This is a genomic window from Chlamydia poikilotherma, assembly GCF_900239975.1.
In the GTDB taxonomy this organism is placed as follows: Bacteria; Chlamydiota; Chlamydiia; order Chlamydiales; family Chlamydiaceae; genus Chlamydia; species Chlamydia poikilotherma.
Map to the genome: position 1 here is coordinate 865,072 of NZ_LS992154.1, position 57,671 is coordinate 922,742.

Here is a 57,671-nt window from a genome sequence, read left to right on the forward strand (position 1 = left end):
CAAGTTTTCCTTTCCCTTTTAATAGTCTAGCTAAGATCAAGCAGTCTTTACCATTACCACAAGTGGCATCAACAACAGTATCTCCAGGATTAAGAACCTTTTGAAAAATTTCATGAGATAACCGAACAACATTTCCTTGAACTAATCCTATTCCTTTAAACATCAATAAGCCTATTGCAAAGATACTCTTTTCTCGATAACATTATTCTCAAGTTCGGGGTATTAGCTCAGTTGGTTAGAGCGTCACGTTGACATCGTGAAGGTCAGCTGTTCAAGTCAGCTATATCCCAACTTTCCTTACAAATTCCGTATAAAAAATTTCTTGTCCCTTCGATCTCCATAACCTTTCAAACCAAGAATCTCCATAGTTATCCAGTACCCTACAATAATAAGGATCTTCCATCGCAGGAAATAAATGCTGTCTCATGATCTTGATAGCTTCAAGAAGATAGTTTTTATCGTCTGTAGCAAGAATCAAAATTCCAGACTCTGTCAATACTCTAACAACATCATTCATGAACTCATCTTGAAATAAACGATGCTTACGATGACGAAACTTGGGCCATGGATCAGGGAAGTTAACAACTATACGTTGTACAACCTCATTTTTAAGATAGTGACGAAAGAATGTTTGTGCTTCCCCACAAACAATCCGCAAATTACTGACCTGAAAATTACGCATTTTCGACCAAATTTTCCGCACCCTATCAAATCGTTTTTCGACAGCTATCCAATTCGTATTTGGCATATTTTGAGCTTGAGAAACTACCCAATCACCATTGCCTGAGCAAAGCTCACAAGAAATGGGATTGTTATTCTTAAAAAACTTTTCCCACGATGGCATAATGAACTGATCGTGTTTAAAATAATGCTCGGGAATATAGAGAACATCATCCTTTATTTCGGTACTACGTTCTTCCCAAAAAAAAGGAACTTTTAAATCTTGAGGTTTCATTTAGAAATAATAATAAGAACTTATATCTCAGGAAATTATAAAAGCTATCTTAGTTTTCTCTAAGGATTTTCTTTTCAAGAAAAAAGGATTGAAAATGACTTCTAAATATAGAAAAACGACTTTCAGAGATTACTGAAAGTCGCCAAGACATCTAAAAAACTATTTTAAATAGAAATTACCAGTTCAAATTTGCAGAAGTTTGGTATTCCGTTACACGAGTCTCAAAAAAGTTTTTCTCTTTATTAAGATCTATAGTCTCACTCATCCAAGGGAATGGATTCTTAGAGTTATAAATAGGTTTCAAACCAATTCTTTCTAAACGACGATCAGCAATATGACGAACATAATCAATGAACATCGACGATTTTAATCCTAAAATACCTCGAGGCAAGCAGTCTCTAGCATATTCGATTTCTAGATCTACTGCCTGCTGAATAAGAGCCACAATTTCATCTTGAAGTTCTTGCGTCCATACCTCAGGATTCTCTTCTTTAATACCATTGATAAGATCAATACCGAAATTCAAATGAATAGTTTCATCTCGCAAGATGTACTGATATTGTTCTCCTATTCCTGTCATTTTGTTTTGGCGATGGAAAGAAAGAATCATGACAAAACCACTATAGAAGAAAATCCCTTCCATAATGATGTAATAGCCTACTAAATTCTTAATAAACTGACTTAATCCCTCTACAGAATCTGTTGAGAAATTGGGATCTAAAACATCTCCCGTTAAGGTCATTTGGAAATCATCCTTAGCCTTAATAGTTGCACGTTCATTATAAGCATTGAAAACTTCCGCCTCATCCAACCCTAAGGATTCACAAATATAAAGAAAAGTATGCGTATGCACTGCCTCTTCAAATGCTTGTCTCAATAAATATTGACGTGCTTCAGGGTTTGTAATGTGCTTGAAAATAGCCAATACAATGTTATTTCCTACTAAACTCTCTGCTGTACTGAAAAATCCTAGATTTAAGAGAATTACTCGACGCTCATCTTCGGAAAGATCTTTAGATTTCCATAATTCGATATCACGAGCCATCGGGACTTCTGTCGGCAGCCAGTTATTCGCGCACCCATTTAAGTAATGTTCCCACGCCCATTTATACTTAATTGGGACTAACTGATTCACATCTACCTGATTACAATTAACCAAGCGTTTACTAGTTAATTGGACACGTTTTGATTTACCGTCTAAAATATCTGCTTCCATTATTTCCATCCTTCTCTTTTGTATTACTGGCAAGATTCACAACCTTCTTCGAGAGAGCAGACGGGTGTTTCGTTAGTTCTTTCTACGACAATACTCGTAGAAGCTGACTTATTCTTCATCCATCGAGGTTGAATTCCTCGTTTATTGATATCAGTAAACGATTTCTCTACAGAGGTAGCTGCGGAGGATCTTAAGTAATACGTGGTTTTCAGTCCTTTTTTCCATGCTGTGAGATACATAGCAGAAAGTTTTTTACCGTTAGGTTCTGACAAATATAGATTGAGAGATTGTCCCATGTCTATCCATTTCTGTCTTCTAGAAGCACATTCAATTATCCATTCGGGTTCAATTTCAAACGCCGTAAGAAAAATTTTTTTCAAATCATCAGGAATGCGTTCGATCTCTAATAGGGACCCATCGAAATACTTCAAATCATCCAACATATCCGCATCCCATAGTCCTAATTTCTTAAGCTTCTCAATCAAATACACATTAGGAATTGTAAATTCTCCAGAAAGATTAGATTTTACAAATAAATGCTTATACGTAGGTTCTATTGACTGAGTAACCCCAATAATATTAGAAATGGTTGCTGTGGGAGCAATCGCCATAGTATGGCTATTTCTCATACCATAAGACTTGATAGCTTCGCGGACAGGCGTCCAGTCCTTACGTGATGTAGTATCCATAAGAACATTTTCTTCACCGCGGTATTCTTTTAATAACTCTATAGTATCTAGTGGTAGATAACCTCGATCCCACTTAGATCCTTTATAAGAACTGTATGTCCCCCGTTCTTTCGCTAATAAACTAGAGGATAGTAGTGCATAATAGGCAACTAATTCTGAACTCTTATCAGCAAATGCTACAGCTTCTGTAGATGCATAACTGATATTAAGCTTGTATAGGGCATCTTGAAAGCCCATGATTCCCAAGCCCACAGCTCTATGCGTTAAGTTTGCATTAGCTGCTTCTTGAGTTGGATAAAAGTTAAGATCAATAATGTTATCTAAAATACGAATAGCTATAGAAATGGTCTCTCCAAGCTTCTCCTCATTGATATCTCCATTTTCAATATGTTCTACTAAATTGACAGAACCTAGATTGCAAACGGCTGTTTCACTTCCTGAGCAGTTTAATAGAATTTCTGTACATAAATTCGAACAACGAACAACACCGGTATGATCTTGTGCAGAACGGATATTTGAAGGATCTTTAAATGTCATCCAAGGGTGCCCTGTCTCATAGAGCATGCTCAACATCTTACGCCACAAGTCTTCGGTGGAGATCTTCTTATATAGCTTGATTTCACCAGTATCTATTTTTCTTTCGTATTCTTCATAAAGCTTATCAAATTCAAAACCATAAGCCTCATGCAATCCAGGGACATCATCGGGACTAAATAGCGTCCAAGTGCCCTTCTGTTCTAAACGTTTGAAAAACAAATCAGGAATCCAACTAGCAGTATTAATATCGTGAGTTCGTCGACGTTCGTCACCAGTATTTTTTCTTAACTCTAAGAAATCTTCATAATCTAGATGCCAAATCTCTAGATATACACACATGGCTCCTTTACGCTTACCACCTTGATTCACGGCAATTGCTGTATCATTGGCTACTTTGATAAAGGGAATCACACCTTGGCTTTTCCCGTTAGTTCCCTTAATTAAAGAACCTGTACCACGCACTCCTGTCCAATCGTTGCCAATGCCTCCTGCCCATTTAGAAAGCATAGCGTTATCTGCGATAACTTTGTAAATGTGCGCGAGATCATCCTGTACGGTAGATAAATAACAGGAACTTAATTGTGAATGACGCATTCCGGAATTAAATAGCGTGGGTGTTGCTGGTGTATAGCGGAATGTAGATAGCAGATTATAAAAAGTAATTGCCCATAAAGTTTTATCTTCACCTTCGTTTAATGCAAGCCCCATAGAAACACGCATCCAAAAAATCTGCGCTGTTTCTAATCTACGTCCTTCATGCTGATTAAAATAACGATCGTAGAGATTTTGAACGCCCATATAAGAGAATTGACGATCTCTAGATATATCCAAAGCCTCAGCAAGTGCATCAAGATCATACTCTTTTAAACGAGGATTTAACCGGTACTTTTCCCCGTTTAGAATATAATCTTTAAAACACTGCTTTTGCACTTCAGCGAGACTTGAGTCAGTGGCACTTTTCCCCATTGTTTCTTGATAAACAACATCAGTAAGTAATTCTGCAGCTACGTAGGCATAGTCTGGTTCTTTTTCTATATTGGCTCGTGCTGCCATAATACAGGCTAAAACAATTTCTGATTCTTTAATCCCGGAATAGAAATTTGCAAACGCCATAGAAGCAAGTGTATGAGGATCGGTTGTTTCAGGAAATCTTTGACATGCCCAAACAAATTTATTAGTTAATTGAGCTTTATTTATTTGGTAAGTAGTTCCATCACTTTTGACAACATCATAGACTTCTTCAATACTTTCTTTTTGCGCAATTACATCTTGTTTATTTTCACGAATTCTAGAACGTGCTTCTCGATATAAAATATAATTTTTTGCAACATCATAATAACCAACTACCATCAATTGTTTTTCAACAATATCTTGTATAGCTTCTATATCAATGGTCTGTTCTGGAGAACAAACTGCTAAAATTTCTTCGACAATTTTATTAGTTAGCTCATTTATCTCAGAAAGAATCTCTTGAAGAGGAATATCAGTAATTTTTTGTGTAGCTCTAAAAGCTTTTTCTAAAGCTGCTGAAATTTTCATAGGATTGAATCTTACAGCATTTCCATCCCTACGTACTACAGAAATGCAGTGCCAAGATCCCTCCCGCTGCTCTTTATGTTGATCTCTATAAATAATATAATCCCTAGCAACATCCTGTAAGCCATCTACATATAACTGGTTCTCCACCATATCCTGAATACGTTCAACGGTAACAACCTGGCCTTCTCTAATCTTTTGAACTACCTCATTAACAACTCGATGAGTGATATCTGAAATGGAATTTTCTAAATCTTTAGGCAGGGGGGAGGTATTTTCTAAACTACGTGTATCACGAAAAGCAGCCTCTAAAGCTTGGGATATCCGATCCTGGTTGAAGGGAACAAACATGCCATTACGTTTTACAATAGTATAATGTTTCTCTTTTACCTCGACCATATGTCATCCCCTAGCAGCTGTATTTTTGATTCAAATAAGTATTTGCAAGCAATAACGGAATTCGACTAACCACTTAGGAAAAAATCGGGGGTTCTCTCGCAGCTAAAGATCAAAAAACTTAGAGAAAACTCTCCCCTTCCTAGAAGTCATTTCTTCTAGAAAACCCAATATGTAGTGAAACATTATGCGCTCGTATACCATATATAGGAATAGACAACGTTTCATGCAATTGAAAAGTACTCTCATTCTCCGGAAAAAAATATGCTTCTGAGGAGCATTTTTCGACTTAGATATCCGACGGTCTTTTCGGCAAAAACTTGTTGATTTTAGATGAATATATTATGCTAAGACCGTAACGAACTTCCGGAATTTTCATGGCAGAATTGGAATCAGAGATCCGAGGCAAGCGTCGTGTAGTAACTCCTAATGCTATCACAGCTTTCGGCCTCTGTTGTGGACTTTTCATTATTTTCAAGAGTGTTTTAAAGACGTCGTCATCGGTAGAACTATTGCACCGTCTACAAGGGCTTTCGCTTTTGTTAATCAGTGCAATGATTGCAGATTTTTCTGACGGTGCTATCGCACGCATTATGAAAGCAGAAAGTGCTTTTGGTGCGCAATTTGACTCTCTTTCTGACGCTGTGACATTCGGCATAGCGCCTCCGTTGATTGCAATTAAAAGCCTTGATGGTGTGTATGCCGGAGGATTTTTTTCCTCGCTGCTTCTCGTAACCTCCATTATTTACTCGTTATGTGGCGTCTTAAGATTAGTTCGTTATAATTTATTTTCTAAAAAACCTGCAGATACGACACGACACTCGTGTTTTATTGGCTTACCTATTCCCGCAGCAGCAGCTTGCGTTGTCTCCTTAGCTTTATTTATAGCTTCTGATTTTTCAACGGTATTACCAGTACAAGTACGAGTTATTCTGATTTCTTTAGGATTACTTTTTATTGGAAGTTTAATGATCTCTCCTTGGAAGTTTCCTGGCATCAAAAACTTACGCTTTAAAGTCTCCTCTTTTTTACTTGTCGTCACTACAGGATTAGTAGCGTGTTTATTCTTTCTAGGTCTTGTTGACCACTTTACTGAAGTATTTTTCTTAGTTTCTTGGTTATATGTTTTGGTAGTTTTCCCCATTTTTGCGATCACATATCAAGGAAAAAAGAAACGTCAATGATGGATTCTATAACACACATCACTATTGCTCTAATCGCCTTTGGCTTGGGGATTTCTTTATCTTCTCTTTATTATCGCAAAAGAGAATCTTCTCAAATCACACTAAGGAGAAATTTAGAGCATGAGAATGAGCTTCTTAAAAATTCTTTAGAACTATCACGTCGTCAAGAACAGCTCATGGAAGATTTTAGCAATAAGCTCGCGGTGTCTTCACAATCTCTTATCAAAGAAATGAAAGAAGAAACGCAAAGCTACTTTTCTGAAAAATCTAAAACCATTGAGTCTATCTTAACTCCTGTTCAGGCTACGTTGACAGCCTTTAAGCAAAACCTAGAAACTTTCGAAACTAAGCATGCTGAAGATCGTGGTTCCTTAAAAGAGCAAATTACTCACCTTCTCGCTGCCGAAAAAAAGCTTGAGAAAGAAACACAAGCACTTACAGACATCTTAAAACATCCCGGATCACGCGGTCGCTGGGGAGAAATTCAATTAGAAAGAATTTTAGAACTTTCTGGGATGTTGAAATATTGCGATTATGAAACTCAGGCTAGTGATGCTCAAGGTTCAGCACGTGCTGATATGATTATTCGTCTCCCTCACGAACGCTGTTTGATTATTGATTCGAAAGCTCCATTTTCAGAAACGTATTTTTCTCAAGATACTTCCGATAAATCCGATCTTGTAGGAAAGATAAAAGATCATATCAAAACTCTAAAATCCAAAAGCTATTGGGAAAAATTTCATTATTCCCCAGAATTTGTGATTCTTTTCCTTCCTGGAGAGAGTATTTTTAATGATGCTCTGCGTATTGCTCCCGAGCTTATCGACGTTGCAGCAACCTCTAATGTCATTTTATCAGGACCTTTAACACTATTGGCATTACTAAAAACTGTTGCCCATATGTGGAAACAAGAAAATCTACAAAAGCAAATTCAAGAAATAGGTCAGTTAGGAAAAGAGCTACACCATCGCCTACATATAGTCTTCAATCATTTTCATAAGATTGGGAAGAACCTTAATAATGCTGTGCAAAGTTACAATGATATGTCCTCTAGTTTGCAACATCGGGTATTACCAACATTAAGGAAATTTGAAGATCTAGAAGTGTCTTCTTTCGTACATAAGATAGAAGACCCGTCTCCTATTGATAATCCTGCAACATCTTTATTGCCAAGTTATGAAGAAAAGGAACTTCCTATAGAAGATTCCTTATTGCAAGAAGATAAACTCTAATATCTTATAAAGCTGATTTGATTGGCAACTCTTGATCAAAATTCGTTGCATTGTCTTCAAGCATTTCTTTTCCAGCGAAGGAAATAAACGTTGTTTTACTCATAGGATCTTTTAAATATTTCTTCATAACAGAGCAAATATGTTCTTTTGTTACATTAAGAACAGCTCTACGAAATGCTTGACGTAAAGCAGGGACCCGACCACAGCGCAATCTGTAATACCCTGTAGATGCACGACTTCCAGGAGCTATTGGTGAATCTAAATTTTGGATAACACCGAGAACTCCTTCATGAATATCTTCATTTGAAAAACTTCCTTTAGAAATTTCATCAATACCGTAAAGAAATGCTTGGTGTGTATCAAAAATTGCTGGATCACGATAACTATAACAATAAAATGCTCCCCTACCAAGGTTTACAGCAGCTCCTGATCCATACGCTCCACCTTGTTCGCGGATTTTTGTATGTAATATAGTATTATCAAGAATCTCAGCAGCTACAGTAAGGGCTGCGGCATCTGGATGATCATAAGGTAAATCTCCAATAGGGAAAGCTAAAGCATTAAAAGCTGCACGAACCGGAATATATAACCCTTGTGATGCTAGAGAGATGTCTATAGAAGGATTTGTCCATGGCTCATGCGGTTGACCTTCTATATCTAAAATTCCATAGAAATTATTCTCATGCAAATGTTGATAATTTGCATTGCTACCACTCAGGATTAACTGTCGCTTACCAAAGCAACATTTTTTATATAAGGATTGTAAAATACCAACAACACTATCTACCTCCTTATCAAAGTTGCTCGTCAAACTACGAATTTTATCTACATAAGGCAATCCTGAAGCTAAATAGGACATAGTTGCTGATATAGATTTATCCATACAAGCCATGCTTACAGCATAACCCATAGGACTATTACGCACGCTATTTGTCAGTGCTTCATTATGCTGCATAAGCAGCTCTTTGATTCTAGCTACATCTGTAAAATCGACACTTGTTAGTGTATCTCCCATAACTTGAAATAGCTTGTCAGCTTTGGATGCCAAAGCTTTTCCACGAATACCTATTGAAGGTGATAACAGAACATTTTTATTTGCATGTGGAGAAAATTCATAAGAAACATCCACGCCTCCCGTATGTTCTAGGAGAAACTCTAATTGCTCTTTATAAGATCTCCCCGCGCATCCCAACTGTAGCATTAGGAAAACAAGCAAACGCAACCAAGGCAATTCTTCAGCAGACAGAGAAGGAAGATCCATAACCAACTCTGCAAAAATTAAATCATTGGTAAAACAATCATGATGAAGAACCTCTCCATGCGAGACATTTTCCTTAACAAGATTGTATTCCTTTCCTGAGTTAGGAACTTTATCCAAAGAAAAATTGGGAAGAATCTTATCCAGATCTTCATGCTGTGCTTGATATTCTTCTAAAATTTTAGAAGTCAGGCGTATTTTTTCTATATCTTCTGGAGAAAGCTTCTCCTGAATTTCTTTAAGAAGAGTTTGCTCTTCTTGATTTTCTATAGAAATCAAATCAGAATCAGGAAGAAGGATGACGCGAGCAAAATGCGGGTTATCTAAGAAATACTTCCTGATAAGCTTTGGAAGGCAATCTGGTTGTTTTAATTTTTCTCGAAGATCTGCAAATAGACTATGGATTCTTAATCCATCTTCAGCATGACCTCCATGCTGTCGTAATAGCCCTGAACGAAAAAACAATGATAATCCGTATGGTAGAGAGTAACCAGCAATTTCCTTCCTAGCCAACTCTAATTGATGTACCGCAGCCTCAATAAGATTACTAGGAATTCCTTCTCTTATGATCTCTTCTAGACAAGCAAAAATCCAAGATTCTAATTTCTGAGCACCTCCATGAGAACATCCCTTACAAACAATAGTGATAGGAATTTCACGAATCTCACTATCGATTCCCATATCTGCTTGCTTACAAAAACCTGATTTTAATAATCGAGATTTTAAAGGAGCAGCATCTGTACCCATAAGGACAACATCAAGAACATGCAAAGCCAACAGCTCTTGCTGATCCAATATTGAACATGTCAACCAGGACAAGCCAAAAAGCACTTTATCTTCATCTTGACTATCCGAAGGATACTTAAGGATATTTCTAACAGGCTCTTTAAATCTCTTTTGAAGAGGAACAGAAACCGTTTGTTTTTCTAATTTACCTACATGACGAAGGAGTTTTTCTTCGAGAAAATCTAAATGCCGAGAAGGCTTAATATTTCCATAAAAGTAAAATAGGCAACGCCCAAGAGTATATTGGCTTTGATGGAAGGCTACTATACTTTCATGAGAAAGTGTAAGAATATCCTTAGGCTCACCTCCAGAGTTTACTCCGTAAGTAACTGAAGGAAATAGAGCCGCATTTAAAGCTTCTGATAGCCGAGATTCTCCCGACATCATTGCGCCTTTCATCTCATTGAAAACTACACCAGTATAAGTTAAGGCATTTTCTGGGTTTAGTTCGTATCTCCATCCTTCTTGCAAAAAGCTATTTTCCGTAAGTAGCGGATGGAAAACAGCGTCTATATACACACTAAGTAAATTATAGAAATCTTCAGGAATTTGCGATGCTGCAGGATAACAAGTGAAGTCAGCTCCTGTGAAAGCATTCATAAACGTATTTAAACTACGTCGTGTCATGGAGAAGAATGGATCGCGCACTGGATAATTATCAGAACCACAGAGAACCATATGTTCTAAAACATGAGCTACACCGTTAGAAGTTTGCGGGCAGGTCCTAAAGCAGATATTAAAAACATTTTCATCGTCATTATTGATAATCATCATAATAGAAACGCCTGAAGGTTTGTGTTCCACCTCGAGCAATTTACTTTCTATCTCAGGGAGATCCTGGCTTAATTTAACGATGAAATTTCTATATGTATCTCCAGCTTTCATACTCTGTCCAAATCCCTAATGCGATACATTAGGTGTTCTCCATCATTTTTTAAATCTATAGTATTAATTACACTATAATGTTCTTACTTTTCAGCAAAACAAAGTTAAGTTACCTTGGGTATTATTTTCAATAACTCCTAGGGAAAGTTATGAACAATGATCTCAATTATTTTGAAAGTCATTATGAAAAATTGCTCAAGGAATTTTCAGATTTTCTTCATTTTCGTTCTATATCTGCAGATCCCAATTGCCTCGCCAATTGCAAAAGTTGTGCAGATTTCCTAGTTGACAATCTTAAAGATATATTCTCAATAGAATTATGGGAAAAACCGGGTCACCCTCCTATAATCTATGCTACTTACCATAAAGCAGGTTCGACAGCTCCCACTCTACTTCTCTATAACCATTATGATGTGCAACCTGCAGACCTTACTGATGGATGGTTAGCAGATCCTTTTACCATGAGAATCGAAGTAGAACGGGTTATAGCTCGGGGGGCTTCCGATAATAAGGGACAGTGTTTTTACACATGGAAAGCTCTTGAACATTATTACCAATCTAGAAAAAGTTTCCCGATCAATATTACATGGATTATTGAAGGTGAAGAAGAGAGTGATAGCCCTGCTCTAAAGAGTTTTGTTAAAGAAAGACAGGAAGCTTTACAGGCAGACTATTTCTTGATTGTTGATGGAGGGTTCTACTCAGCAAAATCTCCTTCTGTTAGTATTGGAGCACGTGGTTTAGTACCAATGAAAGTGACGCTAGAAGAAGGTAGCAAAGATATGCACTCGGGTATCTTCGGTGGTATTGCTTATAATGTAAACAGGGCTTTAGCAGAAATGCTTGCCACATTACACCATAGTGATAATTCTATTGCTGTGGAAGGTTTCTACAATGATGTTTCTCTGCCGAAAGAAAGTGAATTCTGTGATATTCCTAAAGGAAATCTTTTAAAAGATGGAGAGAAAACTTTAGGTTTTTGTCCTACTTTATATGCTCCTGCGACAACTGCTGAAGAAGCTTTAAGTTTATACCCCACCCTAGAAATCAATGGAATCTCTGGCGGATATACAGGACCAGGATTTAAAACTGTCATTCCTCATAAAGCGACTGCCTATCTTTCTTGCAGGCTAGTTCCTAATCAAAATCCAGAGAAAACAGCAAAACAAGTTATTCAACATTTAAAAAATCTTGTTCCCCCTACATTAAAATTTTCCTATGAGATCTTTGAAGGGTCACCAGGATGGAGAAGCTCTCCAAATCTTCCTATTGTTGTAGCGTTACAAGAAATTTATTCCGAGCTCTACCACGAACCTTGCCTTAGATTATTTATGGAAGCAACCATTCCCATTGCTTCACTACTTGGTGAAATATCAAAAACAGAGCCTATCATTTGTGGTACATCGTATTTAAGTGATGCTATTCATGCTGCTGAAGAAAACTTCTCCTTAGAACAAATAAAAAATGGTTTCCTCTCTATTTGCCTTCTTCTTGATAAATTAGGAAAAGCATAAAAAAAGCACTCTCTAAGAGAGTGCTTTCATGAAGTAAGCTTAATAAACTATAGGCTTATTCTTCTGGTTTTAACACAATAAAGCGAACCACTTCTCCTTGCGAGACCATAAGAAGAATACTTTCGTTACTTCCATCTTTTAAAACAGCGTTCAGTTCTTCTACTGTAGAAACCTTTTGTCTATTTACAGCTAGGATAAGTTGTCCTGGAGTTACTCCTGAAGATCCTGCTACCGAACCAGCTTCAACAGCGACAATAAGTACACCTTTACTATCAAGAGCCATCCCTAATTTCTTAGCTGTTTCTGGATTAAGATTTTGCACACGAATGCCTACACGATTTAAAGCTGAGATACCGTCATCTTGAGGAGCCTGGGAAACAATAACAGGAATTTCTATAACCTGTCCTTCACGGACTACTTTAAGTAATACACGTGTATCAGGATTCATCAAGGAAATTGCATTACGGAATCCACTAAGGGATTCTACTTCTTTACCGTTGTAAGCAATGATCACATCTTCTTGCTTTAATCCAGCTTTATGTGCTGGAGATCCCTTAACAACATCTGTAACTAAAGCTCCATAAACTTTATCTAGTTTATAACAGGCTGCTAGCTCAGCATCTATAGGTTGTAGAGTAACTCCTAAAAATCCACGAATTACCTGACCATCACTGATTAACTGATCAATGATTCTCTTAGCCATCAAACTAGGAATAGCAAAACCAATACCAATATAGCCTCCACTACCACTTACAATAGCGGTGTTAACACCTATAACTTTTCCATCGATATTAAGAAGAGGTCCTCCGGAATTTCCTGGATTGATAGCAGCATCCGTTTGTATAAAATCTTCAAAATCTGCAATATGTAGCTGATTTCTACCTTTTGCACTAATTACTCCTACGGTTACCGTAGCTTGTAGACCAAAAGGATTGCCAATAGCTATGGCCCAATCTCCTACTTTCAAATTATCAGAATTCCCAAAATTAAGATGAGGGAGCTTGTCAGCGTTAATTTTAATAACTGCTAAATCTGTTTTAGGGTCTAAGCCTATAACCTTAGCAGGATATTTTTGACCGTCATGCAAGGTGACATGAATTTTCCCTGCATCTTCCACAACGTGATTATTGGTAACTACATAACCATCTGAAGAAACTATAAATCCTGTACCACGAACAGCTTCTTTGGACATGGGACGTTCTTTCTGTGTAGGTAGACCGAAAAAACGATTAAAAAACTCGTCATTGAAATAATCAAAAGGATTGTCATAAGGTCCACGACGTCCTGGTGCAGGATTCACAGGACGACTACATTTAGGAAAACTCTCAATATAAACAACACCTGGAGTTGCCTGTTCTGCAACCTTAGAAAATCCTCCGGAAATCTCCTTTAGAAGAACCTCTTGAGGCACCTCTGCTATCCGCGTATCTTTTTTCACAGCAGCGAATCCTGAAGGAGAAAGCATAGGAATACTTAAAAACATCGCTGTGGCTAATAGTAAATATATTGGCTTCTTCGTCATACCTTTTTCCCTATAGGTAGGCTCTAGATTCTTTCTAGATTTCGTCCTCATGTTTTTGAAAACCTGTGACTCCTAATACTTTTTAAACGCGTGGTTTATAAAGCATAGCGATCCACATGCCTTTTCGAATATAATCACGAAAAGCGAATTATATTGTAGCAGGATATTACTACAAAGAATTTTATCTTAAGAACTTTCCGGATATGAATTTATATTTCCTTAAAAAGAATCTATAAAAAAGAAGAAATATTGAGCTATGTTCCTGATTTATAAACTTCTATACGCATAAAAATACATTAGCAATAGTATGCGCAAAAAATTACAGATGAATAACCTGTAACACTATAGTGAACGAAATACAGCTTCTACAGTGTCTCCGATGTTGGCTGGAGATTCAACAACAGAGACTCCTGATCTTTTTAAAGCTTCTTTCTTACTTTTTGCATCCCCAGAATTTCCCGAAATAATAGCTCCAGCATGTCCCATTCGTTTCCCTTTAGGTGCAGTTTCTCCTGCAATAAAAGCTACAATAGGTTTCGTGCAGTAGGTTTGAATCCATTCTGCAGCCTCTTCCTCAGCACTACCCCCAATTTCTCCGATCATTAAGATAAGTTCTGTTTGAGGATCATTTTGAAATTCTTCAAGAACATCAATAAATGAAGTTCCATTTAGTGGATCTCCCCCTATACCAATGCATAAACTTTGTCCTATGCTCCGTTGTGTAAGCTGCCAAACGGCTTCATAAGTTAAAGTACCTGATCTAGAGACCACACCTACATTTCCAGGAAGATGGATATATCCCGGCATAATACCAATTTTACATGCTCCAGGTTTAATAATTCCTGGACAGTTAGGTCCTATAAGTTGAGAAGCGCTATATTGCATAACATGGCTTACTTCGAGCATATCTTTTACTGGAATACCTTCTGTAATGCAGACAATCAGATCAATCCCTGCATCTTCAGCTTCTAAAATAGCTTCTGCAGCATAAGCGGGTGGAACAAAAATCATTGTCACCTGACAATTTGTAGCTTGTTTTGCTTCTAGTACAGAATCATACACAGGGAGATTTAGATGCTCGGTCCCTCCCTTCCCGGGAGTCACTCCAGCAACGAAATTAGATCCATAAGCCAAGCATTGCTCAGTATGAAATGAACCTGCTTTACCTGTAATCCCCTGTGTGATTATCGGTATTTTTTTACTTAATGAGCAAAACATGGAGCTCCTTAAACTTGTTTACTTAACGTCACAGCAAGCTGCGCACCTTCATTTAAGGAATCTGTGAATTGGCAGGGGATTCCTGAACGATGTACAATATCTTTTCCTAATTCTACATTTGTTCCTTCTAAACGCACTACTGTAGGAATGATGTTTTCTCTCGTTTGCATAACAGCAACTAGTCCTGAGGCAACTGCAGAACAATCCATAATTCCACCAAAGATATTGATAAAAAGAACTTCTACATTTTCGTCTGAGAGCACCAAAGAAACAGCTTCTTGGATTTGCTGCTCTGTAGCACTTCCTCCTACATCAAGAAAATTCGCTGCAGATCCACCGTGAATTTTAAGAATATCTAACGTACTCATAGCCAATCCGGCACCGTTTACCAAACAGCCGATATTTCCCTCTAGGGCAATGTAGGAAAGTCCTATCTGTTTAGCGAGCACATCACGGATATTTTCTTGAGAAGGATCGTATAACACTTCAAGTTTCGGATGACGATATAAAGCATTGTCATCAATAGTTACTTTAGCATCTAAAACAAGAAGATCTCCTTCTTGAGTAAGCACTAAAGGATTGATTTCAAGAAGAGAAGCATCGTTATCATAGAAACATTGAACAAGCTTTTTAATTAGCTGTACACCTTGTTTTCCTATATCTCCTTCCCAGTTCATAAATTTAATGATCTGTCGAAGTTGATAATTGTATATACGAGCAAAAGGTGTTAAAGGCACTATAAGCAACTGATCAGGATATTTCTGAGCAACCTCTTCGATATCGACACCGCCTGCTTTTGACAACATAATCGCTGGACAACGGTTTTTCCTATCCATAATCACTGCGAGGTAATACTCAGTAGCAATATTTACCAAAGGGGTAATAAGAACTTTCTCTACAGGAAGAGCTTCTCCGGAAGTTTGGTTACTTACAAAACGCATATGCAATAATTTATCAATGGCTGCTAAAATATCAGGTGAAGATTTAGCGATAATTACGCCACCATTTTTCCCTCGACCTCCAGCATGTACCTGCACTTTAACAACGCCTGCACTTATACCCAACTCCTTAAGAATCTCTTGTCCTTCTTCAACAGAAGAGGCTACACGATAAGGAGGAATAACAATATCGTAAGAGACTAAAAGATCCTTAGCTTGGTATTCATGAAGGTGCATAAATAACCCTTTGAATTTTCCTCCTTATCTTGTATCATTTCTTTTACTTCAACTAACTTTGCTCTAATCCGTGTTCAAGTTCTTTAGTAGCAAGATTCAGTCTTTATTTAAAAAATCCCTCTCTACAGATCTTCTAGAATTTACAGAAAGTTTATTTTATGAGGCAGATTTTGGTTCAGATTTGACTGAAGAGCTTTGTTCTCGATTGCGCAAGTGCCGCAAGCCTGATGAATCTACTGTTAAAGATCTTGTCTTTGCGTTACTTCGTGAAACAGTAGCCAATCTTCCTCATATAGAGCCCTCTAAAATACATAAGCCCTTTGTATCCTTAATGCTGGGAACAAACGGATCTGGGAAAACTACAACTGTAGCTAAGCTAGCCCACCATTACCAATCTCAATCAGAGAAAGTCATGATTGTCGCTACCGATACTTTTCGTAGCGCCGGCATGGATCAGATGCGTTGTTGGGCCGAAAAATTAGGTTGTGGATTTGTATCTGGGAAACCTGGTGGTGATCCTGCAGCTATTGCTTACGATGGCATTGCTTCTGCTATATCCCGTGGTTATGATCGTGTACTTATAGACACTTCAGGTCGTTTGCATACCCACACCAATTTATTGAATGAGCTATCAAAAATTGTTTCCGTTTGCGATAAAGTGCATCTAGGATCTCCCCATGAAAGGCTTATGACTATAGATGCAACTTTAGGGGGCAATGTTATTGAACAGGTTCGTGTTTTCCATGACGCTATTCCTCTATCCGGATTAATCCTTACTAAGGTCGATGGTTCTGCTAAAGGTGGAACTTTGTTTCGCGTAGCGAAACAATTAAAGATCCCTACAAAATTCGTCGGTTACGGCGAACTTATTGGGGATCTCGAAGAATTTCATATAGATAGGTTCTTGGAAAAGCTTTTCCCTTCTACCTAAACTTATATTTTTAGTTTCTTTTTCCTGAGGAAGAGAAAATCTGTAGAAGATACCAAAATATCATAATGACGTTGCAATACATCTTTAATGCCATGATTAAAGATAACTTATAGCTTAAGTCTCCATCATTACCTACATTCTGAGCTACCTTGCGGATTGCTTGAGCATCCACAACGGTCAATCCTACAAAAATTGCTAATCCTAGATAGCAAATCAATAAGTAAAAAATGGGCATATAAACAAATATGGACACCAATGCGAATATCACAGATACCAGCATTAAACCAATTAGAGCAAACATCAATATGTTACTCATCTGTGTAAGATCACTTTTAGTAAAGGCTCCATAAGCAGCCGACAAACCAAAAATCAATCCTGCGGATCCAAAGGCTGCCCAAACGATTCCTCCGCCATACTGAGCAGCATAAACAGGAACTAGTGTTCCAAAGAACAACCCCTCTAAAGCAGAATAGGCTAAAAACAATCCCATAACTGCAGGGACAGAAAGCTTATGAATTTTAGCATTGATATAAAAAGATACTCCTAAAGTAGCAATACACCAGATCCACCAAAATGAAAATAAACTTTTATACATCCCAGAAAAGTATAATCCTAATGATACAAAAGTCGTTACAGCAAGACCTGCAGTCATCCAGCCATATACTCTAGATGTAAATGTTCCCGGCAAACGAGATTCTTGTGCGTAATCACGATCGTATAGTCCCATGTAACCTCCTATACTCACATATAATTAAAATTAATAAACGTGCTCTTGTTTTATTTAAAATTTGTAATAAAGGCTAGCTAAATTAATTACTATTACCAAGAGCATTAACAATAAAATAAATTTTCCACCAGGGATTAAATGTTTTTCTTGATAATGTTTTTTACCATAACGACCTTTCCAGACCATCAACACTGGGAAAACTCCAACAATTAAAGCAGCACCTATGCCTCCAGCATAATTGAGACACTTAAGAACAATCTCAGGATAACACATTGACCATGCTAAAGGGACAATAAAAGTTAAAAAGAAAATAGAAAAACTGTGTTTTTTTTTGTTCCACTGAAAGGCATCAACTAAAAAATCCATAACACCCAAAGCTACGCCTAAAAATGAAGAAACCAAAGCAAAGAAACCAAAAAATTCCCCAGCAATATAAAACATTGAACATTGCAATGAATTTTTCATAGCTTCTACTGCCGTATAGCCATTTTCCTGAGCTTTCATAAGAAAGTCTAAAGGAATTACTCCTAAAACAAGGGCTTCCCAAATTATGTATAAAATTAAAGGAATCAAGCTCCCTATAATGATAGCTTTTTTAACATCTTTAACTTTCTTATCCATGTAGTAATACAGCGAGGGAACCACACTTTGAAAACCAAAGGAAAGAAACAGAATAGATAAACCATCCATAGAACGTATCCACGAGGCACGCAAAAGTAGTTCGGGTTGTAAAGCTAAAATTCCTAAGATACAAAATACCGAAAAAGCAATAGCTAATCCGAAAACAAAAAAGCGGTTACAGTAATCTACGATTTTTGTCCCCATCATTAATGTAGGGCAAATCAAAACTGCAAATGCCAAAGGAGCTGCGTGACGTATCCAAGGAATATCTAATCCCTGACAACCAAAAATACGAAATAGGATATTTCCTCCCTCACAAAAATAAGCAATAAGCAGGGAATAAAATAGAAATAGATAAACGAGCCACATGAAGATCTTCCCCATATCCCCTAAGGTATATTGGGCCATCGATAACATATTAACTTGTTGCTTATCCTTAAACCAAGTCATAACTTCGAGAAGGCAAAGCCCAGATCCCATGGAAAAAAGCCAAGATAGTATATAAAGAAGAGTCGTGGGAAGAAAACCTGCATACGCTGTTAATACAGGAACTGCTAGCACACCAGCACCTATAGCTGTCCCCGCAATAATGAGGGAACCTCCTAAAACCTTGCTAGACATAGAAAAACCTTTCGAATTTTGTCTTATATTTTAGAATTAAAGATAATTAGAAATAAAAACACTAAGCTTTTACTTTATTCAACAGTTACAGACTTTGCCAGATTCCTAGGGCGGTCTATTTCATTGCCTTTCTTCAAGGCCATGGTATAGGCCATAATCTGTCCCACTATTGTATAAAGAATAGGAGATACTAAAGGATGACTATTAGGAACATATATCTGGGAATCTGAAACAGCAGCAATATCTTCTTGTGATTCTGAAGCTATGGCAATCACATGAGCCTGCCGAGCTTTTACCTCCATTATACAACCCACCATCTTTTCATAAACCAGCGGGTCACCACAAAACGTAATCACCGGAGACCCTTTACTAATTAAAGCAATAGGTCCGTGTTTCATTTCGCCAGCAGGATAACAGTTAGCTTCAACATATGCAATTTCTTTCAATTTCAAAGCGGCTTCCATACAAATAGGATACATCAAGCGACGTCCTAAAAATATGAACCTATCTTCGTTGCAATAATCATTCGCCCATGAATGCAGATCTTCGTTTAGTAATAAGCGATTGCATAATTCTGGAAGCTCAACCAAACCTTTTCCACAAATACGATGTTCTTCTAAACTTAATGTTTGTTTCGAAGTAGCTAATTTTAATCCTAACAAAATCAGTAAAAGCAATTGTGCAGTAAAAGCTTTTGTAGAAGCGACGCCAATTTCAATACCTGCTTCTAAAAATAAGCAATGATCCACACCTATAGCTAAGGCTGATTCTTCAACATTACAAATTCCTAACACACAAGCAACTTGTCTACGACGGAATTCTTTTAAAGCTGCCAGTGTATCAGCTGTTTCCCCAGATTGACTAATTAAAATCGCTAAGGTCTTTTTCCCAATATATGCCTGTCGATAGCGAAATTCTGAAGCAACTTCCACATGCACAGGAATAGAAACTAAAGACTCTATAATATACTTTGCTAAAAACCCTGCGTGATAAGAAGAACCACAAGCAACAATAGAAATCTCATCAAAATCTTCTATTGAGAAACCATATAAGAATTTTTCACTGACACACCCCTGAGAATCTAAATATTTGTGAATGAGACGTTCTAAAACTTCTGGCTGCTCATAAATTTCTTTAAGCATGTAATAACTATAGCCCTGCTTATCCGAACCTGCATCGGCATAAGCAACTTGACGCACTTCTTTTTGAATGCGCTTTAAAGCAAAATTATACGTCTCCACTTCACTGCCAAGACCTACAACAGCTAATTCTCCAGAAGCTAAAGCTTGAACACTTTTTGTATATTTTAAAAACGCACGCGTATCAGAAGCTATAAAATTCTCCTGTTCTCCTAATCCAATGATTAATGGACTTTCCTGCCCTGCACAAAGCAAAATATTAGGATGATCTTTATGAATAAGACCACAGGAAAAACTTCCCTGAAGTTGTGATAGAGTCCAAGAGAAACTATGGACTAAATCTCCTGTAGATTGATAACGAAAAGCAAATAGCTGAACAATAACTTCAGAATCTGTATCTGAAGCAAAGGCAATACCTTCAGCAAGAAGTAGCGATTTTAATTCTTTAAAATTCTCAATAATCCCGTTGTGGACAATAGCACAACTAGAGTTTTCATCAACATGAGGATGAGCATTCTTCACTGTGGGGATGCCATGCGTAGCCCAACGAGTATGACCTATAGCTAATGATGATGATACGTTATCTTTTTCTAAGGAGTTTCTAAGCTCATCGACACGGCCTATTGTTTTTTTTACAAACAACTGGCCCGGTACAACGACTGCAAGACCTGCGGAATCATAGCCCCGATATTCTAGCTTAGCTAATCCATCCAAGACTACAGGAACAGCTAATTTAGATCCTAGATATCCAAATATTCCGCACATACATTACCCTATTCTATAATGCTCGCTCCCAACTCAGAATCAACAATATCAGCTATAGTCTTAGCAAGCGAGTCCACTTGATGCTTCTTTAAACCTTCAACCATAACCCTGCAAATATTTTCAGTTCCAGAATATCTTAATAAAACACGACCAGAATCACCTAAAGATGATCTCACATCTCTAAGAGCTTCTTGGACTAAAGGCACAGTATCTAAAGGAATTTTCTCCTTTACAGATACGTTGATAAGTGCTTGAGGACTTTTAACAATTGGGGATGTTAAATCTGAAAGTGTAGATTCACTTTCAATCATAATACGTAACACTTGCAAAGCAGAAACAATGCCGTCTCCAGTAGTATTATAATCCAAAAAGATCATATGACCACTCTGCTCCCCGCCCAGATTTGCCTCATGCTCTAACATATTCTGTAAAACATGGCGATCTCCTACAGGAGAAATGAACGTCTCTATCCCTAAACTTTCTAGATATTTTAACACACCGAAATTAGTCATTACAGTAGCAACAACACGGTTGCCATTTAAAAGATCCTTTTTCTTTAAATCATTAGCACAAATACTCAAAATCATATCACCGTCAACAATATGGCCTTTTTCATTTACCATGATAATACGATCACCATCACCATCTAAAGCTATTCCCACATCAGCCTTATGCTCTATTACGGCTTTCTGAATTACCGATGGGAAAAGAGCCCCACAGTTATCGTTGATATTGCTTCCTGTAGGCTCACAACCATAACAAATCACTTCAGCATCAAGTTCTTCAAATACAGAAGGAGCAACTTTATAAGCAGCACCGTGTGCACAATCTAAAACTATCTTCAATCCCTTTAATGTTCTTCTCTTAGGGAAAGTAGCTTTGGCAAATTCTATGTAACGACCCATAGCATCCAATACACGCTTATTCTTACCCACAGCATAATCTTCAGGCAAATCTCCAAAATCTCTATGAGCTACCATCTGTTCAATACGCCGTTCTATAACATCGCTAATTTTAAATCCTTCTGAGGAAAAAATCTTTATCCCATTATCCCAATAGGGATTATGGGATGCAGAAATCATAATTCCAGCATCTGCACGATAGGCACGAGTAATAAAAGCTACTCCTGGAGTGGGAATAGGGCCTAACACTAGGGTTTCTATTCCCATAGAAGTCAAACCTGCAACAAGTGCATTCTCGAACATATACCCTGACAAACGGGTATCCTTGCCTACGACAACACGATGTTTCCCAGGTTTACTCTCCTGTAAAACACCTGCAACAGCTTTACCAAGTAATACAGAAAGCTCTACAGTCATAGGCTCATAATTGGCTCTTCCTCGAACCCCATCCGTACCAAAAAGTTGTTTTACTTCCTTTGTCATTTATTCCCTTAAAGATTCATCAATAGATTGAAGAGTTGCTCATCCCGTGAGATTCAGGTATTAAAATAGCATTTACATGGATTTACCAAAGGATAAGACAAGTTAAAAATTCTAACTTAGATCGCTCTCCAAAGAGGAACTGTTTGCATTTGCTGACTTTGAAATCCCTACCATCTTCCTAATCCCTTTTAAATCTTCTAACACAAAACTAAAATTGTTATTAGAGAAATCATATTCTTAGATACGTGTTTTTGACATGCACATATAAAAAAATCCGTTTAGAAATTCCTAAAAAATAGATTGTCTATTAAAATTCTAAACATCCTTCTTATAAATTTTTTAAAATTATCTTGATTCAAAAATAAAATATTGACCCCTTTAGAGTATAAACATCCCCGAATCTCGCGATAACAGTCGGATTAAGAAATCGCAGGAAATTAAAATAAAAATTCTCTGAAAAAACATAGATAAATAATAAAAAAAAATCCTTGTATAGGGTATAAAAGCATGTCTTTCGGTTAGGCATTTTGTTCTTGCAAACTTCGATATTTTTGCTATGGTGAAATTCCCCTAGAAAAAAGAGCGCTTTTATAAACCCTTTTTCTTCCAAGACTTTTTAACACTTGATATCTATAATAAATGGTCTGTGACAACAAAACTCTCTTGCGTAGAGGCTTAGAATTGTTTAGAAAAATTTCTAAATCTGCACCCGCTCCAATTATCTATTCAGCTGCCGACCACAACATAAAACTCAAAGACTTTTCTCCACACGCACTCTCTGTAGTAAAAACTCTAAGAAAAGCTGGCCACAAAGCATATATTGTTGGTGGATGCATCCGCGACTTGTTACTCAACACAACCCCTAAAGATTTCGATATCTCGACATCAGCCAAACCTGAAGAAATCAAAGCTGTTTTCAAAAATTGTATACTTGTTGGGAAACGTTTTCGACTGGCCCACATACGCTTTTCGAATCAAATTATTGAAGTTTCTACCTTCCGTTCAGGAAGCGCTGATGAAGACTGTCTCATTACTAAAGATAATCTTTGGGGTACAGCTGAGGAAGATGTTTTAAGAAGAGACTTCACCATTAATGGTCTTTTCTATGATCCTACAGAAGAAACAATCATAGATTATACCGGCGGGGTTAGCGACTTACAAAATCGGTACTTACGTACTATAGGAGATCCCTATGTACGTTTTAAACAAGATCCCGTCCGGATGTTGCGTTTGTTAAAAATTCTTGCGCGAGCTTCTTTCACGGTAGACCCTAAAACTTTAGAAGCACTTCAAGAATGCCGCTATGAGTTAATTAAGAGTTCTCAAGCACGTGTTTTTGAAGAGCTTATTAAAATGTTGGGCTCCGGAGTCTCTTCTGAATTTTTCAAGCTAACTGTGAAATATCAGATATTAGAAATCCTTTTCCCCTATATGGACAAAGCTTTTCATTTAAATAAAATTTTAGAAGAGCAAACCTTTGCTTGTTTGGATGTTTTAGATGAAAACGTGTTAAGTAAAAAATATAATTATGATCGCCATCAGCTTATGGCAGTATTTCTATTTCCTATCGTCAATTTCAATGTGCGCTATAAGCATCGGCAGCATCCAAGTTTATCTCTAACCGCTGTCTTTGATTATGTTAAAAACTTTTTAGGAAAGTTTTTTGCAGACTCATTCACCAGCTGTTCTAAAAAGAATTTTATTTTAACAGCTCTCGTGTTGCAAATGCAATATCGGTTAACTCCGCTAGTACCAACAAAGAAAATTCTCTTCTTTAACCGTAAGTTTTTAAACCACATACGTTTTTCAGAAGCTCTTTCTCTATTAGAAATCCGTAGCCTAGTTTATCCTAAACTAGATAAAATACTTGCTGCTTGGATTCGTCATTACCAAGCTCTACAATATAAAAAGGAACTTCCTTCTTGAGTTTAAATTAGCCATGCTTCCTCTTTATCTGGTTCATGTACTGTATCCTATAGGATTGATTGCCAACTTATTTTTTGGTAGTGCGTTTACCGTGCAATGGTTTTTAAGTGAAAGACGTAAGATAGCCTATGTCCCTAAGGCTTTTTGGATTTTATCCTCTATAGGAGCGCTCATGATGATCGCTCACGGCTTTATCCAAAGCCAATTTCCCATAGCTCTACTTCACGGGGCAAATCTTGTTATCTATTTCAGAAATCTCAATGTTGCTTCCTCTCATAAGCTTTCATTAAGAACAACATTAGTAATTCTCGCTTTAACCTTATTGTTTACAACACTACCATTCGCCCTAGAGGCATATTACCATCCCCATATGGAATGGATGGCCTCTCCTAATATCTTTCATCTTCCTTTGCCTCCACCAAATATTTACTGGCATATTGTTGGCTGTTTAGGGTTATTCACCTTTTCCTCAAGGTTTTTTATCCAATGGTGCCATTTGGAAATGAATAACCGATCTACTCTACCAGCATTGTTTTGGCAGGTTGGTTTCATTGGTGGTTTCTTAGCATTCATATATTTCATACGTACCGGAGATCCTGTAAATATCCTCAGTTACGGCTGTGGTCTACTTCCCTCACTGGCAAATTTACGTATTATGTATAAGAAATCACGCTTACCTGAATTCCATAACCATAGCTGCTTCTTATCGGCAGGAGAGCCCAGTGGAGACACATTAGGAAGTGATCTTCTTCGTAATATCAAAGTTTTGAATCCTGATATACGCTGTTTTGGTGTTGGAGGACCTTTAATGCGCAAAGAAGGACTCGAACCTCTGATTCATATGGAAGAATTTCAGGTATCAGGATTTTTAGAAGTTTTTAGTGCGATTTTTAGTCTACTTAAAAAATACAGAAAACTCTACAAAGCTATTCTTAAAGAGAATCCTGAAACCGTTTTTTGTATAGATTTTCCTGATTTCCATTTTTTCCTAATTAAAAAGTTAAGAAAATGTGGATATAAAGGGAAAATTGTTCATTACGTTTGTCCAAGTATTTGGGCTTGGAGACCTAAAAGAAAAAAAGTCTTAGAAAAATATCTTGATACTCTTTTGCTAATACTTCCCTTTGAAAAGGAGATTTTTAAAAACTCTCCCTTAAAAACTATTTATCTAGGGCATCCTTTAGTAAAAACAGTCTCTAATTTTCAATATTGCAACTCATGGAAACAAAAATTAAAGATTTCTGACCAACCTAGTATCGCAGTATTTCCAGGTAGCCGACCAGGGGATATCTTTAGAAATTTACAAGTACAAGCTCGAGCATTTCTATTTTCATCATTAGCACAATCACATCAACTGCTCGTATCTTCTTGTAATCCTAAATATAATAAGAAAATTCTAGAGCTTCTAGAAAAAGAAGGTTGTCATAATAGCAAAATCGTTCCTTCAGAATTCCGTTATCAACTTATGAGAGATTGTGATTGCGCTTTGGCAAAGTGTGGGACTATTGTTCTTGAAACTGCATTAAATCAAACCCCAACGATTGTCACCTGCCTTCTAGAACCTTTTGACACCTTCTTAGCAAAGTATATCTTTAAGATTCTCATCCCTGCGTATTCCCTACCAAACATCATTACAGGATCTATTATCTTTCCAGAATTCATAGGTGGCAAACACGATTTCAATCCAGAAGAAGTCGCAGCAGCAATTGATATCCTCGCGAGTCCTACAGCTAAAGAAAAACAGAAATATGCCTGTCAACAACTTCTCAAGACTATGACAGAAAATATAGTAACTCCTAAAGAGTGTCTGCAAGCTATATACTCACAAAAAAATCGCTTTCACTTAAAGAACGACTTTATCAAGAAATTTAATCCCGAAAGCTCTCGAGCTTAATTTTATAATCTATTCAAGAATGTACTTTTTGATTAAAACAAGTGTTGCTTCACCTCCTAACCAGGTGAAGCAACTTGAGTGATTAAGATTTTCTAAGAAAGAAAACCCTAGGCTAATGACTTAGTGAAAGTCATTTTATTTCAATGCTCTCACCAAAGATAACCAACAAAGCTTTTCTTTTTGGAAGCTATTTATTTGATTATTTAATTCTTTGATAAATCTGTAATGAGATTTACGCCATTTTAAGATTCTATTGGTTTTCCCAATTCCCTCAGTTTGAATATGAATGATGAGAGCTTTGAGAACATCGATTGGACTGGAATCATTCATCATCAAATCATATAATGCTTCCTGTAGCTCATTACAGACTGATAAGATTAATTGAACATCGATTAAGGTGGAAATATCTTCGATTTGTTGAAGAATGGTATTGTAAAGCGACAGTGCTTTTTGATAGGCAGTAGTTTTATCTACTAATTCTTTGTTAGCTTTCGCAACATTTTGTTGTAGACCGTTAAACAATGTCTCATTAGAGACAAAGCCTACCCCCCCCCCCCCCGGAAGAAGAAGCTAACTCAATCTGTTTCTGAGGTCTCTTTCTAAAATGGTTAGTGTTTTCCAAATTAAGTACACAAGATAAAAGCATACTTTTCATAAAATACTCATAACTAAAGCGTTAAAATCGTAAGCCATTGAAGCTGACTTCTTTCTTTTATTGCAACTCTTTTAATCTTAAGGAGCTTAGAAAAAAGATTAAACCACAAAACCTAGAAAACGACCTAAAACAATCTTGGAAGAGTTATTGCTAATCTGAGAGCGCCTGTGAGCTTAAAAAATAAAGTTATTCCACTCAGAAATGAATGGAATAACTAAAAAGAATAGAGCCTCGCATAAAGCAAAACTCTAAATTAAAATTAAAAAGAATATTTAGTTTTTACCATCAAGGATGTCTTGAATTTTCTTTTGATCCTCAGCAGGTAAAGAACTCTTCATCAATTGACAGGTTGCCTTCAACTTTTCTACTTCTTTTTCAGATTGTATTAAAGCTTTAGTCAAATCACTATGGTCTCTAGCAACCTTAAGATCGCCTTCAAGATTCTCTATTTTTGCTTTAAGCTCAACAATTTCCTTCTGAGCACTATCCAATTGCGTTTGTGTTAGAATCTTCTGGAATCCAGACACATCTGCTTTAGTATAATGAATTGACCCCTCGGTTACATTTTGTAAAGTTAGTTTATCTTTTTTAAACTTCTCCAACTCACTGGATTTTAGTTTTGTAATTTTTTCCTCATACGAACTGACCATAGCTTGATAGAGAACTAATGTATTCTTCAATCTGATAATTTCCTGTTCTTGCGTATTCAGTTCCTTATTCTTTTGTTCCAATTCATTATTAGCAACGTTATACTTTCTTACAAAATCAGCTTTATCCGTCTCTAATTGCGTTTTTTCTTCTTGTAGTGTTTTTTTCAAATCGTTGAGTTTCTTCTCATATTGAGCTTTGATCTCATCTTTCTCTTGAGAATGAAGTTGTTTCAAACTATCTAAATGCTGCTTATGTAATATCGCCTCTTGTTTGTTTTTCTCTTGAGCTTCTTTTAACTGTTGTTGGAGAATCTTATTCCTATCATTAACAATGTTAACCTGATTACTAATCTCAGTTAACTGTAGAATCTTTTGATTAGCTTGTCTTTGCTGTGCGATTAATTTTTCAATCTCAGCCTGCAATGCAGATCTTTCCTGCTCAGATTTAGCATTAGCATTTCTTAATGCTTCACGTAACTCTTCGATTTCTTTAATCTTAGAGTCTACATCTTCTCGCCATGTACGGATCTCTTTTTCTAACTCGTCTACTTTACCTTCAAGAACGCAACGAGCTCTATCTTCTTTAAGTTTTCTAATCTCATCGTTTAATTGTTCAGAAACTTCGATTTTCTCTTGAACAAGCTGAGCAATTTTAGCTTCTAATTCTTTTTGGAGATCATCTTTCGATTGTCTAAGCTCTGCGAGAGCTTTTTCTAACTCGTCTTTTGCTGCTTCATCAGCTGCATTCTTAGCTTCTAATTCTCGAATTCGTGCTCTTAGCTCGACTTCTTGATTTGTAAGGTCAAGAATGCGTGTTTGAAGATCAAGAATTTTCTCTTCTAGGGAATCAATAAGATTCGTGCAGTCTCTAACTTGTTTCGTTAATAGATCTTGTAAAATCGTATATGCTGGAACTAGTAGCTGAACTTCTAAGGATTTCTCTTTCTCAATTACTGCTTGATTTGCAGCCTCGAAAGCAGATACAGCTCCTTGATAAGCTGCTTCAGCTGCCTCAAGGTCATTCTTACAGGCAGTGACGTCTCTTTGAAGAGACTCCCAAACTTTTGAAGAGGTAATCCCCGAACGACGCGAAAGATCCGCATCTAAAAGAGTTTGCTGTTTGATCTTTTCACTAACAGTCGCCAACTTAGTTCTTGCCTTCGCATATTTCTTGCTAGCATCACCCATTTCTTTATTGGCATCGTCTCGCTTCTTAACTAGCTCTTTGTACTCAGACTTAGCTTGGTTATAATCTTCAATTACCTTGTCTAAATTCTTACGCGCTTGATCGATACCACCAGAAGTAGAAACAATATTTTGCTTTAAGTTAGAGATTTGCGCGTCATCAATGTAGCGACGTTTAGGCTCGTCTTTCTTCTCGATTCTGATTGTATTTGAAGTTAAAGAACGGCAAGTTAAACAACTTGCTCCTAAAGATACAAGTAAAATACCCACAGCCACAGAAGCCCCTAGGACTACCATAGTGTAGAGCATACCAAGTTCCGCACCAAAAAGAACTGAACAGGCTAAGCCAGCAGCTAAAATAAGTATGCCAAATATAATAGCAATAATATTGGCAACTTTATGAGTCCTCGACTCACTAATACAATTACGTTGTATGCACGTTCCCTGTGAAGAGTTAGGAGTGTGCAAAGGCACAGTCTTCATAAGTAACTCATTGTTAAATATTAAAAATCGCAGATAATTGAAGCTGTTGACTTTCATTTATTGCAACCGTTTTATAAGCAGTTACTTACAGCGTGAAAGATTGTGAAAAATAATCCTTATTGGGGCCTTTTTTCTGAGATTATCTAAATTGACATAGACCGTGGCCTTCCGGGTTCTCCAGGTTCTAATGATGCCTCTACTAGTTCTGCTCGAAGCTCAGTTATTTCCTCTTTTGCAACTTCTAATTCTTGAGTAAGACGGTGGTGGACACGCTCCATGAGTTTAGCGCGTTCTTTGGCTTGTCGCAGTTCTAATCGTTGTTCTTTTATCTTTTGATTAGCTTCGTAAAGTTCTTTCGATACTTTTTGAATTCCGTCCTCATAAGTCTCTATGGTTGCATGATGAACTTGTACTTCTTCTTCATAAAGATTTTTCCAAGCATCTCTTTCTGCTTCTAAAACGGAGAACTTTATATTCAAAGTGTTAGCAGATTCTTCGAGTTCTAGCTGTTGCTCATCTAATTGAAGTTGCATATTCTCTATTTTTTCAGCGTAATCTGCTGAACACAATTGGAAAAGATTATCTATAGTATTTTCCATATCCATAATGCGGGATTGCTGTTTACGGATTGTCATTTCCAAATCTTGAGCTTCTGAAAACAATTTTCGAATTTTGGTACGGTATCCTTCTCTTTCAGAACTATCTACAAAGTCTGTTTTGGAAAGACAAGTATGAATATACTTTGCCCCTACCATGATTAAAACTATCCCTATAAGAATAGAAGCAAGCAAAAGAACAGAACAAAATATAGGTAAGGAATAAGCATAAGCAACCAAACCAATAACACTTGCAAGGATTAACACAATACCAACAGCGACAGCAGTGGTGTGCAATAGCAAACAATTCTCAAAACAGTGTGTGGAAACTTTATTTATAACAATTTGACTAGAATCAACAGGGGAAGATACGCCACTCATAGGGTACAAATACTCTCAATAAAAATGTGAAAAACCTTAGTTTTGATCCTCAGCATCATCGCTAGGTTGAACTATTATATTCTCAGCCATAAATTCTTGAATATCAGAAACATCCGTACACAAGATATTTGCTCTTTCTATTAAGACAGCTCCCGTAGGGATTTCTATGTTATTTCTATCTGTGCTCTCAGTAATGTATCCCTGAAGATTTTCTATCTTAGCTTTCAACGCTATAAGTTTTTCTTTCAGTTCGTCAACAACACCACGTTTTGGTTCTCTATTTGCTACATTATCAGTAATAAATATCTGAAGTCCGGAAACCTCTCGTTTTAATTCAGATACTTGCCGCGTTAACTTGTCAATCATTTGCTCTTTACTACGGAGGATTTGTTCTTTTTCACGAAGCTGCGTTTGCAGTTGTTTAGAAGAGCTTCTCAGTCTCTCAGCAATAACCTTTTCTGCCTCCTGGGATTGCCATGCAATTACAGATTCGGAATGAAGCAACTCACTATTGATTCGGCATCTCTCTATAATCGCATCTGAACTGGCTTGATTCTCTTTTAAGACTCTTCTCAATTCCGCTAACTCACCACGTAAACGCGAAACTAGTTCTGCTAAACTTGAGTTTTCCTGAGCCATAGCAGCATACCTACGTGTGAGGCTATCTAACTCCTCCTGTTTAATCTTTAGCAACTCTTGGATCTTAATAGCCTCTCCATTCAATTGGGATCGTAAGATACGAATATCACCTTCTTTTTCAGATAAACGGTTTTGTAGATCTTGCAATCGCGTTTGCAAATCTCGGAAAATACTCTCAGATCTAGAAATCTCTAACCGACGAGAACGAGCTAATTTAAAGATGATAGCGACATGTATTCCTCCTAAAAACAGTAGCAACATAACTCCAAGAATTATCCCAATAATAATCCCATTGAATACTGTTGATCCCAAAGCACCAAATAAAACAAGTAGAGCTATGTTAGCCGCTAGCACAGCTAGACCTAAAATTGTTGCAATGACAGAGGTAATCAACACAATACGGGGTTTATTGATATTATAACGACTGGAAGCTAATTGCTGCGTATGAGCAAACACTAAGGGAAGTGAAGGGTTCATAAGTTGCTCGCCTCAATATAATTGTGTGATAAACAACTAATTCTAAATAGAATAAGTTGAAAACATTCAATACACCTAATGTATTTAATATCAAGTTATTTATTCTTAAAATAAAGAAATTCAACAAGTTAATCCTGATTTATTCACAATAAAAAGAAAAAGGGCTCCGTACTTGATGTAGAGAGCCTTTTTGAAATTATCACACAAAGAATTATTTAGACGCGTTATGTTCCGAAGAAGTACTTACCTCATCATCAGCATTGCCTTCTTCCATAATCATATATTCAATATTCTGTTGATGAGTTGGAGATCCTAAAACATTATTAGCTTCAAACCAATCCGCGTCTTCTTCGATCTCGTCATCACTAGAGGGCAGTTCTATCTCCATGCTCGCTTCTTCCAATCGAGATTCTAATTCACGTGATAGGTTATTAATTTCTTCTCTAGCCGATTGTAGCTGCTGCTCTAGACTTGCTTTATCGGTTACATGGCGATGCAAATCCTCACTAAACTTTCCCTCACTATGTTCTGCTCTATTAAACTGCGAGATAATTTCTTCTCTAAGACAGTCCAATTCGAGTCTTTGTTCTTGTAATCGTCTATTTAAATCTCGTTCTACCACTTCTAAATTACGCACTCTTCGATTTAGTACTCCTGTTTCATATCGATGCTGACGCATGGAAGCACAAAGATGAAAAAGGTTATAAACAGCGACGCAGACAAGCAAAATAGATACGATTATAGTCAGGGTCACAAAAATAATATGAAGAGACCCTAACTTTGTATGAGAGGCGATACGTACAGCAACTTGCGCCCCAAAGATAATGAAGCTCAAGGCTATCGCTGTAATATTCACAACGCGATGGCCTTGAGGCCCATGTACAGTAAAACAAACAGGAAGTCTGTTTAAATTTGTGCTCGTGTAGTTAGAAACCCCATTCACAACTTCCTCTCGGATAAAATGAAAAACACATAGGTATCAAGAAACATAAAAGTTTCGTGTATAAGTGACGCGAAGATATTCAGAATAACTCCTGGATATCTCGATGTAGACTTCTATCCTAAAATGATCGCTGAGAATGGATACAAGCGTTAATGAGACTGCACTTTAGTTTCTAATTCTTCCACTTTTTTTGTTGCTTCATTAAGAGTTTCCTCTTGACGGTTGAGTAACTTCAAACTCGTAGCATGACGTATCAAATAATATCCCATCAAACAGATGAGCAAAAGTCCCGCAATAGCCACACCAAGAGGGGCTAGGAACCGTACAGGGGCTCCCCCACCAAAATGAATTCATAGGGTAAATAGCCCAAATAAACGCTAAACTTGTAAACAAGTAATCAAGCTAGCAACACGATTGACTTTTGTATTACGTACATTACAACAAGAAACATTCTTAGTCTCCATACTAAATAGGGGTGGGTGCATTAACCAACATAAGCACTCTCCTGAAATGAATTGCATCGTATTCAGAAACAAGTTTAATTAATACGCAATACAAAGATAAGAAAATTAAATACGATAATTGAGAAAAATGAAAAATAATTAATCGATTAAAGAAATAAAAATTAATAGTATATTCGGATATGCGGGAAATAATGCATTTATGTATTTCCAGATATCTGAAGAAGAAAAAGAGAACAAAGTCCCCTTTGAAGCAACTCGACAAACGAGTGGCTATTGCACTATTTTTTTGACCACTAAAACCGGAGATATGTTTCAGATTTTAAATAAATCTCCATATCTTCACAACTGACTAGCCATTTTTGATCTGATTTACTGTACTAGTTGCAATTCGATTGGACGAGAATACTTACTCATAAAATAATTTATAGCCACGTATAAAAGCAGCAAACTAGCTACCATAGACACAACTAGTAAAACAAGCAGTATAGAATAAGGATTATAAAAAGCAATTGACCCTATTTATTCAATAGGGTCAACGCAGCTTATATTATTAATTTAAAGAGCAGTAAATACACATTCACAGCCTTTTATTTCGTAATTATCGATGTAAAATTAATCAACATCCCCAGAACCACTCTCATCTACATTCTCAACTTCATCAGAACCATGCCCAGAACCACTCTCATCTACATTCTGAACTTCATCAGAACCATGCCCAGAACCACTCTCATCTACATTCTCAACTTCATCAGAACCATGCCCAGAACCACTCTGATCTACATTCTCAACTTCATCAGAACCATGCCCAGAACCACTCTGATCTACATTCTGAACTTCCTCAGAACTACCCCCAGAACCACTCTGATCTGCATCTACTTGGCTGTTAGCAGCATTTATTTGGGCTTGGAGAGCTGCTACCTCAATTTGCAAAACTCTAACTTCATTATGTGCTTTAGCTAGCATTGCAATTTTTTGTTGCGTTAACCGTTCCGCACAACGTGTTTCTCTTCGTTCATAGTCTACATCGAATGCTAATCTTTGCACGTCTTTTGACAGGACTTTAATGCGCCTTTCTGCTGCAAGCAATTGATCTGTTTTAAGTCCAAGCTGAGATTGTTGCTCTCTAACTGCCGCGCGTAGGCTTGCGTTGTCCTTAGCGAGTTGCAAATCAGCAGGAACCTGTCGGTATCTTAAAACTAGCTGATACATAGCCATAGATAAAAGAATAACGCTAGCAAATAGCGCGACTCCAATAATGACAGCAAGAGTTGTCGATGTAGGTAAAGCAAAGAAAACCAAAGCCCCTACCAAGACTCCGATAAGTACTATCCCTGCTAATAAGGTAATAGCGGTAGAAATTCGTTGATATTTACTTGCTTGTATGCTACAGAATGGCTGTTTTTGTGTTGTAGGTGTAGGTGTCGTTGTTGGAGGAGGAGTAGTGTTTACTAGGTTAGTTGTCATAAACCGCTCACTTTAAATAAAATAAACTTAAAACATTGAAACAGTTCTAGTATTTTAAATGCAAGGACTTTACGCCAAATGACAAGTAAAAGATTTAATTGAAGAATTAGAAGGAAACAATCTAAAGAGAAAAGCTTCGCTGATTTTCATAAATTGTGCGCCTAGAAACCAATGATTATTTTGCGCACTTTATACAAGAAAAAAATCTTGTATTTTCAAAAAACTTTTTTAGGGATGTTGAGAATATATTTTTATTAGAGGGAAATAAGAAATTAAAGATCCCCATCGATAACGGGGGATCTTCAATCAAGACGGAGAGCATTATTTATCTTCAAATTGCTTTAACTTATCTTCGGCAATCTTAAGAGCTAAATCTTTAGATTGCATATCTAGAGAGACTTGCAAAAGAGCACGTTGAGCTTCAGTTAATCTCTTCTGATAATCTTCTAATTGAATGCGAGATTCTTCTAATTGATTACGGAGATCTTGAGCAACTTGTTTTGCTTCTTGTTGCTCTGCTAGTGATCTTTTTTCAATAGTATTAGGACTCAAATTTTCCTCATGAGCTCTAAGCGCTTCTGTAAGCTCCGTGATTTTTATTTCTAGCTCAATTACATGTTCACGAGAATCCTCCAGCTCTTCTCGCAACGAAAATAGCTTAGCCTCTCTAGTATCATATATTTCTTGTTCTAGTTGATAAAGAGCCCTGGAATCAATCGGAGCATTCGGAGGAAAGTTAAAATCACGAACCCTTGCTTCAAACTCCGCATCACCATCACAATACTGCTGCAATCTTAATGCTCTCATACTTTCCACTCTATCTCTCCCTGTTGCAGAATCATTTGAACGAGAAAGTAGAGTACTTTCTAACTCGAAAATCCTTTGGTAATTGATTCTTCTTTCTGAATCTTCAGCAAGTTCATCAACTTGACTCTCTAATGCAGAACCCTTACAGAGCTTTTCCAATCTTTCGATTCTTTGGTGAGCCGTCCGTACACGATCCTTAGTGTCTCTAGTTATTTGTATTCTTAGTTTTTTTCTCTCTTCCTTCAACCTATCTATACTGCTCGACCTTGAAGGATCTGATGTCAACCTCATTAAGCTTTCATTTGTGCATACTTGAACGGTTCTCTCCAATTCTCTATTACGGCTTTCCAATTTTGTGATAGTTTCGTTATTCCCACGTATCTCTTGATTCAACGACCGAATTTGTTCTTGCAAATCAGAAACAGTACGTCCACGTCCACTGCGTAATCTTTCAACTTGCGTCTCCAAATCTTGAATCTTAGATTGATTTTTCTGCAGCTCCGACTCTACCGTTTTTCTTTTATTTACCTGATGAGTTATCTGTTCTCTAGCAATTCTCTGAGTACGCATTTTCTCATTCGCACAGAGAATCATCTGTTCCTCTAACTGTAAAACTTTCTTATGTTTCTCTTCATTTTCCTTTTGTAGCCCAGCAATTTTATCTCCTAACTCTGTTCGTAAAGCTCGATAGGCGCTATTTCGATCCCCATCCTCATCTGAAAATAACGAACGCTCTCTTTGCAAATCACAAATGGTATTTTCAAAAGAAGAACACGTATTCTTAAGTTCTGCTATTTCCTTTTCATATTCACAACGTTTATCTCTGAAAGCTTGAATATGTGAATTTCTCTCACTAGCTGCTTCTGCAAGCTCTTGTTCCAATCTTCGAATTTTTGAAACCGCCTCAGACTGACTCTGTTTCAACTGGGTATTCTCTTCTTCATGACGCTGTCTTTCCTGTTGAATTGTCCTTTCAATAGTAGAGATTTCTTCTTTCTTAAGTTTCAGTTTATCTTTTAATTTCTTGATCTTTTCTTCAGCAATGCTACATGCTGGATTAAACTGCTCTATTTTAGATTCAGACTTAGCAGTATTTTCAGAAAAGTTGGGTACGTTAGATAGAGATATTTCTAATTGCACGAGTTTAGCCTCTGCATTCAAGCATTGAATGCGCAATTCATCCCTTTCCCTTTCCAGTTGCAATCGAAGTTTTTCAAACCTTCTAGCAATTTTACCGTTATTTTCTTCTTCTTCTTCCAATGATTTTTGCACTAATTGAAGCTCTTCATACACTTGCAATTTGAGTGCCTTTAGCTTTTCTATCTCCTCGTCTTTGATTGACAACTGTCTTTGTAATTCTGTAGATGTTGAGGATAATCGATCAGCACTAACTGTTGCTGCTGTTTCCAATTCGGTCATGCGATTTTGTAGTTGTGTACGTTCTTCTTGTAATGTCTCTAAATCAGATGTACGACTTCTAGATTGAAATTCAGCGTCAGAAACTGCCTGTTCTAAATCTCGAATTCTTGATTCAAAAATACGCCGTTCATTATCTAAAACTATTGCCGAGGCACGCTCGCGCTCCTCAAACCCACGAATTCTTACCTGATTTTCCTGCTCTCTTGCAGCCCCAGCCTCTAGCTCTAAAATTCTTGCAGACATACGCTGGCGTTCTATTTTCATTTCTTCAATCTGTTGATGCTTTGATCGCAGCTCTCCTTGGATCTCATTAACTATCTCAGCATTCCCTAAATCCACTTCTGAGATGCCATCTACACCTTGTGCTCTATCTTGCGTTAACCTTTGATCCTGTAGAGCAGATACACGAATAGTATGTTGTCTATTCGTTAGGTAATAAGAGCTCATAATAAGGAACACTACTGCAGCTAAAACACACATGGCTAAAATCACACTGTGAATCACTCCTAGTTCAATACTAAAAAAAATTAGTGCAGTTATACCAGCAACAACAACCAATAAAGATAAAAATATAGAAAATAAATTAATCACCAAGCAAACCTTGGATGAATTGGCCTTAATCAAACATTGATTCATTCCTTCTGAAGTTGGCGTTAAACACGCGGGGATACATCTCATAATTATCTCACAAACAATAACGACGATTTAAAAACTAAAAGATCTTCTAATTTGTTATTTTTAGATCTCTTATTTGGTAATTAAAATTAAATAGGCGCGAAATAGGATAGGCTTCACAAAAAAATGCAAAGCCTATTTAGAACATAGTGATAATGTCTATATACTCGATGATCGATTACGTGTTCTTGGGGTCAGTTGTAAATTTATGGTTTCTAACAAAGCAATGCGTTCCTCTTGCTGTCGGATACGAACTAAAGCTCTTGGGAGGGAATCTATAGTACTGTCTAATTCCAGATCTCTATAAAGCTCTACATCACATTGTAAGGCCGCTATACTTTCTTCTTTTTCCCTTACCAAAGCCTCTAACTCATGAATCTGATCAAGATCTACAGCATGCTGCTGACTTAGAGCGTCTCGCAAATCGGAAATTTGTTGTTCTTTCTCTTGTAGCTCTTGACTAAATTGCTCTTGGTTTTGCAATAGAGTTTGTCGGATTCCTGTCAATTCATCGGTATGCAGCACGATTTGTTTTGTCATCTCATTTTCTAAAAATTGCAAACGTTCTCGGACAGATTTTTCCTTAGACTCCATTTCTTGTTGCTGGTTATTTGCAAGTTGAATACGTAGAGATGTTTGTCTTACCATTTCCGCGTAACACTCTTTGTCTTTTTCTTCTAGAAGCTCGGCATGCTCTTTTCTTAGTCTCTGAATTACACTTTCTAAGTGTACTATATGTTCGTTTCTTTCTTGAAGAAGCCTCTGTTGCTCCTGAGATACAGAATCTCCTTGGAGTTGCTCCAATCTTTCTTGATTTTTCAACTGTAGAGAGCGTAAAGTAGTCAATTCTTTCTGTGCTGAGGCTAGCTCCGTTATTAATTCAGCAATCCTAGCTTGTTCTATTAAAACCCTATTCGAGACGACCTGCTCATAAGCAGCCCCCTGACAACAAAAGTATGTTCCAACAGCAATAAGTATCAGCCCGGAAATAATTGCAAAGCCTAGGAGAATAGCACTTAATAAGCCTAAATCTGCACCTAGAAATATACATCCTGCAATGCTAGAAGCAATAATTAAAATTCCCGATACTATCGCAAGAGCCTTAATAGCAGTATGAGAATATGTTCGGTCTACGTTTGTGGATACAACCTGCCTCTCTGGTCTAGAAGACAGATTCGTCTGCATACATTTCATAAAGAAAACCCATAATAAAATAGATAACTTGCATACGCTCGTCTGTGTAAAATATGGATAATGTCAAGCGCCGGGAAAGAATAACTGCACAGAAAATTCAAAAAATGAAAATTACGAATTTCTCTAATTCATAAATCTATTCTTATTCAGTGCGTCTGAGTATTCATCATCGAGAATTCATCCCCCTGTGTAGACCTTTAAAAAAACATGGTTTAAAAATTGGAATCATGGTGTTTTGCCAAACTCTAACACGCTCGTTTATGATAAGTACTAATTTCTCCTTAATTATTTGTTTAAATTGCAAAACATAGAACTATCGATCATTAGAATTTGTAGGATTGTCCAATGCATCCATAAATTCATCCTCGTCAGCAATTACTATGTTGTGAATTGTATCTTCCTCTAAGGTCATATCAATAATGTCTAGGCTCGTCGCATTGAGATCTCTATGTGATTCTGGATTTCGCCCCAAGCCTTCTAAAATTTGATTTCTCAGATCACGAATCTCGAGATCTTGTTGAGCAATCCGTTCTCTTAAATTAGAAACTTCTCTTTGCTGATTCCCTCTCTCATCCTCAAAATATTGAGATACTATAGTATTAACTTCGCCTCTGGTATACTGCTCAGGATTCCCAAGAAACTCTCTTAAAAGACCTTCACTACCTGAGGTTGCTATACGACTTGTATAATATTGAGGACCTAAGCGAGTCTCCATATTTTCAAACATCTTATGATAGAGCCCTAATGTGAGCTTAAGTCTACGGTTTTGCTCTTGAAGACTTGGATCTTGACTGCATTCATCATCCGCCGATAACAGTTGTCTAATATGCTGCCTTGATTCATTTCCCACTTCTAAAAATCGAGTATTATGAAGGTTGTCTCTACTTTTGCCTACTTCTTCTAAACGTATTTGCAAAGCCCGTATAGTCCCATGGTTCGTCTCCTGCGTACGCTGCAGTTCCTGTATTGAACTTTGCAATTCATTTTCCATTTGAGAGAGCTGTTCAAGGTCTCTATTACGCAAACTTAGTTGGCTTTCTAAAGCACAAATACGCGTTTGAGCATTTCCTTCTCTTTCCCTTAATAAAGTATTTACCTGCTCATAAGCAGAAGCTACTTTCTGAAAGTCTAAAAGATTATGCATAGAACTAATCTGCTGAAGAATTCCTTCATAGGCCTGTACAGATTGAACATATTCCAAGCATTTTTCTCTTAATGTAGTAAAACACTCTTGGCATTCCCGACTTATACTTCTACAATCCTCTACATTTGCAGATTGATCCGCAAATCTCTGATAATCCGCATTAGCAGTTTCATATGCTTCTCTAGCAGCATACAAACGAATAATTGACTCGTCTCTTTGATTTATAAGATCTTGATAACCAACACGAGCTTGACTACATTCTGAAAGCACATCTCTCAAATGCTGTTCTACTGTTTCTGTAGTTTCACTGGATGTTGAAGATACCTGAGGGGATCCCAAATCCTGGACATAAGACCGCACAATATTTTCCGAGATATGTTGGGATCGAGATACTAAAGCGCAACAAGTAAAACATCTCAAACTCGCACTGAAAAGTAAAACCCCAATGGCTACAGATAAACCAATGATTATGGTGGAGTATAACAGACCTAACTGTGATCCAAAAAGCACTACCGCAGCTATAGCTCCGGTAATAATCAATAAACTCGCTATTATTGACAGAATAGTCGCGACTAAACGAACTCGAGAATCAAGAAAATTACAACAACGATCATCAGAGTTCTCCAATTTCAAATAGAAACAAGGAGAAGCACACTTCATAAAAAAATCAATCCAAAATATAAACAGCTGAAGTATAGTATTTTCTATGCTGTTTTATTTCAAGTTCTTATTAAGAAGAGCGCGTTTAATTATTATTGTTTTTAACCTAAATCATTTAAAATCAAATAAAAAGAAAAATGAAAATTATCTGAAAAAAATAATCTGACATGAGAAATCGCCTGCTTAGAATCGATACAAAAATATAAGCTAAGCAAAAAAAAGACCTTTAGAGCACTTTTTGAGCAATTATCTCTTTTAGATTTAAGAGAATCGTCTACTCCTCATACACTTCTTTTATTTTCAGCATTTGTCATTAAGACTATCTTTTGATTAGAATTGTCTCCTTTATAAATTATAGGAATCCGCTATCTATACCGTACTACATAGATGCTCCCTCCTAATTTCAGGAGCAAGCATAGCTAAATACGACATCGCCAAAGCTTTATTTACATCAACAACCAAATCAAAGATTTGTAGAAACGCAGGTCTATTCCCAACATGCGCTTATTACACCGCATTTGGCGATGAATGAATTCTTTTAGACTGAGACCTATTCTATGACAAACATTCTTTCTAACGGTCTTTCCATTTATTCGATAAATGTCATTCCCAAAAAATCTTTAAAACAAACTCTACAAGTATATGCGGACAGTATTCATATTCATGTTCTCTATACGTTTATAAAAACTGACTTATTGAAATATTCACAAACTACTAATACTCTGGGGACTTGCAAAACTCTTTTTATTTCAATCCTGTCAGCAATCGTTAGCGCTATTCTTCTCTTGATTCTCTATCCTGTAAAGCTTGCGATTCTAGCAATCGGCTTATGTTTAAAAGATCCTGAAATAACGACATTATCCCCCTTACAAACCTTCGTACACAAAATTCAGGATATAACGAATCAACAACTCTATATTGATTGCAATAATCTCAGTCTCGTTCCAGAATCTTCTCCTTTCCTACAATCCTTCTTAACTCCAGAAACTCAGCCTTGGGAATTATCCAATCTAGAGAATGAGATATCCTCATTATGCTCTACCCTGCCTGAACCATGGGAAAAAATACTTAATTACGTCTATGCTAAACACCTTAAGAATCAGGAGACTTCTCCCAAACAGGAGATATCCTATGAGGGATCGCTATATTATACAGTCTTGCAAAAGCTAACAATAGCATTACAAAACCCAACCATCCCCAAAGATAAAAAACAACAACTCCTAGACTATATTGGAAGCTACGTAAACGCTTGTCCTCCTACTTGGATCGAAGTTATATTTAGAGAGTTAGCTGCAATCTACAACAAACAAGATACGAGCATTAACTACGTGCTACTTTGCGTACAGATGTTCAAAGAAAATCTGTTACAATCTATTGCTAATCGAGCTTCTGAAGAGTGGCATCACATATCAAGTTTTAAGCATTATCACGGACGTTCCTTAGGTTTGAATATGGATTCTCTGGTGCGTATTCAATTCACTGGCTACCTAATCCTAAAAAAACAAGCTCTCTATAATCGTGTTTATAAGCAATTTCTTGCTAACTACAGAGCTTCTGTAAAGAATCTTATCGAATATATCCGCTATCAAATCACTGATTCTTCTCAGGAACTGAAGAATTCCCTATCACTATATCTATACGAAACCATGAGAAAATTAGAAGTTCCGGAACATGAAATTTCCTCGGTTCTATCTTCTTTATTTTATGATGAACAGTTTGAATTAAATACTAAAGGAGTTGTCTTTATTCTCCTCCAACAAGGAATTCTAACTACAGAAGCGCAAACAACTATCGAAAAAATAACACACAGACTTCGGAATTTATTTCTTTAACTATTCAACAAACAAATCTGTAAAGAAATTTTTATAATCTATGCCAATAAAATCACTTAACAGTAACTACATAGAAATAAAAAAAGTTGCAAACAATCTTGTGTTCTTTTAAACTTTTTCAGCCTTTTTTTTACAAGGAACGAAAACAACCCTTTTAGGGAGAATTTTTGGCATATTTTTTCATTTAGGTAAATTTTTATGTCGCTAGAACACAATAATTTTCGTGCTGCTTTTGCACCACCACAGCCAGCTTCTGCATTACACGAAACCTCTTTTATCAAAACTGCAAATCAAAAGATTTCTTTTAGATCCATATTCAATGCGTTAAGCACTAAACTTGGGTCTTGTCTCTGTTTAAATCCAGAATTTCGTTCCGGTGCGGGATGGGTTTTTACCTTTGTTTTATCCGCCATTATCACAGTTCTACTTTGCATTCTTCTTCTTCCAATAAAGTTAATCCTACTAGGATTAAGCTGCTGCCCCTGCGCCTCTAGACCCGCTGTAAGAGGAGAAGAAATTCCTGTAATACCTCAACTACCCCAACCAACGCCTCCACCAAGTAGACGAGGTTCTGATTCCGGTATTTCTATAGGATTAGATTCAAGCAGATTTGCTCCAGAATCCTTTGCACCTATCCGTCCACAATCTCAAGTACGTCGTCCTTCTGTAGATCAAGCAAGCATCCCCAGCCAGCCCTCAATCCAACCCAATGGGATAGTTTCCCAAGACATCACACTTCGACAGTATCTACAAATGAACTATCCTGAAATAGACTTATCCGATATTACCCTAGAGAATTTAGGAATTAATTTCCTACAAGCTGAAGATCTCCCCGAAGAAACAAATATACTCGACCTCCCTGCCTCAATGTTTTTCCCAGAAGGAGCTCCAAATCTAGATCAATTACCTATTTTCTTAAGTCAACAAGACGAGACCTCAGCTTCAGTTGTGTCTCCACAACCGTCAATTATCCCATCGCAACCCGCTTCTGTTGCCCTGCCAGCAGACCAGACAATTCCTCAACAACAAGACATATCAAGCCAACCAGCGTCCTTAGTTGTTGATACATCTGCAGCCGCGGTCTTTCTTCAACAAGAAGTTGATCAAACCTTGACCGCTAGAGATTTTTTAAATAGGGCCTATCCAAATGCGAATCATAGCGTGCTTATCCACGGCGCTCGTGTAAATGTACGACTTCAAGGTATTGCTGTGGGTGAAAATGACGAAGATATTCTCAATCTCCCTGCTCTTATTGCTTTTCCTGATTTAGTTGCCGGGCAACCCATACGACCTACATCGTTAAACCTCTTTGATGAACCAAGAGCTCTTTCTCCGCAACAAGAAGAACCCGCACCTCCCCCTCCTACTGCAGAAGAATTAATGTCTCCCAATGATCCTAGATACATATTCCTACAAAATAACTTCCCGAACTTAGAGCACGAATACTATAACCAACATATCAACCTACTTGCTTCATTAGCTGGAATAGATGCACAGAACCTTGATCTGCTTCAACTACCTCTAGAGGTATTTGTTGCGACACCGGCTCGCGCACCTGACTACGAGCCTATTTCAATGGAAGATGCCGCATTAAGACTCCAAAACAGCATGACATCATCACAAGACCTAACCCCAGAGGAAGTTGCAGAAAGAAACAATAAATTTACTAATTATCTCATAGAAAATTCACCAAGACGTTGGACCTTCTTGAACAGATTAAAAAACAATATTATTTCAACAACTATAAGCCTAGATCTGCGTAGAGATTGGTTCATAATGTTAGACACAATAGCTAATAAAACTCTTCCAGAATTAGCAACAGAAGAGTTTCAACAACGTGCACAGGGCTATCTCTTTAAAATTAATACGCTTCTAAAAAACAATGACCTCTCTCCAGAAAGAAAAAAGGAGATGTTAAAATATATAATCTCGCATAAATCCAGTTCTCCTGAGATATGGTTAGAAGCTATGCATCAAGAATTATTGCTACAAGAAAGCCTTCAACCAGGAACAGTTATAACCACACAGGAAGCAAACGAAGATACAGACGAAGCTGAGGGAACACTAATAAACCGAGTGATGCCGCCTTGCAATACACAAGCAAGCGCTGAAGAAATTGCTGGATATACTCAACTATTACGACATCAATTTTCTCGTCCCGTATTTATAAATCAAGACAGCATACACCTTGCTCCAACTAACGACGAATATCTACAAACCCTAACTAGTAATTCACCAAATAACTGGGGTCCAATCAAAGTCCCTCTAGGGAACAAAATCAAAGAGCTCACGCAAAACTACAGCATACGTAGAGCTTGGACAAAAATCCTCTCAGAATTACCGAACGGAGCTGGTGGTATGGTGAGCTCAGAAGACGCCCAGACTCTTGCTCGAGGAACTATGTTCCAGATTCTTAAACTTCTAAATAATGAAGCAATACCAACTGACAGGAAGCTATCAATCATAACTGTCATAGCCTCTTTCAGCGATAGATGTGGTCCTACATGGGTAAGGGTTGCAGGACAAGAATTACAAAACATATTCAACTCAAACAACCTTTCAACAAATGTCATACTCTCTTGGGTACAGATATGTAAAGAACACCTGCTTTCTGAAGTCTTTAATAATGAAGCACAGTGGCATATGATGACAGCATTTAAAGAGGTACACGGTTCTGAATTAGGTTTAGATAATACCGGTATCATTTTAGATGGATATACAATGTCATTGGCGAGGGATTTCAGATCAGGATACCACGCTCAATACTTGAATAGATTCAGAAACAGGTATATCCAGATGGGAGAACAGGTTGTCGAATCAGCTCTAACACAGGCTCTTACCGGCTCGGATGATCAGGTAAATACATTACAAGGTATTGTTCTTGCTGATCTAGAAGCTGCTGGGGTACCAGAGTCTGAGCGTGCAAATATCATGATGGATGTTTTCTTCACTGAAGAAAATGAATACAAACCAACCAGAGAAGTAATTTGTTACCTACTATTAAAAGCAGGAGTTATTACGCATCTGAATAATAACAACTAAACTTTGAGACAACTCTCTCCGATGCTAAGGCGACATAATACCTAATTATGTCGCCTTAGTCTTTTCTCTCAAACACAAAATGATTCCATATACACGTTTCGGAAAAAGACGATCTTGTTATGATTGTTCGGTACGTTCTCTATACAGAATTATAAATCTATAACGATTCCACTTCTTACTGGAATTTTTCTTTCCCACCAAGAACGACCTTGATTTCAAACTTTATAGTTAAAGTTAATATAAAAAACTATATTACAACAACTTAATAAAATAATTTTAGAACTAGAATCAAACTGTTATAATGATAGAATGTTAAAACAATAAACTGATTTAACCCTTAGAGAATACACTAACAATGAGCGTATCCCTTGACCCAAATAATTCCCATCTACCGTCACTCCCTGATTCCCGAACTTCCTCGTGCTGTAACCGCATTACCACTCTCATAAAACAGATTACCTACTGTCATCTGTTCTACAAACTTTTTCGGGAAATAGGCTCTACTTTAAGATTGCAACATCCAACATCTTGTTTAGATCACCTACTTATCGCTCTAGTATGTGTTGTTTCAGTTTTTATTTCTCTTGTACTTTACGTTCTACTCCTTCCCGTTAAACTACTCGCTCTAGCAATTTCTTCTGCCTGTCAAAGGAAAATAGATGCAATCCCTCTTCTTCCAGAAACTCAAAAAATCTTCAAACCCTTAACAGAAACACAACAAGCATTTGTTGAAGAAGTAAAAAGAGCGGTGCTCCAAAAAGTATCTGGAGAATTTGAAATCAATATGTCGCCGGACGTCTTACGTCTAGCCCCCCTACCTTCACCATTTTTAAACTCATTAGCAACGACATCCTACTCAAGAAGTTTATGCGATTATAAAAAACTCAAAAGACTAATTAACAATCTAAATTGCTGGAACTCTGATTGGCAAATTATTATGAATTATCTTACTTACTTAAAAGAAGATCCATCTCATCCTGATGCTCAAACATTCCCCATCCTGATGCATCATCTAATCCTAGCTCTGGAAGATCCTAACATTTCTCAAGAAAATAAAAGGATTGCCTTGAAGGAAATTTCCTCCTATGCAACTACATGTAAACCGACTTGGGGAGAGACCATTTTTAGATCTATCAATAATCTTTACAACACACGAAACTATGGAAGAGATCAGATGCTATTATGGTTACAAATGTTTAAAGAACATTTGCTTTCTCAACAGCACCTCATTGCTCATAAAGAAGAATGGCATCAAATTAATGGTTTAAAACGTCTGTGTGGTGAACAACTCGGCTTAATCACCGATCATTTAAATGAAAATCTCTCAGGCCTCACATTACGTCAGACTTCAACTCTTCCTCAAAAGGTAGCACAATATACAGAGCTTAAAAATAGCTTTATAGAGGCTTACCGAAGATCATGCTCTGATTTAATACACTATATCCATAATGCATTCTTAACATCAAAAGCTGAAATACAAGCACGCGTTTATAATTTCCTAATCGAAGAAGTTGCTAATATCCTCAATCTTCCTGAAACAGGAGCACATATCGATTTAGTACTCGATTGCTTCTATGATGATAATTACGAACTCAAGCGCGAAGGAATTATCTATCTCCTTTATATCATGGATATTATAATTCCCAAAACAGACACTTAGATACTCTAAAATTGCAAAAAAAAGCGCATGTAAGATACACAACGCCTTTTCATCTTCAAATGTGTTCAATACCTCTTAGAAGATCAAACGCATACCCCCATTCAAATCATAAGATACTGTATGCTCCCTCCACTCATAAGTAAATCCTAAGAATGTAGAGAAATAGGAATTCCATTCTGTATCATTACTAAATTGGGCTTTCATGGATTTTCTAGAAAGATCGGAGCCAATTCCTTCCCAAGAATAAGAAGCTGCCGGCAAATTGATAAGAACCGCAGGAGCCTGACGATAGACATCAAAGGCATAAGAAAAACTTAAGCTATTCACTTCAGAACGCTGTCCTCGAGAATAACTATGTTCCAAAGTGATACCAAAAGGGATGGCTACGTTCTGCAAATGTCCTTCAGCAAACGTTCTTACTTCACTACCTATCTCTGTAAATGTAGGAAGATCAATGTAGACATATTCAGCTTCTACAAAAGGTACGACAGCAGAAACAATCGATGAAATAAACCTACGTGAATTCACGATATGCCGATAATCCACATGAGCATCTGCTAAAATTCCTCTGCTATTCCAGGATCCTTTAGATCTACCTATATTTAACGTGGGATATGTTGTATTCAAGTCGTTATGAATATCACTATAGATAAACACACCTTTGAACAACCAAGAACCTGCAAAGATACCTACATATCCAGAACCTAAATAACCACTTTGATCACTACGTGATGAATATGACTGGCTATCTGTATAACCAAAGAACTGTGCGAAGCTTCCTCCTATTAAGAAATCCTCTATCAACTGTGTATCCAAACCCAAAGCATAGCCACCTGCTCGGTGAGTAAAACCATCTATTTTAGCAATTGTTGCACAATTGGAGAATGTTCCCATCCCAGATCCCCAAATATTCGTTGAGAAATCTAATTCCATTCTTTGCGCAGTAATGTTGTGAGCTAATTGCTGTTGTTTCAAAGCTCGCAAATCTCCATATTGTCCCCATAAAGTATTCAATACAATGGACCCATCCTTTTCAGGATTTAACTTATAGCTGGTAGGCTTCCAGTTAATCATTAGCTTACCATTAATGACCTGAGGATCAGACCATTTGCCCATATGTCCATAAGTGTCTTCAGTAATTGTAGGTACAGAAACTTTAACATGTAACTCTTCCAAAGAACGATCCAAATCAGGAATATCTGAAACTGCAGAAGCACTTCTAAACGAAAGTAAAGTGATATCTGCCTCTTTATTCAATAAAGCGTGATTTTCATAACCAATACCTGCAGAATCCACAAGCTTCAAATCTAAAGATCCTGAACCAATTGTCGTTCCCTTAGGAACGATAATTTGTGGAGGTTGAGGAGTTATTTCATCATCACCAGCAACAAAAGAAGCTAAATCCACACCAAGAACACTAATATCTGCTAAGGTCCTCTCATCAGAATTCCTACCAGAATCATAAGCACTATAGTAAGATGTTGCAGAAGGACTTTCTGGTTTTTCTGTAGGCTTAGCATTAGGATCGAAAATACGTAATACAGTTCCTGCTGAGAGCAAGATCTCGCTACCTCTTTCTTGCTTCAAACCACATAACCAGAGCTGAGCCTTATCAGATAGGATAAGAGTTCCTGACTTTAATAAAGCTACTTGAGGAATTTTAGATGTTGCGCAAGCAAAGCGAATATTTCCAGAATGAGAAACTTCTGAATCATCTTTAGCTTTAGAGTTAAGTATTAACGTCGGATCATCTAAAATATCCTCATGAGATACTGAGCTCTTTCTTAGTGTTAGATCCTCGAAAACAATAGCGTCTGAGAAATGGACGGTATTTTCTCCAGCAGCAGATATTTCAACTAATTTCGATTCTTTACCCGCAAAATAAAGTCCATTAGAAATATCTTCGGAAGTTCTATTTCCTTGGAAAACAATGTCTCCTCCTAAAGCCTCTAAAATTACTGTTCCCTTTTCACAAATATGCACAGCACCACCTATAGGGGCATAGTTATTGTAAAAAGCTACAGAACCCGCATTTTTATTGATGACTAAATCTTGAGTATAGATAGCACCACCACCGAACAAATTATGTTCATGATGCTTTGAAGCTGTTGTACTATTTCCTGAAAAGATTACATCTCCAATATTTTCTGTAATGACGACTTTAGTATTATCACTCACTACCTTAGAAGCAAAAGGCTCTTGAGATTCGGGGTTTAAAGAACCCGTTAAAATCGCACCACCAAAACATCCCGAGGAATTCCCTGAGAAAAGTACTTTATTTTCATTTTCACTAATTATTACAGAAGTTTTAGCAAAAACAGCACCTCCACCACTATGATGTCCTGTAGTATTAACTTGTCCTTCTTCAAGATTATCTACATAGGGGTCCCCAAAAACTAGATTGTCTTTAAATTCTATCTTGCCAAGGTTTCTAGAGATCAAAATATCGCCCTGAGCACTAGCAATGGCTCCACCAGCAGTCACAGTTCTATTACCAATAAATGAAACCGAAGATTCATTATTTTTAATACTTAAGGTATCTCCTAAAGCACAAACAGCACCTCCGAGGAATTTTGAATAGTTACGGATAAATTGAACTCTCCCATTATCAGAGATAGTTACTACTTTAGATAAGATAGCACCACCACTACTATTCTCACCAGAGACGTGGTTATTAGTGAACGCAAGTTCTATGTTATTTTGCAAACTAACTCTATCTATTCCAAAGAGAGCACCACCACCTAAGGGTTGTTCTTTTTGTATTTTACTATCGCTAATTTCCATGCAATTGTCTGAGAAAGATAAAGCAGCAGCATTGTCTTCAATCTCTATATGTTTAGCGAAAATAGCTCCCCCACCACGAATTCCTAAATCTACAGGTGAAGATTCTACTGGTGTACTTGAAGCACTTTCTTCTTCGGAACTCTCAGGCACTATAGGAAGAGGAAGAATTTTCCCTTTATTGTTAGAGAAAGCAATTGCTCCAGAGTTATCTGTAATCTTAACACCCTCATGAGCAAAAATAGCTCCCCCACCAATACATGTGCTATCGGATTCAAATTGACCTGCGGCATTCTTAGAAAATGTAATATCCCCAATGTTTCCTGAGATTAAAATATGCGCTCCATACAAAGCTCCTCCACCAAGATGACTATGTGTCTCTTGAGATTCCAATAAATTCTCATTGGATTCAAAATTTATCGACCCTGAATTATCTATAATCTTAATATCCCCTGATCCATATAGAGGCTCTTTAGAATGTGTATAAGGCTGGTCAGGAAGTAAGCAATAAATAGCACCACCACCGAATTTAGAAGTATTGCCTTCAAAAGTAATATTTCCAAAATTCTGGCCGATCTCTACTTGATTTTGCGAACTAATCGCCCCACCTGTAACTTCAGCAGAGTTTCCCTTGAACCAAGAATTTCCAACATTCTCTACTATCCTTATATTTCTAGATAAAAGAGCTCCTCCAGAAGACTTAGAAGTATTTTTGAAACAATGGATTCCTCCATTGTTTAAGAAACTAATTCTCTCCCCAGAAGCTAAAGCACCTCCACCTAAAAATGTGCAACCTTGAGGAGAAATTAAAGCGTGATTATCTAAGAACTCTATGGATCCCACATTTCCAACAAAATCAATTGACTTGAGAGAAGATACTGCACCTCCAGATAGAGCATGATTCCCGACGTAGTGCATATCTCCACGATTTACAGAACAAACAAAATTGCCACAAGCTAGGGCTCCACCGTTTGCTTTATCTGCGTGGTTGCCGTCTATCAAAAGACTCCCAGAATTATCTAAGAAAATAATTTCTCCGCTGGAAAATCTAGATTTATGAGATTCACCATGTACCTTATGAGCATTAAAAGCTCCTCCACCTTTGGAAAAATCCGCAATTTCTCCAGAATATCTGATATCCAAATCTGTATTGCAGCTAACTATAGTAACATCATGACAACCGTTCACAGCAATGCTACGGCCTGAAACAGCACCTCCACCAGCTAGAGATTCACAACCATCAAAAAGGAGTCTTTCTTTAAGATGTTCAAAAACAACATCTTCATCAGAATATACTGCAGCTCCCGCACCTATGGATCTTAAATTAGAAAAAGATAATCCTGATTTAGATCCAGTTCCCACAAGAGCAATACCTAAAAATCCCGGATTAGTTTCATCTGTAGGATAACCCGATAGGTTTCTATAGCAAAAGGCTAAGCCTTGCCTAGGATCATCTATACTATACTTTCGATTCGCCTGAGGTCCCTCACTTTCAACAGTAGAAATATTTTCTGAGTTTGTAGACAACTCTGTATCTACATTCTTCCATGATAAAGGCTCTAACGTCTCGAATAAAGTACTTACATCTACTAAATGCTGTCTCTGATCTGCTTCTGCACCTAAAATCTTAGTAACACATGAGGAAACACCATTTATAACCGAAGTATCTACATGTACTTCTGCTTCTTTATTTTCCTTCTTAGGCTCCTGTGTATCTGAAGATTTATCTTTTTTAAAAATACCCGCTGAAGTCGTTTCTAATTGTGTTTTTAAAGGAGGATTATTGAGAAATGCCTCTGAAACTGGTTCATAACCATATAATCTATGATTATTAGAGATCATCCCAGTGGAAACTAATATTGCTAAAACTACGGAATGGGAAAATGTAGATTTTGGAAATCTTGATACCTTTTTTGCGACCATCGTAAACCTAATTCAGAGATGTTTCAGTATTCGTTTTCAAAAGGTTTATCACTATCAATACGATCCCGTCAATAGAGAAAGATGGTAAATAGACAAACTTAAAGACTAGGATAGACTAGATAAAATCTGCTCACAAACACGTGCCCGAGCTAAATCTATAGATCCAGAAATTCCATTAAATAAAGATCTTCCACAAGCTTTCCCATGACATTTTATTACAAGTTTGGAAAGCCCACACACCATTGAGCCAGGATAAATCGTATAATCTAACTGTCGTTTCACATCAGACTCTAATTTATCTCCTAAAATATGGCGCAGGAAATCAAAAACACCCTCGGCAGTTTTCAAGAAGATGTTTCCTGTAAACCCGTCAGAAACAACAACATCCACACTGCCGCCAAAGACGTCCCCACTTTCAATATTACCCAAAAAGGCATCCTGAAAGGTTTCTCTAAGAATACGAAAGGTTTGCCGATGAGCTTCAGTCCCTTTTCGTTCTTCAGAACCAATGTTCAACAAACCTATAGTAGGACGTTCCGTCTTTCCAAGACATTGTCTATAGGCCAAACCCATGCGAGCAAAACCTAACATCTCGTCTGGATTCACAGAAACATTAGCACCAACATCCAATATGACTGCACAACCACGCATAGTGGGCACGCGAACAAGTAAAGCTGGACGACGAACGGTGGGAAATACAGGAATTTTAGCTCGAGATAAGGTAATCAATGCTGCGGTATTTCCCGTAGAAATAAATGCATCTATCTTATCCTCTTTAAGATAATCTAAACCCAGAGCCATGGATGAAGATTTTTTGCGAATAGCGGATAACGGAGAATCATCCATAGTGACAAAGCCTTCCGAAGCAATTATCTCAGGATATTCTTTATGTGTGTAGTTATTGAGTATCTGCTCCTTCACCTCATCAGAAGCAAAAGCAGTAAAAGAAATGTGCGAGTTCGAAGCTCGAGAATTGAGTACATCGATTAGCACTTCCCAAATAATGAGAGGAGAGTGATCTCCTCCCATCAGATCTATGCCAATTTGTACGTTCATAACACAAATATATTGTTATTTCTTTTCTACAGTCATAACGGCTTTCCCGTTATAAAAACCACAAGAAGTACAAATCGTATGAGGAATAAAAGCTTGCTTGCAGTTGTTGCAGACAGCGGCATGACGAGCTTTTTTCGCATGATGACTTCTTCGGATATTTTTTCGCGCATTGCTATGTCGATTGCGTGGTACTGCCATATCTCTCACCTTTTATAAATTGTCAAAAGGGGTTTCCCCTTTGATTCTTTTTCTATCTTCTAAAAATTGTACAATATTTACTCTTTCAGGACAGCCATCTTTCTTGCATTCTTGAAAATGATCGCTCTCTAAGAGAAGTTCTTGTCTAATTAAATCTTTACAATCAAATACGCCCGATTTGACATCTTCGTGACAAATCAAATGTGAAATTTCTATTGAATCTACAGAGTATAAAAAATTTTTATCACAAACACAACAATGCAATCCTAATTGTGTAGATACGCTTAAGGATAAAATCCATTGCTCATTGTCTATCTTTTCTAAATTGCCCGAGACTTCGATGGGATTAGAGAAAAGTTCCTCTTCACCCGACTCACGAATGTTCTCTGGATTTAAAGAATATCTTATTACCTCTTTTTCCCCAGGAAACTTTAGTCGGCAAATATATAATTTTAAATCATCAATGTTTCCCATAAGAAAATCTCAAAGCTATGTTTAAAGCTACTGTGAGTTTGAAGACAAGAGTTTACCAAACAAGATAATTATAGAAAACAAAGACATACTTTAAATCTATTGAGACAATAAATAAAACTATCATTTTTAATTTAAAAGAATCAATAAACCATTTCTGTAGAATTTTTTACCTATTTTTTTTATAATTCCTTCCGCAGTCAGTAGACAAATATCTAGGAAGTTTAAGACCGCTTCTACAAACAAACCTATTCCCGAATTATATCCGAGCAATAGCAGGAAAGACGGATTAGGCATCAAGGAAGACCATGGAAAACGACATCTTATTAAATATAGAGTCTAAAGAAATTCGCTACGCTCATCTAAAAAACGGTCAGCTTTTTGATCTCATCATTGAAAGAAAAAAAATTCGACAACTCAAAGGCAACATCTATCGAGGTCGCGTAACTAATATCTTAAGAAACATTCAATCTGCTTTCATTAATATTGATGAAAGAGAAAATGGCTTCATCCACATTTCAGATGTATTAGAAAATTCTAAAAAGTTTGAACAAATGTTCGATATGGATTTCGATGTTCTCCCCAAAGAAAACAATGAAAAAACCGAAGCCCCAATAGAAGAGTTATTAAAATTAGATAGTCCTGTATTAGTTCAGGTGGTTAAAGAACCTATAGGAACCAAGGGCGCACGTTTAACCTCAAATATTTCTATTCCGGGACGTTATTTAGTTTTACTGCCTAATTCTCCTCATCGTGGTGTGTCTAGAAAAATCGAAGACCCCCACATGAGAGATCAGCTAAAACAGCTTATTCGTTCTTTTGAAATGCCCCAAGATATGGGTTTGATTTGTCGAACAGCCAGCGTACTTGCTTCTACTGACGCATTAATAAATGAAGCTCATGACTTGCTTGCAACTTGGAAAAGTATCTTAGAAAAATTCCACTCCACAGATCAACCTTGTCTACTTTATGAAGAGACCGATATCTTAAAAAAAGCTGTAATCACCTGCATAGATAAGAATTATAAACGCCTACTAATTGATGATTATTCCACCTATCAAAAATGTAAGCATATGCTAAAAAAATATTCCCCCGACTCCGCTGTAAAAATTGAATACTATCGTGATTCAATTCCTATGTTTGAGCGATTCAATATCGAAAAAGAAATTGATAAAGCAACAAAGCGAAAGATTTGGCTTTCCAGCGGTGGTTACCTATTTTTCGATAAAACAGAAGCAATGCATACTATTGATGTGAACTCTGGGAGAAGCACACAATTAGAAAGCGGTGTTGAAGAGACTCTGGTTCAAATCAATCTAGAAGCTGCTGAAGAGATCGCTAGACAACTTCGCCTACGCAATGTTGGTGGTTTGGTCATTATCGATTTCATAGATATGAAATCACGTAAAAATCAGCGTCGTGTTTTAGAACGTCTAAAAGAACATATGAAATATGATGCCGCACGCTGCACTATTTTAAGTATGAGCGAATTCGGTCTCGTAGAAATGACCCGTCAAAGAAATCGCGAATCTCTAATGCAAACACTATTTACAACGTGTCCTTACTGCAGTGGTAATGCAATTATCAAAACTCCAGAAAGTGTAGTTATTGAAATTGAAAGAGATCTCAAAAAAGTGATCAACCATAAAGAACACTCCCATCTATGTTTAGTTGTTCACCCGGAAATTGCTGGTTATATGAAACAGGAAAAAGACGATGATGAACTCATTCGCCTGGCTAAACAATTAAAAGCTAAATTACAAATTAATACTTCGGACTCGCTTCATCTCAATCATTACCAATTCTTCTCATTAGTTACAGGAGAGAGTATTGAGTTATAGGCATGGTTATGCATTTTTCTACGTATTTACTACAGGCCTTTGGCAATCAATCCTTGCCCGAGCCTTTGTATCAGAAGTTTCAGATATATCATCAAAACTATCTTGATGCTGCAACAAAAAAATGTTCTTTGGAGAAAGCAGAGGAACTATGTCTACAATGGCTGAAAATTGTGATTGAGGATCTCAAGGACCCTTTTATCTTCCCCCCTTACCATAAGAAAATTCGCTCACCAGTAGACTTATTTAATTTTGGCAAGCAATTTTTCTCAGTTCTTGTAGATGATGAGAATTCTAAAATTTACAATCTTCATCAACTAGATCATATTCAAGAATTCATAGATCGCAAAGATAACGTTATTCTACTTGCAAATCATCAAACAGAATGTGACCCCCAGTTGATGTACTATGCTTTAGGAAAAACTCATCCCAAGCTAGTAGAAAATATGATTTTCGTAGCAGGAGATCGCGTGACTTCTGATCCCCTAGCACGTCCGTTTAGTATGGGTTGTGATTTATTATGCATCTATTCAAGACGTCATATTAATAATCCTCCAGAACAAAAGGAGGAGAAGCTTCATCATAATCAAAAGAGTATGAAAACATTGAAAACTCTACTTAAGGAAGGGGGTAAGTTTATTTATGTAGCTCCTGCAGGAGGTAGAGATAGAAAAACACATGAAAATCTTCTTTATCCCACAGAATTTCAACCAGAAAGCATAGAGATGTTTCGATTATTAACGAAAGCATCGGCAAGACCCGCTCATTTCTATCCATTCGCATTAAAAACTTACGACATCCTCCCACCCCCACCAACAGTAGAAGATGCTATTGGAGAATATCGAGCAATTTTCTTTGCTCCCCTTTTCTTCAGTTTTGGAGAGGAGATTTTATTAGAACATCTATGCTCTGAAGAAGAACTTTCAGAATGTGATAAGCGTAGTCAACGAGCATTAAGATCAAAAAAAGCATTCTCCATTTTAACACAGCTATATGAGGAATTATAAGAATGAAGTGGAAGGCACTGTCTGTTACTTTACTGTTATCTCTACTAGTAACAGCATGCAAACAACACACACGGACAATCCCCGATCAGTGCCCCCTAAAAGTTCTTACCCCATCTATAGCAAATCAAAAAACTGCCAAAATCATCTGTGCAAATGGCCTTCAATTACTAATAATTTCTAATCCAGGAATCTCAACTTCAGGAGCAGCTCTAGCAGTAAAAACAGGAAATTCCTCGGATCCTAAAGAATTTCCTGGATTAGCACATTTAACAGAACATTGTGTATTTTTAGGAAATGAGAAATATCCAAATAGTGACGGATTTTCCCATTTTTTAAGTAATAATAATGGCACGTATAACGCCTACACTGGCTCTTATACAACAAGTTATCTATTCTCTATAAAGAACTCAGCATTTTCTGAAGCTATAGATCAATTCGTCCACTTATTTATTCAACCTCTTTTCGATCAGGAGGACGTTGATAGGGAGAAAAATGCTGTAAACCAAGAATTCGCGATGCATCCGAATAAAGATCTTCGTCGTGTACATCGTATTCAACAACTTATTGCTCCTAAAGGACACCCTATTCAGAGATTCGGATGTGGGAATGCATCTACTTTAGCAAAAGTAAGATCTCAGGATATGCATCCGTGGTTTGATCAGCATTATCATCCTGAAAATATGATTGCTGTTGTTCATACAACAGAGCCAATAGAGAAGGCTGTAAAAAAATTCCCAAAAATCTTTGCTAAGATTCCTTCTAAGAAAAATAATCTTCATAAAAAAACGTTCTCTCACCCTGAAGAGGATTTCTCATCAGGAAAACTTTATATTAATTCTGCTGTAGAACCCACAGCAAGTATAAAGATTTATTGGCATCTCTATAACACATCTCAAGCTTCTCTCGGTTGTTATGCGGCCCTGGCTTATGTGTTAAATCATGAAGCAACAGATAGTCTCGTCTCTTTATTAAAAGAAGAAAAACTTATTACGGAGTTTGATTCTGGATTTTATAAAACTTCAGAAAGTACAGGAAGTTTCACTATCTATTATCAGCTCACTGAAAAAGGTGAGAGAGAATACTCAAAGGTATTGCTCCATACCTTTAAATATTTACATCAAATCCAAAAACAAGGAATTCCTGAATATTGTTTGAAAGATATTTCTACAATCAACGCCCTAGAATACTGCTACAGTTCAAAAACAGATCTTTTTAGAACTCTTCAGGGACAAATCGCGGATCTTATAGATGAGGATTTAACTACCTACCCATATCAATCACTTGTTTATCCACAATATTCTTTTCAAGAAGAACAAGATACCCTGACGATCCTTTCGGATCCCTATCAAGCCCATTATGTATTATCAACAAAAAATCCTGAGAATTGGAAAGATGCAACAAAGCATTACGACAGCATTTTTAAAATGGATTATTATGAAAAATCCCTACCAGATTTAGAATCTTACAAACAGGCTTCTGTACAAGAGCACATGGCTCTACCTCAACCAAACATCTATATTCCGAAAAATATTGAGGTTTCAAACATATCTAAAATAGACAACAAGGAATTCCCCTTCAAACCTCAGCTAGCATATGAAGATGCCGGTCTTACCTTCTACTATTGTGAAGATCATTTCTATACAATGCCCAAGCTTACTATAAATTTGCGCATGCGCTCTCCTAACATCTCTAGGAAAGATATCCGTTCATTAATAGCTACAGATCTATGTTCCCTAGCAATTAATGAAAATCTCCTTAAGCAATACTATCTAGCAGCTCAAGCTAGTCTTTTCTTCTCCACCTCTTTACGTGGAGACGGGTTGAATTTAGAAATCACTGGATATAACACGACAGCACCTATCCTATTGAAATCTATTTTATCTTCCCTAAAACCATCCATAAATCAAGAAAGATT

The 57,671-nt window shown here is 37.0% G+C and carries 37 protein-coding genes and 1 tRNA gene (2 of these 38 only partly in view); 13 read left to right on the forward strand and 25 right to left on the reverse strand.

Features of this window, described 5'->3' with window-relative positions:
• A protein-coding gene (gene mnmM, locus C10C_RS03920) for a tRNA 5-(aminomethyl)-2-thiouridylate-methyltransferase MnmM (RefSeq protein WP_117274528.1) crosses the window boundary here: on the reverse strand, positions 1 to 163 show its beginning. It extends 431 nt beyond the left edge of the window; the window shows 163 of its 594 coding nt (coding positions 1–163); its start codon is at positions 161 to 163; the stop codon falls past the left edge of the window.
• 53 nt (positions 164 to 216) lie between these two features.
• On the opposite strand from mnmM, the gene C10C_RS03925 reads away from it, so the two are divergent.
• A tRNA-Val gene (locus C10C_RS03925) sits at positions 217 to 290 on the forward strand.
• Here C10C_RS03925 and trmB read toward each other — a convergent pair.
• From trmB to C10C_RS03940, 3 genes are all read right to left on the reverse strand, one after another.
• Complete coding sequence (trmB, locus tag C10C_RS03930) at positions 281 to 955, reverse strand: tRNA (guanosine(46)-N7)-methyltransferase TrmB (protein WP_117274529.1); 675 nt, start codon at positions 953 to 955, stop codon at positions 281 to 283. The two genes, C10C_RS03925 and trmB, sit on opposite strands and share 10 nt — an antisense overlap.
• A 175-nt stretch (positions 956 to 1,130) precedes the next feature.
• Entirely contained in the window at positions 1,131 to 2,171 is a 1,041-nt protein-coding gene (locus tag C10C_RS03935) for a ribonucleotide-diphosphate reductase subunit beta (RefSeq protein ID WP_117274780.1), read from the reverse strand.
• A gap of 23 nt (positions 2,172 to 2,194) precedes the next feature.
• Positions 2,195 to 5,332 carry a ribonucleoside-diphosphate reductase subunit alpha gene (locus C10C_RS03940; RefSeq protein ID WP_117274530.1) on the reverse strand — a complete coding sequence of 1,046 codons (3,138 nt, stop codon included), beginning with the start codon at positions 5,330 to 5,332 and terminating at the stop codon, positions 2,195 to 2,197.
• A 374-nt stretch (positions 5,333 to 5,706) separates the two neighbouring features.
• On the opposite strand from C10C_RS03940, the gene C10C_RS03945 reads away from it, so the two are divergent.
• Both C10C_RS03945 and C10C_RS03950 read left to right on the forward strand, forming a co-directional pair.
• Positions 5,707 to 6,513, forward strand: coding sequence for a CDP-alcohol phosphatidyltransferase family protein (locus tag C10C_RS03945; protein ID WP_117274531.1), 807 nt, complete (start codon positions 5,707 to 5,709; stop codon positions 6,511 to 6,513).
• A complete protein-coding gene (locus C10C_RS03950; protein WP_117274532.1) occupies positions 6,510 to 7,745 on the forward strand; it encodes a DNA recombination protein RmuC in 1,236 nt (411 codons plus the stop codon). Before C10C_RS03945 ends, C10C_RS03950 begins: the two co-directional genes overlap by 4 nt.
• A gap of 4 nt (positions 7,746 to 7,749) precedes the next feature.
• Here the strand turns inward: C10C_RS03950 and C10C_RS03955 are convergent, their stop codons facing one another.
• Positions 7,750 to 10,674: an insulinase family protein gene (locus C10C_RS03955; RefSeq protein WP_117274533.1), complete on the reverse strand. Its 2,925-nt coding sequence runs from the start codon at positions 10,672 to 10,674 to the stop codon at positions 7,750 to 7,752.
• 149 nt (positions 10,675 to 10,823) lie between these two features.
• On the opposite strand from C10C_RS03955, the gene C10C_RS03960 reads away from it, so the two are divergent.
• A complete protein-coding gene (locus tag C10C_RS03960; protein WP_117274534.1) occupies positions 10,824 to 12,188 on the forward strand; it encodes a M20/M25/M40 family metallo-hydrolase in 1,365 nt (454 codons plus the stop codon).
• A gap of 55 nt (positions 12,189 to 12,243) precedes the next feature.
• Here C10C_RS03960 and htrA read toward each other — a convergent pair whose 3' ends face one another.
• From htrA to sucC, 3 genes are all read right to left on the reverse strand, one after another.
• Positions 12,244 to 13,710: a serine protease HtrA gene (gene htrA / locus C10C_RS03965; RefSeq protein WP_117274781.1), complete on the reverse strand. Its 1,467-nt coding sequence runs from the start codon at positions 13,708 to 13,710 to the stop codon at positions 12,244 to 12,246.
• Between the two features lie 342 nt (positions 13,711 to 14,052).
• The gene (gene sucD, locus C10C_RS03970) at positions 14,053 to 14,928 is read right to left on the reverse strand and encodes a succinate--CoA ligase subunit alpha (protein WP_117274535.1); all 876 of its coding nucleotides are present in this window, start codon (positions 14,926 to 14,928) and stop codon (positions 14,053 to 14,055) included.
• 8 nt (positions 14,929 to 14,936) lie between these two features.
• Positions 14,937 to 16,103 (reverse strand): ADP-forming succinate--CoA ligase subunit beta, encoded by a 1,167-nt coding sequence (gene sucC, locus C10C_RS03975; protein ID WP_117274536.1) that lies wholly within the window; start codon positions 16,101 to 16,103, stop codon positions 14,937 to 14,939.
• Positions 16,104 to 16,173: 70 nt separating this feature from the next.
• On the opposite strand from sucC, the gene ftsY reads away from it, so the two are divergent.
• Positions 16,174 to 17,034, forward strand: a complete 861-nt coding sequence (ftsY, locus tag C10C_RS03980) for a signal recognition particle-docking protein FtsY (protein WP_117274537.1) — start codon at positions 16,174 to 16,176, stop codon at positions 17,032 to 17,034.
• A 10-nt stretch (positions 17,035 to 17,044) separates the two neighbouring features.
• Here the strand turns inward: ftsY and C10C_RS03985 are convergent, their stop codons facing one another.
• The 4 genes from C10C_RS03985 to glmM form a co-directional block, all read right to left on the reverse strand.
• Positions 17,045 to 17,761 carry a Bax inhibitor-1/YccA family protein gene (locus tag C10C_RS03985; RefSeq protein ID WP_117274538.1) on the reverse strand — a complete coding sequence of 239 codons (717 nt, stop codon included), beginning with the start codon at positions 17,759 to 17,761 and terminating at the stop codon, positions 17,045 to 17,047.
• Between the two features lie 54 nt (positions 17,762 to 17,815).
• The gene (locus C10C_RS03990; protein WP_117274539.1) at positions 17,816 to 19,003 is read right to left on the reverse strand and encodes an aromatic amino acid transport family protein; all 1,188 of its coding nucleotides are present in this window, start codon (positions 19,001 to 19,003) and stop codon (positions 17,816 to 17,818) included.
• A gap of 74 nt (positions 19,004 to 19,077) precedes the next feature.
• Positions 19,078 to 20,907 carry a glutamine--fructose-6-phosphate transaminase (isomerizing) gene (glmS, locus tag C10C_RS03995; RefSeq protein ID WP_117274540.1) on the reverse strand — a complete coding sequence of 610 codons (1,830 nt, stop codon included), beginning with the start codon at positions 20,905 to 20,907 and terminating at the stop codon, positions 19,078 to 19,080.
• Positions 20,908 to 20,915: 8 nt separating this feature from the next.
• Positions 20,916 to 22,292, reverse strand: coding sequence for a phosphoglucosamine mutase (gene glmM, locus C10C_RS04000; RefSeq protein WP_117274541.1), 1,377 nt, complete (start codon positions 22,290 to 22,292; stop codon positions 20,916 to 20,918).
• Between the two features lie 639 nt (positions 22,293 to 22,931).
• On the opposite strand from glmM, the gene pcnB reads away from it, so the two are divergent.
• On the forward strand, positions 22,932 to 24,218 hold the full coding sequence (gene pcnB / locus C10C_RS04005) for a polynucleotide adenylyltransferase PcnB (protein WP_117274542.1): 1,287 nt from the start codon (positions 22,932 to 22,934) through the stop codon (positions 24,216 to 24,218).
• 13 nt (positions 24,219 to 24,231) lie between these two features.
• Complete coding sequence (gene lpxB / locus C10C_RS04010; RefSeq protein ID WP_117274543.1) at positions 24,232 to 26,112, forward strand: lipid-A-disaccharide synthase; 1,881 nt, start codon at positions 24,232 to 24,234, stop codon at positions 26,110 to 26,112.
• 135 nt (positions 26,113 to 26,247) lie between these two features.
• Here lpxB and C10C_RS04015 read toward each other — a convergent pair whose 3' ends face one another.
• The 9 genes from C10C_RS04015 to C10C_RS04055 form a co-directional block, all read right to left on the reverse strand.
• On the reverse strand, positions 26,248 to 26,634 hold the full coding sequence (locus C10C_RS04015; protein WP_117274544.1) for a hypothetical protein: 387 nt from the start codon (positions 26,632 to 26,634) through the stop codon (positions 26,248 to 26,250).
• A 405-nt stretch (positions 26,635 to 27,039) separates the two neighbouring features.
• Positions 27,040 to 29,085: a hypothetical protein gene (locus C10C_RS04020; protein WP_158543024.1), complete on the reverse strand. Its 2,046-nt coding sequence runs from the start codon at positions 29,083 to 29,085 to the stop codon at positions 27,040 to 27,042.
• Between the two features lie 143 nt (positions 29,086 to 29,228).
• Positions 29,229 to 30,062, reverse strand: a complete 834-nt coding sequence (locus C10C_RS04025) for an IncA family protein (protein WP_117274546.1) — start codon at positions 30,060 to 30,062, stop codon at positions 29,229 to 29,231.
• A 36-nt stretch (positions 30,063 to 30,098) separates the two neighbouring features.
• Complete coding sequence (locus C10C_RS04030) at positions 30,099 to 31,178, reverse strand: IncA family protein (RefSeq protein WP_117274547.1); 1,080 nt, start codon at positions 31,176 to 31,178, stop codon at positions 30,099 to 30,101.
• Positions 31,179 to 31,389: 211 nt separating this feature from the next.
• Positions 31,390 to 32,121 (reverse strand): hypothetical protein, encoded by a 732-nt coding sequence (locus C10C_RS04035; protein WP_117274548.1) that lies wholly within the window; start codon positions 32,119 to 32,121, stop codon positions 31,390 to 31,392.
• A gap of 1,076 nt (positions 32,122 to 33,197) precedes the next feature.
• A complete protein-coding gene (locus C10C_RS05225; protein ID WP_197713244.1) occupies positions 33,198 to 34,049 on the reverse strand; it encodes a hypothetical protein in 852 nt (283 codons plus the stop codon).
• A 321-nt stretch (positions 34,050 to 34,370) separates the two neighbouring features.
• Positions 34,371 to 36,953, reverse strand: coding sequence for a coiled-coil domain-containing protein (locus C10C_RS04045; RefSeq protein WP_117274550.1), 2,583 nt, complete (start codon positions 36,951 to 36,953; stop codon positions 34,371 to 34,373).
• A gap of 156 nt (positions 36,954 to 37,109) precedes the next feature.
• Positions 37,110 to 38,144: a coiled-coil domain-containing protein gene (locus C10C_RS04050; RefSeq protein WP_117274551.1), complete on the reverse strand. Its 1,035-nt coding sequence runs from the start codon at positions 38,142 to 38,144 to the stop codon at positions 37,110 to 37,112.
• Positions 38,145 to 38,457: 313 nt separating this feature from the next.
• On the reverse strand, positions 38,458 to 39,948 hold the full coding sequence (locus C10C_RS04055) for an IncA family protein (RefSeq protein ID WP_117274552.1): 1,491 nt from the start codon (positions 39,946 to 39,948) through the stop codon (positions 38,458 to 38,460).
• Positions 39,949 to 40,505: 557 nt separating this feature from the next.
• Here C10C_RS04055 and C10C_RS04060 point away from each other — a divergent pair.
• The 3 genes from C10C_RS04060 to C10C_RS04070 all read left to right on the forward strand — a co-directional run bounded on the left by C10C_RS04060 (position 40,506) and on the right by C10C_RS04070 (position 46,482).
• Entirely contained in the window at positions 40,506 to 41,780 is a 1,275-nt protein-coding gene (locus tag C10C_RS04060) for a DUF1548 domain-containing protein (protein WP_117274553.1), read from the forward strand.
• A gap of 198 nt (positions 41,781 to 41,978) precedes the next feature.
• Entirely contained in the window at positions 41,979 to 44,822 is a 2,844-nt protein-coding gene (locus C10C_RS04065) for a DUF1539 domain-containing protein (RefSeq protein WP_117274554.1), read from the forward strand.
• Between the two features lie 355 nt (positions 44,823 to 45,177).
• Positions 45,178 to 46,482, forward strand: a complete 1,305-nt coding sequence (locus C10C_RS04070) for a DUF1548 domain-containing protein (protein WP_117274555.1) — start codon at positions 45,178 to 45,180, stop codon at positions 46,480 to 46,482.
• Between the two features lie 75 nt (positions 46,483 to 46,557).
• On the opposite strand, the gene C10C_RS04075 is transcribed toward C10C_RS04070, so the two are convergent.
• The 4 genes from C10C_RS04075 to C10C_RS04090 all read right to left on the reverse strand — a co-directional run bounded on the left by C10C_RS04075 (position 46,558) and on the right by C10C_RS04090 (position 52,914).
• Positions 46,558 to 51,186 (reverse strand): autotransporter domain-containing protein, encoded by a 4,629-nt coding sequence (locus C10C_RS04075; protein WP_117274556.1) that lies wholly within the window; start codon positions 51,184 to 51,186, stop codon positions 46,558 to 46,560.
• Between the two features lie 105 nt (positions 51,187 to 51,291).
• A complete protein-coding gene (gene plsX / locus C10C_RS04080) occupies positions 51,292 to 52,242 on the reverse strand; it encodes a phosphate acyltransferase PlsX (protein ID WP_117274557.1) in 951 nt (316 codons plus the stop codon).
• 15 nt (positions 52,243 to 52,257) lie between these two features.
• A complete protein-coding gene (rpmF, locus tag C10C_RS04085) occupies positions 52,258 to 52,440 on the reverse strand; it encodes a 50S ribosomal protein L32 (protein ID WP_011006763.1) in 183 nt (60 codons plus the stop codon).
• A gap of 12 nt (positions 52,441 to 52,452) precedes the next feature.
• Positions 52,453 to 52,914 (reverse strand): DUF177 domain-containing protein, encoded by a 462-nt coding sequence (locus C10C_RS04090; RefSeq protein ID WP_117274558.1) that lies wholly within the window; start codon positions 52,912 to 52,914, stop codon positions 52,453 to 52,455.
• Between the two features lie 305 nt (positions 52,915 to 53,219).
• Between C10C_RS04090 and C10C_RS04095 the strand changes: the two genes are divergently transcribed.
• The 3 genes in view from C10C_RS04095 to C10C_RS04105 are tightly spaced (at most 8 nt apart) and all read left to right on the forward strand, a layout consistent with a single transcriptional unit that may run on beyond the window.
• On the forward strand, positions 53,220 to 54,752 hold the full coding sequence (locus C10C_RS04095; protein ID WP_117274559.1) for an Rne/Rng family ribonuclease: 1,533 nt from the start codon (positions 53,220 to 53,222) through the stop codon (positions 54,750 to 54,752).
• Between the two features lie 8 nt (positions 54,753 to 54,760).
• Positions 54,761 to 55,756, forward strand: coding sequence for a 1-acyl-sn-glycerol-3-phosphate acyltransferase (locus C10C_RS04100; RefSeq protein WP_174222235.1), 996 nt, complete (start codon positions 54,761 to 54,763; stop codon positions 55,754 to 55,756).
• Between the two features lie 2 nt (positions 55,757 to 55,758).
• A protein-coding gene (locus C10C_RS04105; protein ID WP_117274561.1) for an insulinase family protein crosses the window boundary here: on the forward strand, positions 55,759 to 57,671 show its 5' portion. It continues 901 nt past the right edge of the window; 1,913 of the gene's 2,814 nt are visible here — the first part of the coding sequence; it begins with the start codon at positions 55,759 to 55,761; its stop codon lies off the right edge, out of view.

Excerpts from the sequence above, each read along its gene's own strand:
- trmB (WP_117274529.1), bottom strand. The coding sequence starts at position 955 with ATGAAACCTCAAGATTTAAAAGTTCCTTTTTTTTGGGAAGAACGTAGT.
- C10C_RS03935 (WP_117274780.1), bottom strand. The coding sequence starts at position 2,171 with ATGGAAGCAGATATTTTAGACGGTAAATCAAAACGTGTCCAATTAACT.
- C10C_RS03940 (WP_117274530.1), bottom strand. The coding sequence starts at position 5,332 with ATGGTCGAGGTAAAAGAGAAACATTATACTATTGTAAAACGTAATGGC.
- C10C_RS03945 (WP_117274531.1), top strand. The coding sequence starts at position 5,707 with ATGGCAGAATTGGAATCAGAGATCCGAGGCAAGCGTCGTGTAGTAACT.
- C10C_RS03950 (WP_117274532.1), top strand. The coding sequence starts at position 6,510 with ATGATGGATTCTATAACACACATCACTATTGCTCTAATCGCCTTTGGC.
- C10C_RS03955 (WP_117274533.1), bottom strand. The coding sequence starts at position 10,674 with ATGAAAGCTGGAGATACATATAGAAATTTCATCGTTAAATTAAGCCAG.
- C10C_RS03960 (WP_117274534.1), top strand. The coding sequence starts at position 10,824 with ATGAACAATGATCTCAATTATTTTGAAAGTCATTATGAAAAATTGCTC.
- htrA (WP_117274781.1), bottom strand. The coding sequence starts at position 13,710 with ATGACGAAGAAGCCAATATATTTACTATTAGCCACAGCGATGTTTTTA.
- sucD (WP_117274535.1), bottom strand. The coding sequence starts at position 14,928 with ATGTTTTGCTCATTAAGTAAAAAAATACCGATAATCACACAGGGGATT.
- sucC (WP_117274536.1), bottom strand. The coding sequence starts at position 16,103 with ATGCACCTTCATGAATACCAAGCTAAGGATCTTTTAGTCTCTTACGAT.
- C10C_RS03985 (WP_117274538.1), bottom strand. The coding sequence starts at position 17,761 with ATGGGACTATACGATCGTGATTACGCACAAGAATCTCGTTTGCCGGGA.
- C10C_RS03990 (WP_117274539.1), bottom strand. The coding sequence starts at position 19,003 with ATGTCTAGCAAGGTTTTAGGAGGTTCCCTCATTATTGCGGGGACAGCT.
- glmS (WP_117274540.1), bottom strand. The coding sequence starts at position 20,907 with ATGTGCGGAATATTTGGATATCTAGGATCTAAATTAGCTGTTCCTGTA.
- glmM (WP_117274541.1), bottom strand. The coding sequence starts at position 22,292 with ATGACAAAGGAAGTAAAACAACTTTTTGGTACGGATGGGGTTCGAGGA.
- pcnB (WP_117274542.1), top strand. The coding sequence starts at position 22,932 with ATGGTCTGTGACAACAAAACTCTCTTGCGTAGAGGCTTAGAATTGTTT.
- lpxB (WP_117274543.1), top strand. The coding sequence starts at position 24,232 with ATGCTTCCTCTTTATCTGGTTCATGTACTGTATCCTATAGGATTGATT.
- C10C_RS04020 (WP_158543024.1), bottom strand. The coding sequence starts at position 29,085 with ATGAAGACTGTGCCTTTGCACACTCCTAACTCTTCACAGGGAACGTGC.
- C10C_RS04025 (WP_117274546.1), bottom strand. The coding sequence starts at position 30,062 with ATGAGTGGCGTATCTTCCCCTGTTGATTCTAGTCAAATTGTTATAAAT.
- C10C_RS04030 (WP_117274547.1), bottom strand. The coding sequence starts at position 31,178 with ATGAACCCTTCACTTCCCTTAGTGTTTGCTCATACGCAGCAATTAGCT.
- C10C_RS05225 (WP_197713244.1), bottom strand. The coding sequence starts at position 34,049 with ATGACAACTAACCTAGTAAACACTACTCCTCCTCCAACAACGACACCT.
- C10C_RS04045 (WP_117274550.1), bottom strand. The coding sequence starts at position 36,953 with ATGAGATGTATCCCCGCGTGTTTAACGCCAACTTCAGAAGGAATGAAT.
- C10C_RS04050 (WP_117274551.1), bottom strand. The coding sequence starts at position 38,144 with ATGAAATGTATGCAGACGAATCTGTCTTCTAGACCAGAGAGGCAGGTT.
- C10C_RS04055 (WP_117274552.1), bottom strand. The coding sequence starts at position 39,948 with ATGAAGTGTGCTTCTCCTTGTTTCTATTTGAAATTGGAGAACTCTGAT.
- C10C_RS04060 (WP_117274553.1), top strand. The coding sequence starts at position 40,506 with ATGACAAACATTCTTTCTAACGGTCTTTCCATTTATTCGATAAATGTC.
- C10C_RS04065 (WP_117274554.1), top strand. The coding sequence starts at position 41,979 with ATGTCGCTAGAACACAATAATTTTCGTGCTGCTTTTGCACCACCACAG.
- C10C_RS04070 (WP_117274555.1), top strand. The coding sequence starts at position 45,178 with ATGAGCGTATCCCTTGACCCAAATAATTCCCATCTACCGTCACTCCCT.
- C10C_RS04075 (WP_117274556.1), bottom strand. The coding sequence starts at position 51,186 with ATGGTCGCAAAAAAGGTATCAAGATTTCCAAAATCTACATTTTCCCAT.
- plsX (WP_117274557.1), bottom strand. The coding sequence starts at position 52,242 with ATGAACGTACAAATTGGCATAGATCTGATGGGAGGAGATCACTCTCCT.
- rpmF (WP_011006763.1), bottom strand. The coding sequence starts at position 52,440 with ATGGCAGTACCACGCAATCGACATAGCAATGCGCGAAAAAATATCCGA.
- C10C_RS04090 (WP_117274558.1), bottom strand. The coding sequence starts at position 52,914 with ATGGGAAACATTGATGATTTAAAATTATATATTTGCCGACTAAAGTTT.
- C10C_RS04095 (WP_117274559.1), top strand. The coding sequence starts at position 53,220 with ATGGAAAACGACATCTTATTAAATATAGAGTCTAAAGAAATTCGCTAC.
- C10C_RS04100 (WP_174222235.1), top strand. The coding sequence starts at position 54,761 with ATGCATTTTTCTACGTATTTACTACAGGCCTTTGGCAATCAATCCTTG.